Annotated in this window: 56 protein-coding genes (1 of these 56 running past the window's edge); 32 read left to right on the top strand and 24 right to left on the bottom strand. The window is 33.2% G+C overall.

Features of this window, described 5'->3' with window-relative positions; translation table 11 throughout:
- Positions 1-1,909 carry the 3' portion of a transglycosylase domain-containing protein gene (locus BXU01_RS06420; protein ID WP_083692349.1) on the top strand. Its footprint begins 59 nt before the window's first position, so 1,909 of the gene's 1,968 nt are visible here — the last part of the coding sequence; its start codon lies beyond the left edge, outside the window; it ends in the stop codon at positions 1,907-1,909.
- A gap of 108 nt (positions 1,910-2,017) precedes the next feature.
- Here the strand turns inward: BXU01_RS06420 and BXU01_RS06415 are convergent, their stop codons facing one another.
- The 3 genes from BXU01_RS06415 to BXU01_RS06405 all read right to left on the bottom strand — a co-directional run bounded on the left by BXU01_RS06415 (position 2,018) and on the right by BXU01_RS06405 (position 5,889).
- Complete coding sequence (locus BXU01_RS06415) at positions 2,018-3,055, bottom strand: aldo/keto reductase (RefSeq protein WP_083692347.1); 1,038 nt, start codon at positions 3,053-3,055, stop codon at positions 2,018-2,020.
- A gap of 917 nt (positions 3,056-3,972) precedes the next feature.
- A complete protein-coding gene (locus tag BXU01_RS06410) occupies positions 3,973-4,917 on the bottom strand; it encodes an OmpA family protein (protein ID WP_083692345.1) in 945 nt (314 codons plus the stop codon).
- A 210-nt stretch (positions 4,918-5,127) separates the two neighbouring features.
- Complete coding sequence (locus tag BXU01_RS06405; protein WP_055094206.1) at positions 5,128-5,889, bottom strand: exodeoxyribonuclease III; 762 nt, start codon at positions 5,887-5,889, stop codon at positions 5,128-5,130.
- Positions 5,890-6,006: 117 nt separating this feature from the next.
- On the opposite strand from BXU01_RS06405, the gene BXU01_RS06400 reads away from it, so the two are divergent.
- On the top strand, positions 6,007-7,809 hold the full coding sequence (locus BXU01_RS06400; RefSeq protein ID WP_055094208.1) for a lysophospholipid acyltransferase family protein: 1,803 nt from the start codon (positions 6,007-6,009) through the stop codon (positions 7,807-7,809).
- A gap of 58 nt (positions 7,810-7,867) precedes the next feature.
- Here the strand turns inward: BXU01_RS06400 and BXU01_RS06395 are convergent, their stop codons facing one another.
- The 5 genes from BXU01_RS06395 to BXU01_RS06375 form a co-directional block, all read right to left on the bottom strand.
- Positions 7,868-8,332, bottom strand: coding sequence for a DUF2752 domain-containing protein (locus tag BXU01_RS06395; RefSeq protein WP_056248144.1), 465 nt, complete (start codon positions 8,330-8,332; stop codon positions 7,868-7,870).
- Complete coding sequence (locus BXU01_RS06390) at positions 8,307-8,690, bottom strand: DUF4234 domain-containing protein (protein WP_055094212.1); 384 nt, start codon at positions 8,688-8,690, stop codon at positions 8,307-8,309. Before BXU01_RS06390 ends, BXU01_RS06395 begins: the two co-directional genes overlap by 26 nt.
- Positions 8,691-8,878: 188 nt before the next feature.
- Positions 8,879-9,154 carry a TM2 domain-containing protein gene (locus BXU01_RS06385; RefSeq protein WP_083692343.1) on the bottom strand — a complete coding sequence of 92 codons (276 nt, stop codon included), beginning with the start codon at positions 9,152-9,154 and terminating at the stop codon, positions 8,879-8,881.
- Positions 9,155-9,230: 76 nt separating this feature from the next.
- On the bottom strand, positions 9,231-9,878 hold the full coding sequence (locus tag BXU01_RS06380; RefSeq protein ID WP_083692341.1) for an RDD family protein: 648 nt from the start codon (positions 9,876-9,878) through the stop codon (positions 9,231-9,233).
- Between the two features lie 197 nt (positions 9,879-10,075).
- Complete coding sequence (locus tag BXU01_RS06375) at positions 10,076-11,023, bottom strand: 2-hydroxyacid dehydrogenase (protein WP_083692704.1); 948 nt, start codon at positions 11,021-11,023, stop codon at positions 10,076-10,078.
- A gap of 108 nt (positions 11,024-11,131) precedes the next feature.
- Between BXU01_RS06375 and BXU01_RS06370 the strand changes: the two genes are divergently transcribed.
- Genes BXU01_RS06370 through BXU01_RS06360 form a run of 3 tightly spaced genes read left to right on the top strand, consistent with a single transcriptional unit; the run spans position 11,132 to position 13,533 of the window.
- On the top strand, positions 11,132-11,824 hold the full coding sequence (locus BXU01_RS06370; protein ID WP_083692339.1) for an aspartate/glutamate racemase family protein: 693 nt from the start codon (positions 11,132-11,134) through the stop codon (positions 11,822-11,824).
- Between the two features lie 15 nt (positions 11,825-11,839).
- On the top strand, positions 11,840-12,976 hold the full coding sequence (gene nhaA / locus BXU01_RS06365) for a Na+/H+ antiporter NhaA (RefSeq protein ID WP_083692336.1): 1,137 nt from the start codon (positions 11,840-11,842) through the stop codon (positions 12,974-12,976).
- 14 nt (positions 12,977-12,990) lie between these two features.
- Positions 12,991-13,533 carry a hypothetical protein gene (locus BXU01_RS06360; protein WP_083692334.1) on the top strand — a complete coding sequence of 181 codons (543 nt, stop codon included), beginning with the start codon at positions 12,991-12,993 and terminating at the stop codon, positions 13,531-13,533.
- Between the two features lie 185 nt (positions 13,534-13,718).
- Here the strand turns inward: BXU01_RS06360 and proC are convergent, their stop codons facing one another.
- The 7 genes from proC to serS form a co-directional block, all read right to left on the bottom strand.
- Complete coding sequence (gene proC / locus BXU01_RS06355) at positions 13,719-14,495, bottom strand: pyrroline-5-carboxylate reductase (protein WP_083692332.1); 777 nt, start codon at positions 14,493-14,495, stop codon at positions 13,719-13,721.
- Between the two features lie 101 nt (positions 14,496-14,596).
- Complete coding sequence (mgtE, locus tag BXU01_RS06350) at positions 14,597-15,946, bottom strand: magnesium transporter (RefSeq protein ID WP_055094223.1); 1,350 nt, start codon at positions 15,944-15,946, stop codon at positions 14,597-14,599.
- The gene (gene rsmA / locus BXU01_RS06345) at positions 15,930-16,715 is read right to left on the bottom strand and encodes a 16S rRNA (adenine(1518)-N(6)/adenine(1519)-N(6))-dimethyltransferase RsmA (protein ID WP_083692330.1); all 786 of its coding nucleotides are present in this window, start codon (positions 16,713-16,715) and stop codon (positions 15,930-15,932) included. Before rsmA ends, mgtE begins: the two co-directional genes overlap by 17 nt.
- Before the next feature lie 188 nt (positions 16,716-16,903).
- Positions 16,904-17,215 (bottom strand): DUF4286 family protein, encoded by a 312-nt coding sequence (locus BXU01_RS06340; protein WP_055094228.1) that lies wholly within the window; start codon positions 17,213-17,215, stop codon positions 16,904-16,906.
- Between the two features lie 143 nt (positions 17,216-17,358).
- Positions 17,359-19,140: a tetratricopeptide repeat protein gene (locus BXU01_RS06335; RefSeq protein WP_083692328.1), complete on the bottom strand. Its 1,782-nt coding sequence runs from the start codon at positions 19,138-19,140 to the stop codon at positions 17,359-17,361.
- A gap of 149 nt (positions 19,141-19,289) precedes the next feature.
- Entirely contained in the window at positions 19,290-20,114 is an 825-nt protein-coding gene (gene lgt, locus BXU01_RS06330) for a prolipoprotein diacylglyceryl transferase (protein WP_083692326.1), read from the bottom strand.
- A 142-nt stretch (positions 20,115-20,256) separates the two neighbouring features.
- Positions 20,257-21,528, bottom strand: a complete 1,272-nt coding sequence (serS, locus tag BXU01_RS06325) for a serine--tRNA ligase (RefSeq protein WP_083692323.1) — start codon at positions 21,526-21,528, stop codon at positions 20,257-20,259.
- Positions 21,529-21,881: 353 nt separating this feature from the next.
- On the opposite strand from serS, the gene BXU01_RS06320 reads away from it, so the two are divergent.
- A complete protein-coding gene (locus tag BXU01_RS06320) occupies positions 21,882-22,490 on the top strand; it encodes a DapH/DapD/GlmU-related protein (RefSeq protein ID WP_255373714.1) in 609 nt (202 codons plus the stop codon).
- A gap of 215 nt (positions 22,491-22,705) precedes the next feature.
- On the opposite strand, the gene BXU01_RS06315 is transcribed toward BXU01_RS06320, so the two are convergent.
- The 3 genes from BXU01_RS06315 to BXU01_RS06305 all read right to left on the bottom strand — a co-directional run bounded on the left by BXU01_RS06315 (position 22,706) and on the right by BXU01_RS06305 (position 26,594).
- Positions 22,706-24,124, bottom strand: coding sequence for a T9SS type A sorting domain-containing protein (locus BXU01_RS06315; protein WP_083692703.1), 1,419 nt, complete (start codon positions 24,122-24,124; stop codon positions 22,706-22,708).
- Positions 24,125-24,164: 40 nt separating this feature from the next.
- Positions 24,165-25,703 carry a patatin-like phospholipase family protein gene (locus tag BXU01_RS06310; RefSeq protein ID WP_083692318.1) on the bottom strand — a complete coding sequence of 513 codons (1,539 nt, stop codon included), beginning with the start codon at positions 25,701-25,703 and terminating at the stop codon, positions 24,165-24,167.
- A gap of 348 nt (positions 25,704-26,051) precedes the next feature.
- Entirely contained in the window at positions 26,052-26,594 is a 543-nt protein-coding gene (locus BXU01_RS06305; RefSeq protein WP_055094239.1) for a DUF4375 domain-containing protein, read from the bottom strand.
- A gap of 252 nt (positions 26,595-26,846) precedes the next feature.
- On the opposite strand from BXU01_RS06305, the gene BXU01_RS06300 reads away from it, so the two are divergent.
- Complete coding sequence (locus BXU01_RS06300) at positions 26,847-29,111, top strand: restriction endonuclease (RefSeq protein WP_083692316.1); 2,265 nt, start codon at positions 26,847-26,849, stop codon at positions 29,109-29,111.
- A gap of 79 nt (positions 29,112-29,190) precedes the next feature.
- On the opposite strand, the gene BXU01_RS06295 is transcribed toward BXU01_RS06300, so the two are convergent.
- Positions 29,191-29,532 (bottom strand): hypothetical protein, encoded by a 342-nt coding sequence (locus tag BXU01_RS06295; RefSeq protein WP_083692313.1) that lies wholly within the window; start codon positions 29,530-29,532, stop codon positions 29,191-29,193.
- A 174-nt stretch (positions 29,533-29,706) separates the two neighbouring features.
- Between BXU01_RS06295 and BXU01_RS06290 the strand changes: the two genes are divergently transcribed.
- Positions 29,707-30,108: a helix-turn-helix domain-containing protein gene (locus BXU01_RS06290; RefSeq protein WP_055094245.1), complete on the top strand. Its 402-nt coding sequence runs from the start codon at positions 29,707-29,709 to the stop codon at positions 30,106-30,108.
- A gap of 111 nt (positions 30,109-30,219) precedes the next feature.
- Positions 30,220-30,690, top strand: a complete 471-nt coding sequence (locus tag BXU01_RS06285; RefSeq protein ID WP_255373713.1) for a hypothetical protein — start codon at positions 30,220-30,222, stop codon at positions 30,688-30,690.
- A 9-nt stretch (positions 30,691-30,699) separates the two neighbouring features.
- On the opposite strand, the gene BXU01_RS23620 is transcribed toward BXU01_RS06285, so the two are convergent.
- The gene (locus BXU01_RS23620) at positions 30,700-30,870 is read right to left on the bottom strand and encodes a hypothetical protein (RefSeq protein ID WP_165689764.1); all 171 of its coding nucleotides are present in this window, start codon (positions 30,868-30,870) and stop codon (positions 30,700-30,702) included.
- Between the two features lie 97 nt (positions 30,871-30,967).
- Here BXU01_RS23620 and BXU01_RS06280 point away from each other — a divergent pair, with 97 nt between their 5' ends.
- From BXU01_RS06280 to BXU01_RS06270, 3 genes are all read left to right on the top strand, one after another.
- Entirely contained in the window at positions 30,968-31,525 is a 558-nt protein-coding gene (locus BXU01_RS06280; RefSeq protein WP_083692311.1) for a hypothetical protein, read from the top strand.
- A complete protein-coding gene (locus tag BXU01_RS06275; RefSeq protein WP_083692309.1) occupies positions 31,526-32,083 on the top strand; it encodes a YdeI family protein in 558 nt (185 codons plus the stop codon).
- A 263-nt stretch (positions 32,084-32,346) separates the two neighbouring features.
- Positions 32,347-33,249, top strand: coding sequence for a PhzF family phenazine biosynthesis protein (locus tag BXU01_RS06270; RefSeq protein ID WP_083692307.1), 903 nt, complete (start codon positions 32,347-32,349; stop codon positions 33,247-33,249).
- Between the two features lie 106 nt (positions 33,250-33,355).
- On the opposite strand, the gene BXU01_RS06265 is transcribed toward BXU01_RS06270, so the two are convergent.
- Positions 33,356-34,486 (bottom strand): DinB family protein, encoded by a 1,131-nt coding sequence (locus BXU01_RS06265; RefSeq protein ID WP_083692304.1) that lies wholly within the window; start codon positions 34,484-34,486, stop codon positions 33,356-33,358.
- 147 nt (positions 34,487-34,633) lie between these two features.
- On the bottom strand, positions 34,634-34,861 hold the full coding sequence (locus tag BXU01_RS06260) for a CDGSH iron-sulfur domain-containing protein (protein ID WP_056248078.1): 228 nt from the start codon (positions 34,859-34,861) through the stop codon (positions 34,634-34,636).
- Between the two features lie 555 nt (positions 34,862-35,416).
- On the opposite strand from BXU01_RS06260, the gene metG reads away from it, so the two are divergent.
- The 12 genes from metG (at position 35,417) to BXU01_RS06200 (ending at position 48,675) form a co-directional block, all read left to right on the top strand.
- Positions 35,417-37,474, top strand: coding sequence for a methionine--tRNA ligase (metG, locus tag BXU01_RS06255; protein WP_083692302.1), 2,058 nt, complete (start codon positions 35,417-35,419; stop codon positions 37,472-37,474).
- Between the two features lie 150 nt (positions 37,475-37,624).
- A complete protein-coding gene (locus BXU01_RS06250) occupies positions 37,625-39,052 on the top strand; it encodes a hypothetical protein (protein ID WP_083692299.1) in 1,428 nt (475 codons plus the stop codon).
- A 253-nt stretch (positions 39,053-39,305) separates the two neighbouring features.
- A complete protein-coding gene (locus tag BXU01_RS06245; RefSeq protein ID WP_083692296.1) occupies positions 39,306-39,581 on the top strand; it encodes a hypothetical protein in 276 nt (91 codons plus the stop codon).
- Between the two features lie 383 nt (positions 39,582-39,964).
- Entirely contained in the window at positions 39,965-41,467 is a 1,503-nt protein-coding gene (locus tag BXU01_RS06240; protein WP_083692293.1) for a hypothetical protein, read from the top strand.
- Between the two features lie 73 nt (positions 41,468-41,540).
- A complete protein-coding gene (locus BXU01_RS06235; protein ID WP_083692291.1) occupies positions 41,541-42,428 on the top strand; it encodes a DMT family transporter in 888 nt (295 codons plus the stop codon).
- A gap of 318 nt (positions 42,429-42,746) precedes the next feature.
- Complete coding sequence (locus tag BXU01_RS06230) at positions 42,747-43,454, top strand: HAD family hydrolase (protein WP_083692289.1); 708 nt, start codon at positions 42,747-42,749, stop codon at positions 43,452-43,454.
- Entirely contained in the window at positions 43,454-44,083 is a 630-nt protein-coding gene (locus BXU01_RS06225) for a chloramphenicol acetyltransferase (RefSeq protein ID WP_083692287.1), read from the top strand. Before BXU01_RS06230 ends, BXU01_RS06225 begins: the two co-directional genes overlap by 1 nt.
- 100 nt (positions 44,084-44,183) lie before the next feature.
- A complete protein-coding gene (locus BXU01_RS06220) occupies positions 44,184-45,320 on the top strand; it encodes an OmpA family protein (protein WP_083692285.1) in 1,137 nt (378 codons plus the stop codon).
- A 222-nt stretch (positions 45,321-45,542) separates the two neighbouring features.
- Positions 45,543-47,018, top strand: coding sequence for a hypothetical protein (locus BXU01_RS06215; protein ID WP_083692284.1), 1,476 nt, complete (start codon positions 45,543-45,545; stop codon positions 47,016-47,018).
- 95 nt (positions 47,019-47,113) lie between these two features.
- A complete protein-coding gene (locus BXU01_RS06210) occupies positions 47,114-47,632 on the top strand; it encodes a ferritin (RefSeq protein ID WP_083692282.1) in 519 nt (172 codons plus the stop codon).
- Between the two features lie 81 nt (positions 47,633-47,713).
- On the top strand, positions 47,714-47,899 hold the full coding sequence (locus BXU01_RS23740) for a hypothetical protein (RefSeq protein ID WP_083692280.1): 186 nt from the start codon (positions 47,714-47,716) through the stop codon (positions 47,897-47,899).
- An 83-nt stretch (positions 47,900-47,982) separates the two neighbouring features.
- On the top strand, positions 47,983-48,675 hold the full coding sequence (locus BXU01_RS06200; RefSeq protein ID WP_083692278.1) for a DUF2461 domain-containing protein: 693 nt from the start codon (positions 47,983-47,985) through the stop codon (positions 48,673-48,675).
- Positions 48,676-48,791: 116 nt separating this feature from the next.
- Here the strand turns inward: BXU01_RS06200 and BXU01_RS06195 are convergent, their stop codons facing one another.
- Entirely contained in the window at positions 48,792-49,124 is a 333-nt protein-coding gene (locus BXU01_RS06195) for a single-stranded DNA-binding protein (RefSeq protein WP_083692276.1), read from the bottom strand.
- A gap of 176 nt (positions 49,125-49,300) precedes the next feature.
- Between BXU01_RS06195 and BXU01_RS06190 the strand changes: the two genes are divergently transcribed.
- From BXU01_RS06190 to BXU01_RS06175, 4 genes are read left to right on the top strand one after another with little or no spacing between them, the layout of a single operon-like run.
- Positions 49,301-50,830, top strand: coding sequence for a carbon-nitrogen hydrolase family protein (locus tag BXU01_RS06190; protein WP_083692274.1), 1,530 nt, complete (start codon positions 49,301-49,303; stop codon positions 50,828-50,830).
- The gene (locus tag BXU01_RS06185; RefSeq protein ID WP_083692272.1) at positions 50,827-51,174 is read left to right on the top strand and encodes a hypothetical protein; all 348 of its coding nucleotides are present in this window, start codon (positions 50,827-50,829) and stop codon (positions 51,172-51,174) included. The genes BXU01_RS06190 and BXU01_RS06185 overlap by 4 nt, the downstream gene beginning before the upstream one ends.
- 6 nt (positions 51,175-51,180) lie before the next feature.
- Complete coding sequence (locus BXU01_RS06180; RefSeq protein WP_083692270.1) at positions 51,181-53,574, top strand: M28 family peptidase; 2,394 nt, start codon at positions 51,181-51,183, stop codon at positions 53,572-53,574.
- Between the two features lie 10 nt (positions 53,575-53,584).
- Positions 53,585-54,004 (top strand): SRPBCC family protein, encoded by a 420-nt coding sequence (locus tag BXU01_RS06175; RefSeq protein ID WP_083692268.1) that lies wholly within the window; start codon positions 53,585-53,587, stop codon positions 54,002-54,004.
- A gap of 148 nt (positions 54,005-54,152) precedes the next feature.
- Here the strand turns inward: BXU01_RS06175 and BXU01_RS06170 are convergent, their stop codons facing one another.
- Positions 54,153-54,548, bottom strand: coding sequence for a rhodanese-like domain-containing protein (locus tag BXU01_RS06170; RefSeq protein ID WP_083692267.1), 396 nt, complete (start codon positions 54,546-54,548; stop codon positions 54,153-54,155).
- Positions 54,549-54,692: 144 nt separating this feature from the next.
- On the opposite strand from BXU01_RS06170, the gene BXU01_RS06165 reads away from it, so the two are divergent.
- The 4 genes from BXU01_RS06165 to BXU01_RS06150 all read left to right on the top strand — a co-directional run bounded on the left by BXU01_RS06165 (position 54,693) and on the right by BXU01_RS06150 (position 57,648).
- A complete protein-coding gene (locus tag BXU01_RS06165) occupies positions 54,693-55,595 on the top strand; it encodes a LysR family transcriptional regulator (RefSeq protein WP_083692265.1) in 903 nt (300 codons plus the stop codon).
- Positions 55,580-56,035 (top strand): GNAT family N-acetyltransferase, encoded by a 456-nt coding sequence (locus BXU01_RS06160; RefSeq protein WP_083692263.1) that lies wholly within the window; start codon positions 55,580-55,582, stop codon positions 56,033-56,035. Before BXU01_RS06165 ends, BXU01_RS06160 begins: the two co-directional genes overlap by 16 nt.
- A 178-nt stretch (positions 56,036-56,213) precedes the next feature.
- The gene (locus BXU01_RS06155; RefSeq protein WP_083692261.1) at positions 56,214-57,038 is read left to right on the top strand and encodes an SDR family oxidoreductase; all 825 of its coding nucleotides are present in this window, start codon (positions 56,214-56,216) and stop codon (positions 57,036-57,038) included.
- A 133-nt stretch (positions 57,039-57,171) separates the two neighbouring features.
- The gene (locus BXU01_RS06150; RefSeq protein WP_083692259.1) at positions 57,172-57,648 is read left to right on the top strand and encodes a methylated-DNA--[protein]-cysteine S-methyltransferase; all 477 of its coding nucleotides are present in this window, start codon (positions 57,172-57,174) and stop codon (positions 57,646-57,648) included.
- Positions 57,649-57,671 lie beyond the last annotated feature (23 nt).

The raw sequence follows: 57,671 nt of genomic DNA, 5'->3' as shown, positions 1-57,671 counted from the left end.
GGTGCTTTTTTTAGGTTTTTACTTTTTTCGTGATTCGCTTTTAAAACAAGCAATTGCTAAAGTGACCCATAAAATGAATACAGAATATAACAGTACATTTTCTGTAAAATCGGCTACGTTTGATGGATTGAACGGAATTAAATTAACCAATGTAATTTTAGTTCCCAAAAATGCTGATACCCTTTGCAATATCGAAAAAATCGAAACCAGCGTAAACTTATCCAGTTTATTAATTGGCGATGTCCAGATTGGAACTTTAAAAGTAAACAACGGATACATTCAGTTAGTAAAAAAAGGAAATGTCCGCAATTTTGATGCTTTCTTAAAAAAGGATAAAGCCGATACTGATAAAAATGAAAAACGGAAATACGCGACTTTTGCCTATCGAATTATCTCAAAATTACTGAATCTGGTTCCAACAGATATGAGGTTGGAAAACCTGAATTTCAAAATTGACGATAATGGCAAAAAAACGTCTGTCGCTGTAAACAAACTTGTTTTAGACAACAAACAGCTCGAAACTAACCTTCATGTTCAAAGCAAGGATTTTGACCAGCGCTGGAACATAAAAGGATTTGCTGACCCAAGAAATAAAAAAGCAGATATTCGTTTCTTTAACCTAGATACCGGAGCCATCCGCGTTCCGTATTTAGACGAACGTTATAATTTAAAAGCAAGTTTTGATTCTATAAGATTAAATGTTCAGAATATAGAAAAAGACGGAAGCGAATTGCATATTGATGGTTATACATCGATCACCAATTTAAAAATCAATCATCCTAAAATTGCCAGTAAAGATGTAATCATTAAGAATGCGCGTTTTGATTATCGCTTTTTATTGGGAGATGATTTTATTTCAATTGACAGCACGTCGACCATGCAATTAAACAAGATAAAAGTAAAGCCTTATATCTCGTATAGCACAGAAAAAGATACGATTTATACTTTGAAAGTAAACATTCCAAAAATGCAGGCACAAGACTTTATTGTTTCTTTGCCAGACGGATTGTTTACTCATTTTCAGGGAATGGAAGCAACGGGAAATTTTGATTATAAACTGGATTTTAAATTCAATAAAAACAAACCAAACACATTAGTTTTTGACAGTAAACTAAACAAAGAAGATTTAAAAATCACCAAATACGGCGAAGCAGATCTTAATAAACTTAATGGAGAATTTGTTTATCGCGCCATTATTCAAAATGTATTGCAACGTCCGGTTTTGGTTGGAAACGGTAATCCGAATTATACACCTTTAGATCAGATCTCACCTTATTTAAGAAAATGCGTCCTTACTACTGAAGATCCTTCTTTTTTCTCGCATCGCGGATTTATAAATGAAGCTTTCAAACAATCTATTTTAAAGAATATCAGAACCAAAAAATTCTCTCGTGGTGCCAGCACGATTAGTATGCAGTTAATAAAGAATGTCTTTCTGACTCGTGAAAAAACACTTTCGCGTAAGCTGGAAGAAATTCTACTGGTTTATATTCTCGAAAACAATCGTGTAGTAAGCAAAGAAAGAATGCTCGAAGTATATTTTAATATTATAGAATGGGGACCAAATGTATACGGAATTGGCGAAGCGAGTCATTTTTACTTTCAAAAAAGCCCATCTAATCTCAGTTTAAATGAATGTTTATTCCTGGCGACGATTATTCCAAAGCCCAGAAAATTCATGTATCAGTTTAACGATCAGGGAAATCTGAAAGACTTTGCAGTACAAAACCAAAAGTTTTTAAGCAACTTAATGTTACGTCGTGGCGTTTTGGTTTCTGAAGATACTATTGGCGTACTTTCTCCTGTTTACATCTCCGGAAATGCGCGTTCATTGATACGAATTAAAGCCCCGGATTCAACAGCAATTCCGGCAGATTCCTTGGCTATTGGAGAAGAATTTGATTTGTAAACACGAATAGACTGATTATCCTCAATTATTTACATAAAAAATTCCACAAATTTTCACATTATGAATTAGTGAAAATTTGTGGAATATATCTTTATTATAAAACTGTAATTAAGGCGCCGGATCAGGAATTATTGCCTGAACGGCTGCAATCTCCGTTAAAATTTCCTTTGATAAAAACACATCTATTGTATCGATGTTTTCTTTTAATTGTTCCATTGTGGTTGCACCAATAATAGCACTTGTCAAAAACGGTTGTTGTAATACAAATCCCATTGCAAGCTCTGTTAATGTCAAACCATGTTTTTTAGCAATTTCCTGATACAATCTTGTCGCTTGCGTACATTGATCGCTATTGTAACGTGTATATTGCGGAAAAAGATTAATTCTCGCATTTGGATGTGCTTCTCCGGTTAAAAATTTACCCGTTAAAACCCCAAATGCTAAAGGAGAATAAGCTAATAAACCCACATTTTCATACTTTGAAACTTCGGCAGAACCTACTTCAAAAAGACGATTTAATAAATTATAAGGATTTTGAATGGTCTTGATTCTTGGCAGATTGTTGTATTTACTTTCTTCCAGAAAACGCATCATTCCCCACGCATTTTCATTAGAAACACCAATATGTTTTATTTTCCCTTCTTTGATTAGTCCGTCAAAAGTTTCAAGAACTTCTCTGAAATTATCTTCCCATTGAGATTCATAATCTTTAAAACCGCGTTGCCCGAAATAATTAGTTTCTCTTTCCGGCCAATGCATTTGATACAAATCGATGTAATCTGTCTGAAGACGTTTTAAGCTGTTTTCTAAAGCATATTTAATACTTTCAGGAGAGAAATCTACTTTCTCACGCATGTAAATAAAATTTGGGTTTGGACCTGCGATTTTAGAAGCTAAAACTACTTTGTCGCGATTTCCTGATTTCTTAAACCAACTTCCTATAATTTTCTCCGTGCTTCCGTAAGTTGCTTCTTTTGCAGGAACAGAATACATCTCGGCAGTATCAAAAAAATTGATACCTCTTTCAAGCGCATAATCCATTTGTTGATGTCCTTCGGCTTCTGTGTTTTGCTGCCCGAAAGTCATTGTTCCGAGGTTTATTTTACTAACTTTTATATCGGTGTTGGGTAGTGTAGTGTATTTCATTTCTTTTTGAGTTGCTAAGTTGCTGAGTAACTAAGATTCTAAGATAACAGCTTTTTAATTATAAAACTCAAAGATACGACGGGATTTTTCAAATGAAAATTGTACAAAAGTTAAAAAAAGGATAAGAATGTATATTACAGTTCAAGCGGAGCAGTATGTTTCTCTAATACACATGTCACCCCGCTGGGACTTAAAGTGAATTCAATTTAGATTTTAAAATCGTAACTAATTTCTAATATAGCTCCAGAGGAGCGATATATTTATAGCAATCATTAAAAGTCCGGAACCAAAGCTCCAGCGGAGCGGCATATTTATCTAATATATATGTCACCCCGCTGGGGCTTTGCTGAAAAAAATAATGTTTTCTATAAATATGTCGTCCCGCTGGGACTTAAAGTGAATTCAATTTAGATTTTAAAATCGCAACTAATTTCCAATATAGCTCCAGAGAAGCGATATATTTATAGCAATTATTAAAAGTCCGGAACCAAAGCTCCAGCGGAGCGGCATATTTATCTAATATACATGTCACCCGCTGGGGCTTCTCTAAAAAAAATGGTGTTTTCTATAAATATATCGTCCCGCCGAGACTTAAGGTGAATTCAATTTAGATTTTANNTTTAAAATCGCAACTAATTTCTAATATAGCTCCAGAGGAGCGATATATTTATAGCAATCATTAAAAGTCCGGAACCAAAGCTCCAGCGGAGCGGCATATTTATCTAACATACATGTCACCCCGCTGGGGCTTCTCTAAAAAAATGGTATTTTCTATAAATATGTCGTCCCGATGGGACTTAAAGTGAATTCAATTTGGTTTTATAAAAAAAAGGTCCAAAGTAAAACTTTGAACCTTTTTGATCTTTAAAAAAACTTAGTCCCGAAACTTCGGGATAGCAACTCAGTGCCTTAGCAACTTAGTTTATACTATTAAGCATTTCAGCGATTTCATCTAATCTTGGTGTTAAGATGATTTCGATTCTTCGGTTTTTTGCTTTTCCTTCCGGAGTTGCATTACTGGCAAGCGGAGAAAATTCGCTGCGACCAGCTGCTGTTAGTTTTTGTTTATTGATTTTAGCATTTTCGCTTAAAATATTTACAATTGCTGTAGCTCTTTTAGTAGATAAATCCCAATTGTTTGCAATTGGTCCTGAACCTGCATACGGATCATCGTCTGTATGACCTTCGATAAGAACTGAAAGATCCGGATTGTCTCCCAATACTTTCCCTAATTCTACAACGGCTTTTCTACCTTCTACCCCAACGGCCCAGCTTCCTGAGTTAAAAAGCAATTTGTTTTCCATAGAAACATATACTTTCCCGTTTTTTTGCTCTACTGTTAAACCTTTGCCTTCAAAACCGTTTAAGGCTTTAGACAATGTTTCTTTTAGTTTGCGCATTGCTTCTTCTTTAGCAGCAATCATGGCTTCAAGTTCGTTTAGGCGACTTGCCGTTTTATCAAGGCGTGCTTGTTCATCTGCCAGTTTTTTAGATTTTGCTTCTAGTTGAGCCAGCAATTCGCGATTTTTTGCCATATTGCTTTCTAATGCATCGTTGCTGTTTTTCTCTAATGCATTATAAGAATCCTGCAAAACTTTATATTTTTTTTGCTGAGCGACAAGATCTGCTTTTTGTTTTTCAAGGTCAGATTTTGTTGCATTTAAATCTTTTGTTAATGCATCGCGATCTAATTCAAGCTGATTTTTTAATTTTTGCAAATCGGCATTTTGATCTGCGATAGAACGGTTTTCTTTTTTAAGATCTGAATATTTCGTTTCCAGATCGTTGTAAATTTTCTTGGATACGCATGAAGTCATAGACAAGGCTAAAACTAGTAATCCGATGGAGGCCTTTTTAATCATTTTACTTTTTTTATTTATTTGGGGCGCATTAATAACTCTAGAACTTTTTTATTGAACAGAATTTCTAGCCCAGATAGCAGCGACATCCTTTTCTTGCCTTCTTTAGGCAAGGAAAGATATAGCGGATAGCTGGAAATAGCTCCTAAAAATCCAACTAAAGGAAGTTCTTTATTTAAACAGCTATTCTCTCAACAAGAACAATACCAAACTTTACTCGATTTCGACTAAAACCGGACAATGATCTGAGTGCACAGCATCCGGAAGGATAACGGCACGTTTGAGTTTATGCTGCAAAGAGTCACTTACCAGATTATAATCGATACGCCATCCTTTGTTGTTTCCTCTGGCTCCGGCGCGGTAGCTCCACCAGGAATAATGATGCGGATCTTTGTTGAAATGACGAAAACTGTCAATAAAACCTGATTTCATAAAGCCATCAAGCCATGCACGTTCAGCGGGTAAAAATCCTGAAACAGTTTTGTTACGAACCGGATCATGAATATCGATCGCTTCGTGACAAATGTTGTAATCGCCACAAATAATAAGGTTTGGAATGGTTAGTTTTAACTCGTTTACATAGGTTTGAAAGTCATCCATAAACATAAATTTATGATCTAATCTTTCGATATTGGTTCCTGACGGAAGATATAAACTCATTACAGAACAATCGTCGAAATCAGCACGAAGGTTACGACCTTCAAAATCCATGTGCTGAATTCCGGTTCCGTAAAACACATTATTAGGTTTTATTTTTGATAAGATAGCCACGCCACTATATCCTTTTTTGGTGGCTGGATAATAATATTGATAAGGATAACCTGCGGCCGTAATATCATTTACCGGAATTTGTTCTTCTGTAGCTTTTATTTCCTGAAGACAAATAACATCAGGATTAGCTTGTTGCAGCCATTCGATAAAGCCTTTAGCGATTGCGGCACGTATTCCGTTTACATTATAAGAAATAATTTTCATCAGTGTTTTTTTAGGATTCCAAATGTAATAAAAATGTGGAAAGTTTGTGTTTGAATCAACGAAAAGTAGACTTTTTTGTTATCTTTGTTCGCTGCTCTAATAAATTAAAAATAGTACATGGGTTTAGTTACCGCGAAAGAAGTTGCAAAGGCAATAAATGTTGACAAGTACGGAGTTTTAGGTACTTTTTCAGGCTGGATTCTTATGAAGGTTCTTAAGATCTCTACCCTTAATAAAATTTACGATCATAATAAACATTTAGAAGACGTTGCGTTTTTAAACGGAGTATTAGATGAATTACAGATTAAGTTCGAAATTCCTGAGGAAGATTTAAAACGTTTGCCTAAAGATGGCGCTTACATTACCATTTCGAATCATCCGCTTGGAGGAATTGATGGTATTTTGCTATTGAAATTAATGCTCGAAAGAGAACCTAATTTCAAGATTATTGCTAACTTCTTATTACACCGAATTGTTCCGCTAAAAAAATACATCATGCCGGTTAATCCTTTTGAGAATCATAAGGATGCTAAATCAAGCGTGGTTGGAATCAAAGAAACTTTACGCCATTTAAGTGACGGAAAACCGTTAGGTATTTTTCCGGCAGGAGAAGTATCGACTTATAAAGATGGCAAATTAGTTGTAGACAAACCTTGGGAAGAAGGTGCATTAAAACTAATCAGAAAAGCCAAAGTTCCGGTTGTTCCTATTTATTTTCATGCTAAAAACAGCAGATTATTCTATTGGCTTTCTAAAATCGATGATACTTTAAGAACTGCAAAATTACCATCAGAATTGTTAACGCAAAAAGATCGTGTAATTAAGGTTCGTATTGGAAAACCAATTTCTGTAAATGAGCAAAATGAGTTTGAATCGTTTGAAGATTACTCAGAATTTTTAAGAAAGAAAACCTATATGCTGGCTAATCCTTTTGAAAAGGACAGCAAATTACTGGATACGGCAAGCTTAAAAATACCTAAAGCACCTAAAAAAATCGTTACGCCTGCAAATGAATCAAAAATGCTTGACGAAGTTAATGCGTTAAGAAATAGTGATTGCCGATTGTTGCAAAGTAAAAACTACGAAGTGTTTTTTGCAAGAGCAAAATCTATCCCTAATATCCTGCACGAAATTGGCCGTTTACGAGAAATCACTTTCCGCGAAGTTGGAGAAGGAACCAATGAATCTATTGACCTGGATAAATTTGATCAATATTATCACCATATGTTTTTATGGGATGATGACACAAAAAAAATCGCCGGTGCATATCGTATGGGATTGGGTTCTGAAATTTACCCAAAATACGGAATAGAAGGTTTTTATTTGAACGACTTATTTAGATTCGAACCTGAATTGCATGATATGATGCATAAATCAATCGAAATGGGCCGTGCGTTTATCATTAAAGAATATCAGCAAAAACCAATGCCTTTGTTCTTATTATGGAAAGGTATTATTCATACCACATTACGTTATCCTGAACATAAATATTTATTGGGCGGAGTAAGTATCAGCAATCAGTTCTCTGATTTCTCGAAATCATTGATGATTGAGTTCATGAAGTCTAATTATTATGATCCGTATATTGCTCAATACATTCACCCTAAGAAAGCGTATAAAGTAAAACTAAAAGATGCTGATAAAGATTTTATCTTTGATGAAGCAGAATCTGACTTAAACAAATTCGACAAAATCATTGACGAATTAGAACCAGGAAATTTACGTTTGCCGGTTTTAATTAAAAAGTATATCAAGCAAAACGCACGTGTTGTCGCTTTCAACGTAGATCCTTTGTTCAATAATGCTGTAGACGGCTTAATGTACATTAGAATCGCAGATATTCCTGAAAGTACTATGAAACCTGTTATCGAAGAATTTCAAATAGAATTAGAGCGTAAATTATCTGAGAAAGAAGATTAATTAACAACATATAAATAAAAAAAACTCATAAGCCGCAACTTATGAGTTTTTTTATGTTTTAAAACCAAATAGACTGATGCAATATATCATCAAAAGAATTATTCCTGATAAACAGAACCAATCGTATAAAATGATAAAAGGCTAAAAGATAAGCCATGTTATAAGCCAGTTTTCTATTGTATAAAAGTCCTGTAAAGTATTCCTTTTTGGTAATAATTTCTGTCGTTAATATAATGATGGTTAACCAGCAAAATATAATAACAAAAGGCCCCAAAATATGATAACTCAAACTTTTATAGATATCTCCCTGATAAAAATAAACTAAGGACTTTGTTATGCCACAACCCGGGCAAGGAAATCCTGTAATCATTTTAAAGGGACAAAATGACTGATCAGTTTCTAAATGATCATTATGATTGTTAAGCATTAGTAAAAACGGAATTATAAGTGTAATTACTGCACCTATAATTCCGTAAACTTTACGCTTTACTCTGCTATTATTTGTATAATCTGTTGATATCACCTTGTACAATCATTGCTGCTGCTACTGGAAAGAAAAGTCCCAAAACAATTAATAAAGTAGATTGATCTTTTTGAAGTTCACCAGTTTTCTCATAAACTTTTGGCAATGCCTCTTTACCAGCCAGGTAATAAAAATAAATATTTACCGGCATACAACATCCTGCAAAAATTGCAATTGGCTGTGAGATAACTTCTTTTCCGGCAACTGCATTAAAAACTTCAGATACTTTAATATTCCAATAAATTAAATACAAACCACAAGATAAAATTCCAAAAACCAATACCATTATTGGATCTACTTTGAATACCGGAATCTGCTCATTAAAATTATTAGACGTTTCTTGAAAATTGTTTTCCATTTTTTATTATTTAATTAAGGGTTATGTTATTTCTAATTCTAAGCATTAGACGGGCTTTTTATTTTTAAAGGAATGCGAAAATAAATTACTAAAAACCAACTTTCGTTCCTTATATGTTATTATTGTATTAAAAAAGTTCACCTATTGGCGTTCCCAATATTTTGTAAAACTTTATTATTCGGTTTACATTAAAACCAGCCTTTATAACCTATCTGATAGGTTTGATAAAATTCTTCATCGGTTTTTAGTAAATATAAAATACCTTCTACAATTCCAATTAATCCGCCAATTCCAAACATGAATCCAAGAATAAGCTGAATAATTCCCTCTTTGGTATAACCAAGATAAAATTTATGAATTCCCAAAGCGCCTAACACTATGGCCAGAATTCCCGCAAGCACTCTTTTGTTTTCGACTCCGTATCCTTGTGGATTATTCCACTCTTCTCTTTTTGTATTTTCCATTTTTTATTCCCTTTTATAGTTAATAATAATATGTTACAAATTTGCTGAAAACCAAATCCTGACAAACAGCCCAAAACTATTTATCGACAACCATTGTTCTTGCCGCTAAATCATGAATGGCCCTTTTATCCTGATTCAGTGATGAAGCCATAAATAAAGGGGGGAAATAAACACAAACTCCTTTAATAAGGTTTCGTAAAATTATATTGTAAGCAAGAATCTCCTTGTTTTCTTCAAAATCAACTGTTTTTATAGACAATGCCAGTTTCCCTAAAGAAGATCCTTTCAGGGCAAAATCACAAGCTATAAAATAAATGAATCCAATAAACATAAAAAACATGGAGATCGATGGCACCAGGAAAACTATCGTTAAACTTATGGCATACATAATGGCTAGATCAATTGCATAAGCCCCAACTCTTTTTCCAAAATCGCAAGGCTCCAGACCTAATCTATTATTTTCTTCATAAGAAAGATTTCCTAATTTATTTCTTGTATCATATTGTTCCTGAGACAAAATAGATCCGGGAATATAAACCGTATTACAAAAGAAACAGTTTAATTCATCACCAAGGTCCTGAATTTTAAACAACGGAATAAAAAAGATATGAAAGTACTTTTTATAGTTTTTCAACTTGTAGCTTTCTTCTCTTCTGCAATTTGGACAATCAAATTTTCCTGATTTAACAGTACTTCCAACAGTTTTACTTCCGAAGATAATCATAGACTACAGCAAATTAGTTAGTTAAACCTTGTTTTTAAGATTTTAAGCATAATATTTTTAAGATATTTAGCCAAATCGGAAACAATATTATTAAAAATTAACATTAAAAACTAATTATGGATGCAGAAATATACAGAAATAACTCGTTATAAAAATCTAAAAATTTAAGATTATAAAAATTGCTAATTCCTTAAAATTTATTTTGAATAAACTGCTTTTATCTTATCTACAATTACTTGCGCTAATCGTTCATGACTTTCAAAAGTCCAACCGGCAATATGAGGTGTTAACAAAACATTTTTAGCTTCTAAAAGATATTGAAAAGCCTCCGGAGTATTTTTATCCTGAAAAAGTGTTTCAAAAGACAACTTCTCATACTCTAAAACATCTAAACCAGCTCCCAAGATCTTTTTAGACTTCATTGCTGCGACTAAATCAGCCGTAACTATATTTTTACCGCGTGACGTATTTATGATCCAAAACGGCTTTGCAAATGCATTTATAAAGTTAGCATTTACCATTTTATCCGTTTCAGGAGTCCAAGGTAGATGTAAACTCAGAACATTTGCTTTTTGCTGTAATTCCTGCAATGAAACTTGTCTGGCATTTTCGTCTGCAATATTTTCTAGAATATCATAAAAAATCACTTCTACATCAAAACCACGAAGCTTTTTAGCAAAAGCTTTTCCCATATTTCCATAACCAATAATTCCAACCGTTTTTCCATCCAGTTCATGGCCTCGATTACTTTCGCGATTCCATTGTCCGGATTTAATTTCAGCGTTTGCCTGATTCAGATTATTAAACAAGGATAAAATTACACCAAGTGAGTGTTCTGCAACAGCGTTGCGATTACCTTCCGGCGCTGCAATCAAGTGAATGCCTTTAGACTCAGCATAATCACAATCAATACTTTCTAAACCCGCGCCAACTCTGGCAATAAACTGTAAATTGGTGGCTTTGTCCAGAAAGGTTTTATCGATTTTAAAACGGCTACGAATTACGATTCCGTTATAATCCTGAATTTTAGCTTCAATTTCTTCTTTAGAAGATTTAAAATCAGCGTGGTTTTCGAAACCGGCATCTTCTAATTGTTGCCATAAAATTGGATGATTGCTATCGATATGTAAAACTTTAATTGACATGAAATTATAACTTAAATTAGAAAAACAAAGTAACAAAAAAAATACGGCTTTCTCTTTTAACCCAAAAAAATCGCTAATAAATGTGTAAATTCGCATAAAACGGTTTTTATGAAAACAATTGGTTTGATTGGAGGTATGTCATGGGAAAGTTCTACATTATATTATCAAATAATCAATAGAACCGTTCAGGAAAAACTAGGTGGCGTTCATTCGTGTGAGTCGATAATGTACTCTGTTGATTTTGATAAAATTGCAGAATTGCAAAAAAAAGGAGAATGGGACAAACTAGCAATTTTAATGATCCAGGCAGCTCAAAAACTTGAAAAAAGCGGAGCAGATTTCATTGTATTATGTACCAACACCATGCATAAATTATCAGATGAAATAGAAAAAAACATATCGATTCCTCTAATCCATATTGTTGATGCAGCTGCCGAAAAAATTCACGAAAAAAAGATTAAAAAAATAGGACTGCTAGGAACCTCTTTTACAATGGAACAAGATTTTTTCAAACGCAGATTACTAGATAAATACAATATAGAAACCATAATCCCAAACCAGGAACAAAGACATCAGATTCATAGAATTATATATGACGAGCTTGTAAAAGGAATAATAAAAAGCAATTCAAGAAATATTTTTTTAGACATAATTACTGATTTAATTCATCAGGGAGCTGAAGGTATTATATTAGGATGTACAGAAATAGAATTATTAATTACTAATGAATATACGAATGCTGAACTATTTAAAACAGCAGAAATTCATGCAAAAAAAGCTGTTGAATTTGCATTAGAATAAATATCAAATTTAAAAATGAAATTAACCAAGACTTTTAAATCCTTTTTTAACAACGAAAAATCAGGAGGATTACTCTTGCTCTTTGTCACGATTATATCGTTATATCTTGCCAACTCCTCTTTTCAAACAGAATATATTGTTTTTTGGGAGAAAGATTTAGGCGGACATTCTATCACACATTGGATCAATGACGGTTTAATGGCAATATTCTTTTTATTGATTGGCTTAGAGTTAGAACGTGAAATTTATCACGGCGAACTATCGAGTATAAAAAATGCTTCTTTACCAATTATGGCCGCTTTTGGCGGAATGCTGGTTCCGGCTGCCATTTTCCTGGCTTTAAATTTTGGGACAGCAACACAAAACGGTGCAGGAATACCAATGGCAACGGACATTGCTTTTGCAATTGGAATTTTATCTCTCTTAGGCAAAAAAGTCCCTTCGTCATTAAAAGTATTTCTAACTGCTTTGGCTGTTATTGATGATTTGGGTGCTATTATTGTAATTGCCATTTTTTATACTACAACAATTGCTTTTGTAAATCTTGCCATTGCTTTAGGAATATGGATTTTATTGTTTGTTTTGAATCGAATGAAAGTTCAAAATCTGATTCCTTATTTAATTGGAGGAGTTGTCATGTGGTATTTCATGCTAAATTCTGGCGTTCATGCTACAATTACCGGCGTTATTCTGGCTTTTGTTATTCCGTTTGGAGATGGCGGAGAAAACTCTGCTTCCTATAAATTACAGCATTTTTTACATAAACCGGTTGCTTTTGTAATTCTACCACTATTTGCTGTCGCGAATACTTGTATTGCAATAGAATCTGACTGGCACCAGGGATTAAATCATCCAAATACATTTGGTATTATCTTAGGTTTAGTAATTGGAAAACCATTGGGAATTTTACTTTTTTCATCTATTGGAGTTAGTGCCGGCTTGTGTTCATTGCCTAAAAGCCTTAAATGGGCTCATATTTTAGGCGCAGGAATGTTAGGAGGAATCGGTTTTACAATGTCAATTTTTATCACCATTTTAGCTTTTAAAGACCCTCAAACTATCATTTTTTCTAAAATTGCAATTTTGATCGCTTCCGTTCTTTCCGGAATTTTAGGCTTTATATATTTGAAATATATTCTGGCAAAAAAATAAAAACTCTTAATTTTATGAAATCCATATCTAAAATTACAACTGCATTTTTACTAATATCATTTCTTTCTGCATGCGAAAACAAGCCAAAACCTGTAGTTGAAAAAGACACATCAAACGGTAACATTTCGCTTGAAACAAAAGCAAATAAAGAATCTATTGAAGGTTTATACGAAACTCAAACTGAGCCGAACAATACAGAGGACTGCAAAATTTCTATTGAAATCACCAAAACAAAAAATGGATATACTTATTTTCTAAACACGAAACTTCGCAAGTTAAAAGGCAAAGCCACTTTTATTACAAATGAATCCGGAGAAAAAACTATAGTTTTAGAAGGTATAGAATGGGATGAATATGAAGGAGATATCAGCCACGAAGAAGACAACGATTCTATCGCTGAGTCTGAAACAGATTCTAAACAATTAGAAATTCCCGTAGGAATTGGCGCCAGTTATGCAACAGATACACTTACAATTCAGAATTATGGCAATGCTATGAATTCTTATACTAAGATTTCGGAATGTGGGAGAAAGTATATACAATTGATTAAGAAGTAAAATTTTCAAATTCCAAATTCCAATTATTTGATAACTTGATTTCTGTCAATCTCTGACGAGTTACTCGTGTGACTTCTCCTTCGTGGAAGTGACAAAAAAGCCAATAACACTTTTAAACAAAAAAAATCCCAAACCCCAACAAAGTTGGAATTTGGGATTTTTTATATTAGAATTTCATTTTAAAACTAGCCTTTAATTTGTTTCAAAGAAGTTTTGATACCTTTTATTAATGATGAACTGAAACCATTATGTTCCATTTCGTTCAAACCAACAATTGTACAGCCTTGCGGTGTTGTTACACGATCAATTAATTGTTCCGGATGTACTTTTTCCTCTAATAACATTTTAGCAGCTCCTTTTACGGTTTGTGCTGCGATTGCCAAAGCCGTTTGAGAATCAAAACCTATTTCGATTCCGGCTTGCATCGAAGCACGAATATATCTTAAAGCATAAGCTGTTCCGCATGCTCCAAGAACTGTTGCTGCATCCATTAGCTTTTCGTCGATTACCGGAGCTGTTCCCAAATCCTGAAACAAGTCAACAATTGGCAATGCTTTTTCTCTGTCCTTTTCGGGGAAAGAAATACAAGTTGCCGATTCACCAAACTGTGCTGCGATATTTGGCATGATACGAATTACCGGAAAAGCATTGTTTGTTTTTTCCTGAAGTACATCTAAAGACAAACCACTCACTGCCGAAGCAATAGTTTTTCCCTGAATTACAGGCAAAATCTCAGCAAAAACAGTATCAACCTGATACGGTTTTATGGTTAAAATCACCACATCGGCTTCCTGAATATTATGTTTATTATCTGATGAAACCGTGATTCCGTATTCAGTTAAATATTGAATACTCGCGATGTTTCTTCTGGTAACAGTAACCTGATTATTTTTTGAGAATTTAGCAATTCCCAAGGCTATAGAAACCCCAAGATTCCCTCCTCCTATGATATGTACTTTCATTGCTTATTTATTGGCTGGTTAATAGCGAATTTTTCTGCCACAAATTACACAGATTTTACAGATCTTAAATCACTGTATTCTATTAATTTGTTGCAAAAAACTTAGAAACCAAGAATCAATTTGGCTACTCCAAAGTAGAGCATAATTCCAAAGACATCATTGGTTGTGGTAATAAACGGACCGGTTGCAATTGCGGGGTCAATTTTATTTTTATGCAAAAATAACGGTACCAAAGTTCCCAATGTCGCAGCAAATAAGATTACTACTATCATCGAAATAGAAATCGCGATTCCCACTAAATATTGTTGGTACATTACAGAATGATACGCCAATAAAAGCAGGGAAATAATAGTTCCTGAAATCATCGAAACGCTTATCTCTTTACTAAAATAACCGCGGCTAAATTCTTTTAATGTTCCGTTTGCCAAACCCTGCACCACAATTGCAGATGCCTGAACTCCAATATTTCCTGCAGTCGCAGAAAGTAGCGGAACGAAAATAATTAAGGTTGAATATTTTTGAAAGGTTGCCTCGTTTCCTTTTAGAACAAATGATGCTACAATTTCGATCACCATTCCTATTAAAAGCCAGGGCAAACGTGCTTTTGTAAGTTCAAGAACACTATCGTTTGATTCTACGTCTTGCGTAATACCCGCTGCTAATTGGTAATCCTTATCTGCTTCGTCCTTGATTACATCTACTATATCATCAATGGTAATTCTTCCTACTAATCGTCCTAATTCATCTACCACCGGAATGGCCTCTAAATCGTATTTTTGCATGATACGTGCTACCTCAACATCTTCAGTATCTACATTTACAAAGTTTAATTTTCGAATATAAATATCAGAAATCTGCGTTTTGGTCGAAGTGGTTAGTAAATCTTTTAATGACAATCTTCCTTTAAGGCGGTTTTCATCATCAACTACATAAATAGAATGTACTCTGGAAACGTTTTCTGCCTGAATACGCATTTCTTTTACACAAGTTAATACATTCCAGTTTTCGTTGACTTTCACCAACTCTTTTCCCATCAAACCACCGGCAGAATTTTCGTCGTAACGCAACAAATCGACAATGTCTTTTGCGTGTTCAACGTCATTAAGTTCTGAGATTACCTCCGCTTTTATTTCCTGCGAAAGTTCACCAATAATATCCGCCGCGTCATTGGTTTCGAGCTCATCAAGCTCTTCTGCAATTTCTTTTGGCGAAAGTCGGCTTAAGATATTTTCACGTAAATCATCTTCTAGTTCCAGAAGAATTTCTGCCGTTTTATCACTATCTAAAACCTTGAAAATATAAGTTGCCTCGTCGAAATCCAGCTCATCCAGGATTTCGGCGATATCAGCGTGGTGTAGATCATTAAGTAAAACTTCAAGTTCTTTGTCGTTTTTACTAACGATATGTTCCTCTAACTGGTGGATTAATTCTTTGCTAACTTTGAACTCCATCGGCTTCTATTTTTTGAGTCAGAACAATAAATTCGTCTACGCTAAGCTGCTCAGGACGTTTATCAAAGATAGTGTCTAATCGCAATTCATCAGATAAATTTAATGTTTTCAAACTGTTACGTAATGTTTTTCGTCTTTGCTGAAAAGCCGTTTTTACTACTGTAAAAAACAACCTTTCTCCGCACGGAAGGCTATAATCTTCCTTTCGGGTCATTTTCATCACACCCGACTTGACCTTGGGCGGAGGAATAAAGACGTTTTCATCTACTGTAAACAGATACTCTGTATCATAGAAAGCCTGAGCCAGTACGGATAAGATTCCGTAAGCTTTTGAGCCTTTTTTCTCGCATATTCTTTCAGCAACTTCTTTTTGAAACATCCCCGAAAATTCCGGAATCTGATGTTTGAATTCTAAAGTCCTGAAAACAATTTGCGTTGAAATGTTATAAGGAAAATTTCCAATAATAGCGAATTGTTTATTTTCGTAAACCTCGTTTATATTGTATTTCAGGAAATCCTGAGAGATAATTTTATCTTTTAGTTTTGGATAATTTTCACCCAAATACACCACAGATTCACCATCGATCTCGATTACGTGTGTATTAATTGGTTTGTCAAGCAAATACTTAGTCAACACACCCATCCCTGGTCCTATTTCTAAAACCTCATCATATCCTTTTAAGCTTAAAGTATCTGCAATTGCTTTTGCGATGCTTTCGTCTTTCAGGAAGTGTTGTCCTAAATGTTTTTTGGCTTTTACTTTTTCCATTTTCTTTATTGTTTTGCCTTTTTACAAAGACACTAAACTTTTCTTTCTTATCAATTTAGCCACAAAGGCACTAAGACGCAAAGTTTTATTTATTTTTATGTTTTGCCACGAATTACAAAAATTATCACAAATTTTAAAATCTAATAATCTGCGAAAATCCGTTTAATCCGTAAAATCAGCGGGCAATCTTAATGTTCCGAAATCACTTCCAACTCTGTTCTGAAAGAAAGCATTTTATCTGCAAATAATCCCAAAGCTTCCTGATGAAATTTTGGTTCATCTTCAATATAATATTGGTCTAAAGTTTCTTTGCTATCCGTAACATACTGAACCGAATAAGTGATTCCACCCATTTCTTCTTCAATCAAAACCCTTACGATTCTTGCCGAAGAAAATTTATTGGTAGCCAGAATTTCCGGTATGTGTTTTTCCTGCATCCATTTTAACCATTGGTCATGAACGCTTTCGTGTATATTTGTGGTGACGTTGTAAATAATCATTTCTTTAAAGGTTCTGAGATTCTAAGCTTCTAAGAGACTAAGTTTATTTTTAGTTCTTGAAATCTTATGCAATCATCATATTACTAATTCTTTTTTAATCGTTTTTCGGTTAATCGGTTAAACGAATAACCAATTAAACCAACTTATAAATTCTTGTCTCCTCTCAGCTCTCGGTATTTTTTTCTGGCATCAACAAAGTAAATACTATCCTGATGGTTAAAAATTACCTTCTCATATAAAGGTTTTGCCTTTTCTATATCTTTGAATTCGTCGTTGTAAATTTCTGCCGAAAAAAACAGCGCTTCATCTACATAAATTCCGTCACTATGATTGTCTATGATTTGTTGATATTGGCTTAAAGCCGAATTAAAATCTTTTTGACTTTCATATATTTTACCCAAACGCAACAATGTTACAGCTTCTATTTCCTGCCCTTTAAAGGTTTTAAGAATACTCTGAAACTGAGCAATTGCTTCTGGTTTCTTATTTTGATAGATTAAAAAATCACCTTTTGCAAACTGTTTTAATGCCGTTTGTGTCGAATCTGCAACCGTATTATCATTTATCAATAAAAAATATTCAAGAGCATCATTTGCAATCAATTGCGTGTTTGCCGCTTTTAACTCTTTAAACTGTTTTAAAGCCCATTCGAAATCACCTTTATAATAACTAGTTTTCGCCGCCTTTAAACTTGCTTCATGCGCCATGACATCATTCTTTAAATCCAATTGAATCTGAGAATAATAAATCAACGCCTGATTGAATTTTTCTTCTAAAAGCAAGATGTCTGCCAACTCCATCTTCGCATCTGCTTTTTGATAATCATTCAAGTTTAAATCCAATGCTTTTTTAACGATTGCTTTCCCTTCTTCAGTCTTTTTGAGATTAAAAGCCAGGAAATGCGCCTGAATTATTTGCAAAGATAAGGTAAAAGGAGTTATATCATAGGTTGTAAGCAATTGTTGTAACTCAGTATTAATGGCGGGATAATCTTTTTCCTGCGCTTTATCGATTTTAATCTGCATTAAATACGAATTGGTCTGTACCAATAAATCTAAATCTTTAGTGTTTTGAAGTATAAAATTCAGAATTTCTGCAGCAGTATCTGTATCGTCTTCGTTTAAAGCAAACTGACTTAAATTGACAATACTCGAAAGCGATTCAGGATCACGTTTGTAAATGGCTTTTTCCTGAATAAAGGCTTTCCCGAATTCTTTTTGCTGTACATAAAACCAACTTAAATAATGGTTCCAGAAAACGTCCTGATCTTTTTGGGTTCTCAGGATTAAAGCTTTACGCATTGCATCTTTAAAAGCGGTATTATCTGTTTCACCATTCATGAAACGCGATAATTGTGTCTGTATTAAATTAGCATTCTGTTGATTGTTGTATGATTCTGTCAATAAAAGATCGATCATCTGATCTGTTTTACCCAATTGTCCGTACAACATCCCGATCTGGAAATTGAAATTATAATTGGGCTGAACCTGCATTGCCATTTGATAAGATTTTAAAGCATATTCAAGCAATACTTTTTTCTCAAAAGAATTTCCAATTCCGTAAACATCATTCGGACTTGCTTTAATTTTTTCTATTGCCTGTTCGTAGTAATTTTTGGCTTTAGCCTCGTTTTTTTGTAATTGAAAGTTATATCCTAATTCTACTAAAAAAACACCTTGTTTGTATCTGTTGTAGCGCTCCTGAATGATTTTTTGAGCCAGATCAAATTGCTGCAATTGCTGATAACAATCTACAGTTCTTAAAAAATACTGAGTATTGGATGGCGAAGCTTTTAAAAGCTCTTCGTAACTGATTTTTGCTTTCTCGAAATCACCTTTATCAAAGTAATATTGAGCCAGTTGCTCATTTTGTGCTAACGCAAAAGTAGACCATAATAAAACGATGTAAATAAAGATGTTTTTCATATTTTCAGTCTTTTTCAGTATTCAGTCTTTTTCAGTCGCAGTTTTCAGTATTCAGTCTCAGTTTTCAGTCTCGGTATTCAGTCTCGGTATTCAGCGCAATTCACTGTAAACTGCGACTGTGACTGAAAACTGAAAACTGCGCCTGTAAACTAAACCTCAACGCTCTTCTTAGATTTCCAGATTATCAAAGCTATGCCAATTAATATAAACGGAATACTAAGTATTTGTCCCATATTAATGATCATATTATTCTCGAAGCTTTCCTGATTTTCTTTAAAAAATTCTATTATAAATCGCGCTACAAACATTAAAGTTAGGAAATATCCAAAAATTAATCCGTCAGATTTTCTAATATTCTTTGATCTATAAAGATAAAGAACAATTCCGAAAATCAATAAATAAGCAAATGCTTCGTACAATTGCGTTGGATGCCTTGGGATCATATCGTCTCTTTCGAAAACAACGCCCCAATTTCCGTTTGTTGGTTTTCCGTAGATTTCAGAATTCATAAAATTTCCAAACCTGATAAAAGCTCCTGTAACCGGAACTCCAATCGCCATTTTATCTAAAATCCATAAAAATTTAACCTTGTATTTTCGGCAATATAAAATCATTGCGATCAAAACCCCAATTGATCCTCCGTGACTGGCTAAACCCTGATAACCAACAAATTTATAAACTCCCGCTACTTTTTGAATTGGTAATAAAATTTCTATTGGATGTTGCAAAAAATAAGCTGGTTCATAAAAAAAACAATGTCCCAATCGTGCACCTAAAATTGTCCCTACGATTACATATACCAGTAAACTGTCCAGATTATCCAGCGAAAGATGTTCTTTTTTATAAATACTTCTTACAATATAATACCCTAGTAAAAGTCCGGTGGCAAAAAGAGCTCCATAATATTTTAAAGGAAAACTATCTGTTATCATAAATATAACAGGATCTACATTCCAGTTTAAAATTCCGTTCATATATGGTACTTTTTAAAAGTATTCAGTCGCAATCTTTAGTCTCGGTTTCAGTTGCAGTTTTCAGTCGCACTAAAATGTGTAACCTGAAACTGAAAACTGCGACCGCTAACTGAATATTGCGACTGTAAACTTTATTTTATTCTTAATTTATAATATCAAATCCGCAGTACGGACGTAAAACTTCTGGAATTACGATTCCTTCCGGAGTTTGGTAATTTTCTAATATTCCTGCCAAAACTCTTGGCAATGCCAATGAACTTCCATTAAGCGTGTGTGCCAATTGGTTTTTTCCGTCTTTGTCTTTAAAACGCAATTTCAAACGATTTGCCTGAAAAGTTTCGAAGTTAGAAACTGAACTAATCTCTAACCAACGATCCTGCGCTGTAGAAAATACTTCAAAATCATACGTTAAAGCCGATGTGAAACCCATATCGCCACCACATAAACGTAAAACGCGGTAAGGTAATTTCAATTCTTTCAAAATATCTTTTACATGTTCTACCATTCCGTCAAGTGCTTCATAAGACTTATCAGGGTGTTCAACACGCACGATTTCTACTTTATCAAATTGGTGTAAACGGTTTAATCCGCGTACGTGTGCTCCGTAAGAACCTGCTTCACGACGGAAACATGGCGTATAAGCCGTATATAAAACCGGTAATTCAGCTTCAGTTAAAAGAACATCGCGGAATAAATTCGTAACAGGAACCTCAGCCGTTGGAATCAAATATAAATCATCAATTGTTGAGTGATACATTTGTCCTTCTTTGTCCGGTAATTGTCCTGTTCCGTAACCTGAAGCTTCGTTTACCAAATGTGGCACCTGAACTTCATTATATCCTGCAGCAGTATTTTTATCTAAAAAGTAATTGATCAAAGCACGTTGCAAACGAGCCCCTTTTCCTTTATAAACTGGAAATCCTGCACCGGCAATTTTCACACCCAATTCAAAATCGATGATATCGTACTTTTTTACCAATTCCCAGTGAGGTTGTGCACCTTCATGAAGAACCGGAATATCACCTTCTTCAAAAACATTCAAATTGTCATCCGGAGTTTTTCCTTCAGGAACAATATCAGCCGGAAGATTTGGTAATGTATATAATTTATCAGTCAATTCGGTTGCCAAAGCTTCTGCTTTTTCACCTAGTTCTTTACTTTTTTCTTTTAATGAAACCGTTTTTTCTTTTAAGATTGCCGCTTTAGACTTCTCTCCCGCTTTCATTAATTCTCCAATATCTTTGGACAATTTATTAGATTCAGATAAAGTGTTGTCTAATTCTACTTGTGTAGCACGACGGTTTTCGTCTAATTGCACGACTTCTTCAACAACGCTTTTAGCATCGATATTTCGTTTTGCTAAAGCCTTGATTACTTTCTCTTGATTTTCTCTAATAAATGCGATTTGTAACATAGCTTGATTTTTATAACTATTGTATTTTTTTATAATGGAAGCAAATTTAAGGAAATGTTTTATAAGATCACGACAAAGTTGATTCTAAAGTTATTTCGCGCGTTATTACGCAGAGATGCACGAAGAATACACGGAGATGTGTAAAGATTTTTTAATAAAATTAAACCCGGCGGGGTGAAATTCTTAGCGCATTAATATGTCGCTCCTCTGGAGCTTAAACACAAACTCAATACATTTTTTCTATAAATATGACGCTCCTCTGGAGCTTTGTTATTAATATTCCTTGGTGAAGCTTTGGGAAACTTCACATCTTCAAAATAAAAAATCATTAAATTGCAATTAAAAATACCATCATGCTTATCGACCATTTTATCGAAGATTTCTCTAAGACTTTCAGCGATCTTTCTACTTCAGAACCATGGAATATTACGAATGACCTTAAAAATATAATCGAAAAAATGATCCTCAATCTGGGTGACGATTACATCATTCAGGACAATATCGCCATTCATAAATCGGCCACGATCGAAAATAATGTTACGATAAAAAAACCGGCCATTATTAGCGAGAACTGCTACATTGGGGCAAATGCTTATTTTAGAGAAGGTGTTTATCTAGACAAATCGGTAAAAATTGGTCCGGGTTGCGAAGTAAAAAACAGCATTATTTGTTCAGGCACTGCGATTGCCCATTTTAATTATATCGGAAATAGTATCATTGGCAGAAACATCAATTTTGAAGCGGGTTCGATTGCCGCAAATCATTACAACGAAAGAGCGAATAAAAAAATATCCGTGCTTTATGATAATAAGGTTATCGAAACAAACTCGGATAAATTTGGTTCTTTGGTTGGAGATAATTCCAGAGTTGGAGCAAATGCCGTTTTATCGCCGGGAACTATATTGGCTAAAAATTCTATTGTAAAAAGATTAGAATTAATAGAACAAGTGATTCCGGAGTAGTTATCGTCATTTCACGATGAAAGGCGATTAAACCAATATTTTTTTATTTTCGGTCCAACAAAACCCCAGCGGGGTAACATATTTGTAGCAAATAAAAAATCCAAACGAATCCAGAGCCCCAGCGGGGTGAAATCCTTGGCGCATTAATATGTCGCTCCGATGGAGCTTGAACACAAAACCAAATACAATTCTATAAATATGACGCTCCTCTGGAGCTATTCTTTTATTACTTTAAAAATTTCTGTTGAATTTCCTGCAACAACTTTTAGTAGATAAAAACCAGGTGATAATGTCGAAACATCGATTTTTCCATCGGTGCTTTTTCCTTTTAGAACAGAAACCGATTCGAAACTAAAAAACTCATAATCAAAATTAAGATCAAAATTCTCAATCGAAACAATTGTAGAAACAGGATTAGAAGAAACTGAAGGCTTTTTAAGATCTTCAACTTTGGGCTGAACATTATTACAGGCATTTTCTAATAATGATGATAAATCTGTTTCATCATAAACCAAAGAATACTTAAGTTCGTTGGCACTTTGAAACAATTTGCACGCTTTTTTATATTTGTGCTGATCTAGATAAATAATTCCCAGATTTTTCATCGCATACGAATTGTTTTTATCCAGTTTCAATGCGTCTTTCAAATCAGCAATTCCTTTATCTGATTCTCCTAACTTATGATAAAGTAAACCTCGGGTAGTTTTTAGATTTCTGCCTCCTGAAAATGCATTACGTTCTGTGATGGCTTTTTCATATTTAAAAGCCATCATAATATTATCCATCGCTTTTTGATATTCGCCAGTATCACTATACAATTGGGCAAGCGCCCATCTCGCATCGGCCATTTCAGGTTTTTGGGTTATGATTTTTTCTAAATAATAACTTGCCAAATCATACGCTTTTCGATCTTGCAAAAGAGCCGCAAAATTGTATAAAATATGCAGATCTTCAGGAGCATTTTTTATGGCTTTGAAATAATAATTAAAAGCAAAACTATCCATATCCAGCGATGCATAAATACTCGCTAATCTGTCGTAAAGCTTGCTTCTAAATACATCTTTCTTTTCTGCCAAAGAATCTGAAAGTGCTTTATTTTTAGGATCTTTATCTATCGAATATTCAACTTTTTTTAAATCTTCGAGTGCCAATGTTGTATTTCCCAAACTAATACTTAAAACACCGCGATTGTAGAGATCGTTTACTTTAACCGGATTGTAATTGGTTTTTGTATTAATATCCGTCAATAATTGAAGTGCTTTTTTAACCGATTCTTCCCTGTCTTTACCAAACGGTAATTTATGATCGGTTCTGCTGACTAATTTCCCGTGCGAATAATTCCAGGTAACCAGTTTTTCGCCTTGTTTATTGTACTGAAAAGCATTTGAATCCTTAAAACCTTTATCATCATAATAAAAAATCTCGTTTAGCTTTCCGTTTGGATAATAGGTTTTGGTACTGTCGGGTTTTTTATCAGGTCCATACCAGATTTCTACAGAAACGGCATGATTATTATAAAAATAGCGGGAAACATCCTCCTTTTTTTCAGCGCTTTTTTCCTGAGAAAATAATAAAACAGGGAAAAACAATACAGCGAAAAATATCTTTTTACAAGCGAAAAGTGGTTGAGTCAAAACAGTAAGGATTAAATACGAATTCAAATTTCGGACAAAATTACTTATGTTCAACCAACAATTCTCTTAATTCATTGGTTTTTAAATACACTGCAAAACGACCTGAAAGTAATAAAATTTCTCTTTCTTGAGGAGTGATTCTTAGTTTGGTTTCTACATGCGAGGCATATTCATATAACATCAAAACCTGTCTGGCAGATAAATCTTTAAATTTTTCCTTATCTAAAGTCGCAATAATTACTTCGCCATCTTTATCTTTTTTAAACGAATCTTCGCCAAATTTCATGATAAGTTCTTGCTTAAAATTGCCAAATAATTTTGCCCAACTACTCGATTCATCATTGGTGTTTTTTAACTCAAACACCAAATCTTCATAAGGATAATTTTTTTCCATCTTTATCAAATAATCCCTAATTGTGGTAAAACCAATGATCTGATAATTTGAGACTGGTATTTTGTAACGCTCAAAAGTATTCTCGACATCTTTATCAAAAGTCATGTATCGAGTTTGAACGGTGTATAATGAAGCCGTTTCAAACAACGAAATCAACCTGATTTTTGCATCGTTTATATAAGGAGTTTTTTTTCCTTGCCCCAGACAATCGATAAAAAGTGCTTTTTTATTTTTATCACTCACTTTTGTATCGTTATAAAGCAATTCGACCAAAGTTCTGTAACCCATATTATCTGATGCGCCGCCATCGACAATACACAATATTTTGTCCTGATTTTTTACGCCAAATTTCACTTTAGGCAAAACTCCCGGAAAAGCAGAACTTGCCGTTATAGCATACGTAAGCGGAAAGTTGTAACCATCATTAACCTCATTTTCGTTTAATGCAATTGGCGCTTTATTGGGTGCCAAAGACGAATTGAGATTTAATCCACGAATAATATGAGGCATAAACGGAATGCGTTCGCCATTATTAAAAGCTGTTCCGTTTGCTACAAACATGGGTAAAGACGGAACTGACTTGCTGTTTTTGGGAATAAAAAAATCCGACATCATCATTTGAGTCCCAAACTTATTGGTATTATCGGGATTCAGGGCGTCGTATTGCAAAATATCTGAATCTATACGTTGCGTCATCGATATTTTATCACCTTTTTCGTTTCGGCTATTATTTAAAAGAGACAAAATATTGGCCGATTTATCGACGTAATCCTTATAAGCATCGGCTTTAGAAAAGTAAAATTCGTTGAAGGAACAATTATCCTGAAACAATTTATTTTTAAGAATCGTTAAATAATAACCCGCCGAAAAACAACCTCCGGAAACAGTTGAGAAATAATCGATCTCGTTCAGGAAATTACGCTGCGAATTGTCTTCCTGAATTTCTTCTAATCCCAAAAGCACGCCCATACTAAAAAATTGCGCTCTCGAACCTCCGCCCGAAATACCAATTCCTAAAGCGATATTAGGATTCTGAAACTTTTTATCGCGTTCCTGAACCGACTTATAATCGCTTAACGAAACCGAAGGAATCGAACTATAATTGATCTCTGAAAAAAGGTTGATTTTGTTTTGAGAAAACCCTATTTGAAGAAAAAGCAATATCAGGAAGTATCTGCATCTCATTTTTTGACTTTTTATAATCGCTAAAGCATTAAAGGCTAAATTAATAAAGTTATTTTAGAAACTAATATGAACACTTCACAAAGATTCCCTAAGTTTTTTAGATGTCAGGCTGAGCGTCCCGAGGCGTCGGGAGAAGCCCTAAAAGTTTTTTAAGCCACAGATTATGATGATTAAAATGTTTTTTTAAAATCGGCTTAAATCTGGGTGAACAAAATAATTCACTAGAGTTTATTAATCGCGCAAAGGCGCAAAGAAAATAAAACTTTGCACCTTTGCGTCTTTGCGCGAAATTCTCTAGACATTAATCAAAAAACTTTGTGCAACTCTGTGGTAGATTCCAGCAAAAATTTAAGCCCTCTTTATCTCATGCCCCACATATTCTTCTAAAGTTGCAAACATATCATCTACAGAAAGCACTTCGAAATCAGGATGGTTTTTCAGGAAATTAGCATTCAATGTAACCAGGTTTTCTTCAAGTTCAAAGAAAGTGTCGTTGTTTAGCAAATCACGAGTTGGGTTTACACCTTCTAGTTTTCCACTTACGAATTTATTCAGCTTCACGCTGCTCATTAATTTTACCTTTTTACTTTGTTGCTGAAACAATTCAAGATGTTTTTCGGCACCAATCAAAGCCAAACCTTCTTCGATAAGTTCGTTCAGTTCTTTATTCCAACCAGATTTATAAACAAACTGAGCAAAATTTCCTTCGGCATATTGCGAATAGTAATAATCAAGATAGTAACTCATCAACGCATCTTCGTGAATAAATTCGTCATCGACACCTTCCTCACGCATTAAATTGATTACCGAAATATTAGAGTGAATCACATCCTGAAGATTTTCACTATTCATTGCTGTTTCAGAAACTATTATTCTACCAAATTCCTCCATTTTGTTTTGTTTTGAGATTGATTTGCAAATTTCGGCGAAATAATAATAGGAATGCGAATATTTTTTTGGGCGTTCCCTCCGGTCGGGCTATTCGCTGCAAGTCCTCGCACTTCCTTCGTCAGGCTGTGGGCTTTTCGCTGCTATCCCTAACGCAATCTCGTTTTTATAAGACGATTTTATTTTGTGAGATTATTTTGAAGTAAAAAAGATTATTTTAGCATGAGATATTTTTAACACAAAAGAGATATCTACATGATAAAAAAAGTAGTAATGGCAAATTATGATTTTCAGAGTATATTATCTCCATTTGATTTTGAACATCTTGTTCGCGATCTTTTATCCCGAAAACTTCAATCGGAATTAAGCACATTTGCAGAAGGGAAAGACAAAGGAATTGATCTTAGACATGCAAAAGGTACTGACGAAAGTATAGTTGTTCAATGTAAAAGAGTTAAAAAAGTAACAAAAGCATTGATTGACGATGAAGCTATAAAACTCGAAAAATTAAATCCTGAAAAATATTATCTTGTTTTATCAAATGATATAAGTGTTGGTTTGACTGATTATATTCTAGAGAAATATAAGAATTGGATGGACGATGAAAACAATATTTATACTCGTTCAAAACTAAATTCACTACTAGATGATTATCCTGACTTACATCAACGAAATTTCAAATTATGGCTTAATAGTTCTACAATTTTTAATACTTTAATTAATAAACCTTTATACGAAAGAGCTAAATTTCTAATTGGAAATATTCAAAATGATTATAAATATTATGTTAGAGGAGAAAGTTTTAACAAAGCAATTGATATCTTAAACAAATATCAATTTATAATTATTAGCGGAATACCAGGAATAGGAAAAACAACTTTAGCGAGACTTCTTTTATGGGAATATCTTCAAAATGATTTTGAAATCATTGAGATAAGAAAGATTATTGAAGGAGAACAAATATTAGAAGAAAATTCCGAAACAAAACAAGCATTTTATTTCGATGATTTTTTAGGTGAAAATTTTTTAAAATACGACGTATTAGATGGTCGATCAAATGATTTAATTGAGTTAATTAATCGTATAAAAAAAAGCAAAAATAAAGTCATGATAATGACTACTAGAGAATATATCTTAAATCAAGCCAAAGATGTTTATGAAAAATTAAATTCCTCAGAAATTGATTTAGGTAAGCAAACATTAGATTTAAGTTCATATTCTAAGAGAATAAAGACATTAATTTTTTATAATCATTTATATTACTCAGATGTTTCTATTGAGCATATTAGAGCGCTAATCATATCTGGTGCTTATAAAAAAATAATAAATCATAAAAATTATAGCCCACGAATTATAGAACAACTAACAGTTAAGTTAGATAATGTTTCCATTGAGCTTTATCCTAAAGAATTTTTAAAAAAACTAAAGAATCCATTAGATATTTGGGAGAAAGCATTTAACTCTCAAATTTCAGATGGTTCAAAGATTATTTTATATGTTTTACTGTCAAATTCAAATTCAATAATTTTAAAAGACTTAAAAATTGCAATAAATAGTTTATCTAAAGAAGCAATTGAGAACCTTGGATTAGATTATAAGCATGGAAACTTTAAAAAGTACTTAAAGGAGTTGGAAAATAGTTTTATAAAAATTGGCGTAACTGATAAATCAAATCATTATGTAGATTTTCAAAACCCTTCAATTAAAGATTTCTTATTATTAATTGTTCAAGATGATGAAGATATAGCAAGGACGTTAATTCAAAATTCAATTTACCTTGATCAACTTGTATATTCTATTCGATACCTCTCAAAAAAATTCATACAGGATATTAATTTTCAAAAGATAATTGATAAAGCACTTTTAAGCAAACTAGACAAGATCCAAAACCCTATTAGAGTGGATTGGTTAATTGTTGAACGTAATACTCAATTAAAAACTATTGAAATATTAGATAGTTTAAAATTTTATATACAAATAACTTCCGATCAAGAACTAAAAAATTATATTTTTAATAAATTTGAAGAAATTGATATTTCACAATTATCTTATTATGAAGAAAGAAATTACATCCAATTTTATTTAGATTTCAGTAATGAAATATCTATAGATTATTTATTGATCTTAAAAAAAGTTGTAGAAAATATTAGCTGGGGAGAGAGTATTAAAAACTTAGAAATGCTTAGAGAAGTAAATGAAGAAAAATATGACAAATACATAGAAAACAATAAAATAGAAGTAGTAGAAAAAATCAAAACTGCCATAAAACAGGAAATACAATACACTTCTAGTGAAAGTGATTTAAATTATTTTGAAAAAAATTTATTGGATTATGATCTTAAAAGATATTCTATCTCTGAAAAAGAATTTGAAGACTCATTTGCAAGTAAAAGGAATGAAATAATTCTATCAAGACCTGAAATTTCAGAATCTACGGAAATTGAAATAGATGAAATTTTTGAAGAAAGTGAAGTTTTTGAAGAAGATGAAATTTTCAGAATGGAAATGTTTGATAAATAGCAATTTATCATGACATAAAATATATGAGATTACACATTATAGATCTACAATCAGTACCAATAAAATCACAAATTCTCGATCATTCCTCAACACCCTGAAAATCCCCAACAAGTATTTCATTGATTTCACTTAGCATTTCAAATTCATCCATAGGAAACATCTCAAGTACGGTTTCTAAAATGAGACTAACATTAATAGGCGCTTTTTTGTCTGTTTCTGAAATTTTATGTGACTCGTTTTCCAGCGCCAAAATGCATAATTTTAGCATATTGGTAATAATACAGCCAAGTTCATAATAATTTAAAAGTTCAATTTTTGCGGTGTAAAATTCTTTTTTATCTGGAGACGGATTTAGAGTAGTACAATATCGGGCAGTTAATTTTCTAAGACTATTTAGACTTTTAATTTCATTTGGCTCCATGGTAACTTGGCTTTTTTAATTTTTACTATACGAAAAATATTACTTTTACTTAATACAACGCAAGGAAGTAATAGTAGGTATTGTCCCAAACCATTATGCATGGTGTTTTACAAATGCCATCTTGTATTTTACAAAAACAAGAATAATTAAAAGAATTTTAAATATCTTTGAACTATGAGCACAGCAATAAAACCGAAACATATTGGCAGAAATATTAGCCGAATCAGAGAGCTTCGTGGAATGAAACAAGAAGCCCTTGCTTTTGCAATTGGAATAAGTCAGCAAACTATTTCGAATATTGAAGGAAGCGAAAATGTTGATGAAGAAAAATTGAAAGCAATTGCTGAAGTTTTAGGAGTTTCGGTTGAAGCAATTAAAAATTATAGTGACGAAACAGTATTTAATATCATTAGTAATACTTTTACAAATACTAGTCACGATAGTTCAACAATCAACTCAATTAGTATTCAGCCAACTTTTAATCCTCTTGATAAAGTTGTTGAGTTGTTTGAACGTTTGGTTCAATCTGAAAAGGAAAAAGTAGAATATTTAGAAAAATTACTAAAAGGCAAATAGCCTTTATAAAAAATATATTGATTGCAAAAAGAGACTTACGAGTCTCTTTTTAGTTTTTAAACCATAATACTTTTGGATAATTTATATTCTGAAATTATAAAAAGACTAAAATTGAAACCAACAACAAACTCAGATTTTGAAAAGATTTTTTCTAACCTTGCAAAAATGGGAAACACAATTCAAAGTGCAAAAAATACTTTCGAATTATTAAGAGAATTAAATCCAGAAACTACAGATTTGCAATGTGATATTTTGGTTTCTGAAATCCATAAAATACAATATCAGTCGAATACCAATAGTTATTTTTACTTCTATTTCCCGATAATTAGTCATATTCTATATTGTAAACCACAATACGAAAAAGAGCTTTTAAAATATTTAATAAGTCCAAATTTCGCAAACGGAACTTCTCAAGTCAACGAAATGATCTTGATTATAAAAGAAGCAATCAAATTTAAACTTAATGAAAATGAGTTTTATTTAACCCGCGAAAGTCAGTTTTGGGTTGAAGATGAACTTTATAAATTAGAAAAAGAGATTCAGCGAGAAATAGACATTTGCCAGAAAGAACTGGATGAATAGAATACAATGTTATTTCACATCAGATTCGTCACTATTCTTTTTCTCGTTCATTTTTGCCACTAAAGCTTTTAAACGTAATGCACGTTCTCTCTTTTCTTCCTGAAGTTTAGCCTTTTTTTTATTGAGCAATTTGGTATGCAAAGCCTTGTTTTTGGTATTTTTTTCAGGTCCTTTTGCCATAATATAATTTTCTTTAATTACGTTTACAAAGATAAAGAACTAATTGTAAAGACAAATGATTAGAAATCCAGATTGATAAAACCAACAAAACTTGGCTATGAAAATAAAAATCTTACTTATTTCATTTGTTTTATTATTTTTCTTGAGTTGCAAAAAAGAAGAAGCAGAAGTAAAATTTAAATATTTTGATTTTTCTTATAGTGATACTTTCGAAACATTTTTTTCAGTAAAATTCACTCCAAACGACAGCGTTTATATTAGAGAATACTGGAATGGCAGGGATGTTTGGGACAGCACTAATATTCCTAAAGGAAAAACAAATTATATTGCTTTAATAAGTCAAAAAGATAAAAATAAGCTGATTGATTTAATATCTAAAACACAACTAAAAAAATATAATTCCGAATATGTTGAGAATTATTCTGATGGAAGTTATTACACTATTTACATAGACAAAGATTCAATCAAAAAATCAATTGCAATACATAGTTACAAAGATGATGTTCCAAAAGATTTGGATTCTTTAGCTAATTGGATTTATAACTGGAAAAAGAAAGTGAAATTAATTAAAAGCAATAAAAAGCTAACTTTTTTTAGTTCAAAATATATTTTACTACCGCCACCACCTCCACCTCCATTAAAAACTGAAAACTAAATGAATCCAACTTTCTTCCCAACCCAAGAAAAATTCAGAGAATGGTTAGAAAAGCATCACAAAACAGAAACTGAACTTTTGGTAGGTTTCTATAAAGTGAGCAGCAAAAAACCATCAATGTCCTGGTCAGAATCTGTAGATCAGGCACTTTGTTTTGGCTGGATCGATGGCGTTCGAAGATCTATAGACGACGAAAGTTATTCGATCAGGTTTACACCCAGAAAGAAATCCAGTATTTGGAGCGCGATCAACATTAAAAAAATCGAAGCACTCACAAAAGCCGGATTGATGAAAGAAGCCGGAATAAAGGCTTTCGAATTCAGGTCTGAAGAAAGATCTAAAATTTACTCGCATGAAAATGAAGCGTATATTCTAGATCCTGAACTCGAAAAGCAATTTAAAGCTAATAAAACAGCTTGGGAATATTTCAACAATCAGGCACCATCGTATAAAAAGGTAATAATTCACGTAATTATGAGCGCCAAACAAGAAAAAACGAGAATTGCAAGATTGGAAAAAGCAATAAAGTTTAGTGCCGAAGGAAAACGAATGCTGTAAAAGAAAATGCAATGATTATAACTTAGATCAAAGAACAAACAGTAACTTTATTGTACTAGAAAAAAAATGGAAGCAAAAACGAAAGTTATATCTTTATGTGTTATTATTTTTCACGCAGATTGACCAGATTTTCTTTTTAATCTTTTTAATTTGATTTAAAATGCATAGAAAAAAGTAAGTTTCCATGCTAAAATAATTAGGTACAAAACACTAGCTTTTAATATGAACTTACATCACTTATATGGTGAAAAAAAACTATAATAATGGAAGATAGAATCGCATTAGAATACTACGTTTTAGATGTATTCTCTAATAAAAGTTATAAAGGAAATCCGTTGTCTGTCGTTTTTACTAATGGCAATCTGGATCTGGCAGTCTATCATAATATCGCCAAGGAATTTGGTTATTCTGAGACTTCATTTGTTTATTATTCGGCAGCACAAAAAGCGCTGAATGTTCGTTCTTTTACCCCCACAGGTTTTGAAGTCGATGGCGCCGGACACAATTTATTAGGTGCCGTTTGTGCAGCATTATTCAAAAAAACGCCCATTTTTGAGGAACAAAACGAAACCGATCATTTTGTAATCATGAAAGATAATCCAATACCATTATCAACAAGTTTTGATCCGGTTACCGAATTTCCCGTGGTACAAATGCATCAAAAACCAGCCGTGGCTTTAAAACAAGTTCCGGCTTCGTTAATAGCGAAAGCACTTGGTTTGGCGATTGATGATTTGACAGTTGGTGAACTTTTGCCTACGATTGTTCAAACAGAAGTTGCGCATCTTATGGTTCCTATAAAAAACAGACGCTTTTTGCACGATTGCATTCCTGACAATAAACGCCTAATCGAAATCTCTAAAGAATATGGATTTGAAGGATATTATTGTTTTACAATTTTTGATGCTAAACATGAAAATATAGTCGAAGCCAGATTCTTTAATCCGTTAATTGGTATTAATGAAGATGCCGCAACCGGAACAGCCGCCGGACCTTTAATTGGCTTTTTGACACAGAGTAAGTACACAAAACCCAATACTGAATATAAAATCCTGCAAGGCGTGAAACTAAATCAGCCTTCGTTAATCGAAGTAATGTCCAGAGATAATGATATTTTGGTTGGCGGTTCTGCCGTTATAACCATGAAAGGTGAACTTTATATATAATACGAATCAATAATGAAATGTTCCTTTAGGCACAAACTACAGATCTTCAATTTTTGATTCGTATATCTAACTAAAAAAAGCTGCATGATGCAGCTTTTTTTATTCTTTATTTCTTTATTTCCTGTGGTAATATCTTCATTTGTTCCGGTGGAATGCGTTTCTTTAAAAACAAAATTTGTCCTAAATGACTCGATTGATGTTCCATAACATGAAACCAGCAATATTGATTTGTCCAGTCATATCTTGTTTGAACTTCTACAAACCATGCATCGTCTCTTTTCTTTAATTCTGAAATGGTTTTTGCTCTTACTTCATTATAGATATCCAGATAATATTGAATATCATGACCTTTAAACTCGTCGCGTCCGCCTTGATCCAGGTCTAAAGCTTTTTGCCATATTTTCTTTTCTTCTTCATTAAAACCTCTGTTTTCAAAAGTAAAAACCTGATAATATTTTTCGGCTGCAGCCAAATGCATTACAAGTGCTCCAATGCGGTTGGCTTCATCATCGTGTAAATAATCAATTTCATATTGACTCATATTTTTAACGGTTCTTTCAACACGATCTTTAAGATCTTCGAGCATCGAGATCATATCGCCAATTTTTGGCGAAGCTCCCTCAATATTTCCAATTCTCGCTTCTTGCCTTGGTTTTATACCTGTTCCTTCCAACAACAAACTGGCTTTCCCGTCTACGCTTGATTTATCCGAAGTGATTTTATATTCTTTAACTTTAACCACGGCATCTTTGGATATTCCGAAGCTCCATTTTGGAATATCTCCGTCTTTTATTGGAGTTTCAAAACTTGGATTTAAAACTGCTAAAGGCTCAAAAACACCTTTATCATTTTCGATAAGTAATTCAAATTTATCAAAATAGAATTTTCCGTTATACAAACATAGACCTCCAAAACTTAGTGATTTGCTATTTGCATCAATCGTTCCTTCAACAGTATAAGACTGCCATTCTTTTGATTTTACTGGTCTGTCGCTCATATTGTCAAAAAAACCGTCTTCGTCATTTTTAGTATCTACGCGCGCCCAAACTCCAGCCCAGGATTTTGGCTCTGTAGTTTCTACTTTAACGGAAGCAATTACTCTAAATTTTTTCTTTACAGAAGTTTGAATGGCAATAGTCTGATTGAAAGAAGTCCAATCGCTCGAAACAACTTTTTGTGTTTGTGCTTTTGCCGACAATAAGCTTAAAAATAATAGTAGTAACGTTATTTTTTTCATTCTCTGGTTTTTTAAAATTTTCGTAAATATAATATAGTTTTTTAAGGAAATAACTTATCATAATCTGAAATTATTCTGAAAAATCAAACAAAAAAAGCTGCATCATAAATGCAGCTTTTCATAGTATAATCAGAAATTTAAGATTTCTTAATTTGTTTTCATTGGTGGTAAATCGAATGCGATAGAATCGTGTTCGAAGTTATTACGGTGTCCTCCGTCGCAAAAAGGTTTGTTTGCAGATAATCCGCAACGGCAAAGTCCTAATGCAGCTCTTCCTTGTAATCCGTAAACTGTTCCTTCTGAATCCATGATTTCAAAATCACCTTCGATTTTGATAGATCCGTTTTTATTGATGATTAATTTTGTCTTGCTCATAACTTGTTTTTGTTTTTTTTCAGAGCAAAGATTGCGAAATAAATTTTGAAGATTTTAATCGGGATGCTAGTTTAAACTGGTTCTATTTTAGGATTGAATTTAATCGCGCAAAGACGCAGAGGCGCAAAGTTTTTGTACTTTGATTATTACACAAACTTGTCAGACTGAGCGTCCCGAGGCGTCGGGAGAAGTCCCGCAAAGTGATTTAGCATATGTGGCTTCGACTTCGCTCAGCCTGACAAACTGGGTGTCTTTTAGCCCCGATAGAAGTGAAAATCCTTTTGTGGCGGGGTTCGCCACAAAAGATTGTAACGGATAGCGGGATTAGCTCCTGAAAAAACTACTAAGAAAAATCAAATCTTTGTCGAGTTTCTAGCGTGATTGCTTCGTTCCTCGCAATGACAAACAATGAGAAAAAACTTTGCGTCTCTGCGTCTTTGCGAGATTAATTCACATTCTTTAAAACAAAAACTCGGCGCTTTTTCTTTGCGAAACTCCGCGAAATAACAAAATCTCAATTCTATTGCTTATTTTTGCACTCAATAAAATTGAGTTATGATACAGAATCCAAAGAGATATACTATTACGGCGGCTTTGCCTTACACCAACGGACCTATACATATTGGGCATTTGGCGGGGGTTTACGTGCCTGCAGATATTTATTCGAGATATTTACGTTTGCAAGGAAAAGACGTTGCGTTTATTTGCGGAAGTGATGAACACGGGGTTGCAATTTCGATGAAAGCCAAAAAAGAAGGAATTACACCGCAAGAAGTTATTGATAAATATGACGGGATTATTAGAAAATCATTTGCTGATTTCGGGATTTCGTTTGATAATTATTCTAGAACTTCGGCTAAAATTCATCATGATACTGCTCAGGAATTCTTTAGAACATTGTATGATAATGGCGATTTTATTGAAGAAATAACAGAACAATTGTACGATGCAAAAGCGAATCAGTTTCTAGCAGATCGTTTTGTAGTAGGAACTTGCCCTAAATGTGGTAATGACGGAGCTTATGGCGATCAATGCGAAAATTGCGGATCGACTCTAAATGCTACGGATTTAATAAATCCAAAATCGACAATTACTGGAGAAACTCCTGTTTTGAAAGCAACAAAACACTGGTTTTTACCGCTTGACCGATATACTGAATTCCTGACTGAATGGGTTCTTATTGGACATAAAAACGACTGGAAACCTAATGTTTACGGACAAGTAAAATCTTGGGTTGATGGCGGACTTGAACCTCGTGCGGTAACGCGTGACCTTGATTGGGGAATTGATGTTCCGGTTGAAGGTGCTGAAGGAAAAAAATTATACGTTTGGTTTGATGCGCCTATCGGGTACATTTCATCAACAAAAGAATGGGCTTTACGCGAAGGAAAAGATTGGGAACCATATTGGAAAGATGAAGACACGAAGTTGGTTCACTTTATTGGGAAAGACAATATTGTTTTTCACTGTATTATTTTCCCAGCGATGCTTAAAGCCGAAGGAAGCTATATTTTGCCGGACAATGTTCCTGCAAATGAGTTTTTGAATTTGGAAGGAAACAAACTTTCGACTTCTAAAAACTGGGCGGTTTGGTTGCACGAATATTTAGAAGAATTTCCGGAGAAACAGGATGTTTTGCGTTATGCATTAACTTCTAACGCTCCAGAAACAAAGGATAATGATTTTACATGGAAAGATTTCCAAGCGAGAAACAACAATGAATTGGTTGCAATTTTCGGAAATTTCATTAATCGTGTTGTGGTTTTAACCAATAAATATTACGACGGATTTATCCCAACTCCTAACGAATTATCTGAGGTTGACGAGAATACTTTGGCAGAATTAAAAGCGTATCCAGCCGTGATTTCAAGTTCGGTTGAGCGTTACAGATTCCGTGAAGCTCTTGGTGAATTGATGAATGTTGCACGTTTAGGAAATAAATATCTTGCCGATGAAGAGCCTTGGAAAGTTATGAAAGACAATCCCGAGCGTGTAAAAACTCAAATGTATGTGGCGTTGCAAATTGCTGCTGCGTTGAGCATTTTGGCAGAACCATTCTTGCCTTTTACTGCGGCTAAATTGTCAAGAATCCTGAAAAATGAAGGTAAATTGAATTGGAATGATGTTGCCGAAAATTCAGAATTGATTCCGGAAGGTCACCAAATTGGTGAAGCCGAATTATTATTCGCAAAAATCGAAGACGAAGAAATACAAAAACAAATAGATAAATTGGAAGCTACAAAAACTGCTAATCTTGCCGAAAGTAAACAACCGGAACCTCAAAAAGAATTGATTCAATATGAGGATTTCGCTAAAATGGATTTACGCGTAGGAACTATTATTGAAGCCGAAAAAATGCCAAAAGCAAACAAACTTTTGGTTCTTAAAATTGATACCGGAATTGACGTTCGCACGATTGTTTCTGGAATTGCCGAAAGCTTTTCGCCAGAAGAAATCATTGGCAAACGTGTTACAGTTCTTGCAAACTTAGCGCCAAGAGCTTTACGCGGAGTTGAAAGTCAAGGTATGATCTTAATGACAACAAACGCCGAAGGAAAATTAGTATTCGTAAATCCTGATACTGACGCTCCAAATGGTGAAACGATAAATTAAGTTTTTATATCCTATTTTAAAAAGCATGAATCAATTAATATTTAATTGATTCATGCTTTTTGCTTTTAGAAACATCTTAAATAATTTTTATAGATTCAGTTTTTTAATTAAAAAAATAAGATATTCGCTCAAAATTAAAAACAATTGCTAATGCTTAAAAAACTATTCTTTGCGTATGTATTTTTTAATAATGTAGTTTCTTTTTCGCAGGAAATTGTAAATTCTACATCAATTGAATTAAAAAAGAATGTTCAAATTTTTCAGGTTGTCAATGATTCCATTAAACAAACTACAATGTTTATGGCTGATGAAAACCGAATCAAAGCAATTCGTTTAGATGACAAAATGAAATTTATTGATTCTTTGTCGACTCAAAAACCGGACAAAACTTATTCTAAAATGATTGGAAATTTTGCTTCTGGTAATAAAACTACATTATTCTGGGCATCATCAAACCAAAAGAAAATCCTTTCGCAATCTTTTGATTCTAAAAACAATAAAATTTTAGACAAAGTTTTTGATTTAGAATTTAAAAATGAAATTCATCTACAAGAGTTTTCAACTTCAAATAAATTCGTGATTTTAAACTTATTGAAAAAAAGTAATATTTTCAAATTATACGTTTTTGACAGCAAAGGAAATTTAGAAATTAAAGATATCGACTTAAGTAGCTTTAAATTCTATCATCGTACTAATTTACACGACACATTTGAAGAAGATTTTTTGCCTTTTGAAAGAGCTTTTTCATTAGTAAAAATTGAATCAGAATATCCAAGTTCCTTAATAAAAACAGCTACAAAAAGAAAATGTTATATTGTAGATAATCAAATCATTATAACAATTGATTCTGATCAAAATTATACACAAATAATCCAGATTGATTTAGAAAATTATAAAGTAAGTTCAAAAAACATACTTCAAACTCCTGCTAAAAATTTTGGTAAAAGCAGCAGTTTAACTTATAATTCCTTTTTTATTAATAATGAATTATACCAAATTAAAACGTCATCAGATAAATTTTATGTGACTATAAAAGATCTTAATGGTAATTTGATAAAGGAACATGCTGCAAATAGTGAAAATTCTATTGATTTTAAAAACACAGAAATTAATCAACAAGGTGGTGATTTTGGCGGTAAAAGAACATTAGAAACCTCATCTCAGTTTATCCGGAAATTAAACGGACAAAACACTGGGATTTCCTGCTATCAAAAAGGAGAAAATATTTTACTTACAACTGGAAGTGTTTCCAGCGATAATTCTGGAGGATCACAAGCAGTTTTAAGTCAATTTGGTCTTATTGGTGCTTTGATTTCGGTTGCTTTTTATAGTCCGTCAATGGAAAGTTTCAATTCATATGCAGGTCGCAAAGCTGTAACGATTTCCAGCTTGTTCGATAAAAATGGTAATCACATTACAGAAGAATTAAAACCTCTGGCGTATGATAAAATTAGTACCTTTCTGGAAGAGAATAAAAAAACTACTCCGTTGAATTTATTTAAAATGGAAAATTCTTATTATTTAGGCTTATATGATAAGGATTCTAAACAGTTTGTAATTAGAAAATTTGCTGACTAATAATTGTTAAGAACTTTAAAACCGATATTTTAATATGAGAAATTTCTCATGTTTTTTCTTTTTGTCTGAGTTTATAGTCGTACGTTTGTCATGACAAAACATTCTTCGGCGAAAAATCCGAAAACTTAATTTAAGTTAACATAAACGAGCCCTCGTTCACGTTGAAGGTGCTAGTGATAGCCCTTAATCTCATTCCTTGGAATGTTTTGTCACAACCGAAAACGAGGGTTTCGTGCGTTTAATATTTTCAGAAATGACAGAAGAAAATCAAAAAGCATCAAAGCCAGATGTAATGCGTGCAATGGCAGAATTCCTCTCGGATCTTTGGTTTGTAGAAGATTTTAGGGATCAACCAGAGTATTTGTCCGAAATTTTCGAGACAATTCTCTTAAATGAAATGGGTGATGACCAAGATCTCAGAATCAAAATGGTAAGTTCTATCAGAATCAGTAAATTGCTGGCAAATGCGCTTGGCTCTTTTTCTGATAGTGAAATTAACAATGCCTGCCGGAAAATCATGAATGCATAATACCACTAAAAAACAAGTTTAATCCTAAATTTTATTGAAGAATAAAAATCAAAGATTCAATTTTAAATCTTTGTATTTATTGTGTCTTTAGGCACTAAATATTGGTAGAAAATTAGCTTCCAAATTCGTTAGCGTGCCGTAGGTACGCAACAAAACGATGTCTATTATGTACCTAGGGCACGTGAATCTATTTAAATTCTATTTTTTCTACCAATATTTAGTGTCTAACGACACATTTTATTCTTGGCTTTATGGCTTGTATTTATTAATAAAAAACAACATATTCCTATTTGACTAAAGCGAAGGTTATTTGTGTTTGTATTTTTGTTTTTTGGTAAAGAAAAAAATAAGATATTCGCCAAAAAAAGTAAAACCTTTTACCAATGATAAAAAAAATACTCCTTGCCTCTTTATTTCTAAATAGTTTACTGTCTTTTTCGCAGGATATTGTAAAGGAGTTTGATTTAAAATTAGAAAAGAAAAGAGATTATTTTCAAGTAGTTAACGAAGCAGAAAAAGAAGTAATTCTGTTTTTGAATGACAAGGAAAAGGTTTCAGCAATTAGATTTGATCAGACTTTTACGATCAAAGATTCTTTGTCAGCGTTAAGGCCTGAAAAAAAGTATGAAGAAATTATTGGATACACTCAAAATAAGGATGATTACTTTGTTTTTTGGGGATCAAAAGACAGAAAAGAGATCAACTCGCAATCTTTTAATTTTAAATCTAAAAAAACCGAAACAAAACCAATTAATTTAGAATTAAAAAAGGAAAAAATAGTTAAAGAAATTACGATTAACAATCGGTTTTACCTGATTACTATTGTAAAAAACACAAGTCTTTTAAAATTTTATATCTCTGATAATGATGGAAATCTGAATGAAAAAACGGTAGACTTATCTCATCTGGATTTCAAAAACATATTCAACCATACAGAAAATTTATATACTGTTTTAACTGATGAATCTTCTGAGCCTAATTTTCAAACTATAGCCAATGACAGTCCGCCATCATTAGCGCTGAGTTCCAAAAGGTATAAAATTTACACCTATAATCCTGATGAAATTATTTTCACTATGGATAATAATACAAACGCAACACAGGTTTTAAGGATTAATATTCAGGATTTTACATCAAATCTTAAATCGATTGAACAGCAAAAAATAGCTAAAGGAGAATATGGTGCAATATCGTTTAGATCGAATTCTTTTTTAATTGACAATAAAATTCTCCAAATAAAAACTAATTCGTTTGTTTTGTTTTTTACCATCAGCGATCTAAATGGCAATAAGATTCATGAATATAAAGTTTTGCATGATGAGGAAATAGGTTTTAAAAATTCTGATTTTTTCCAGCAAAAGAATGGCTTATTTCTACAAAATGATGGTTTTCTTATCAACACAAAACCTATTCAAAATTCAGAACAGTTTCTTAGAAAAATTAATAATTCACCAAGTATATCATGTTATAATTTAAATGGTGTTTATTATACTGTTATAGGAAGTTCTCAAGATATATCCCGCGGCGGTGGCGGAATGACGGGAATGGGAATGTCTGCCGGAGGAATGGGCGCCGGAATGAGTTTTGTTCCTTATCAAAGATGTTATACTGTAGAAAATCTAATTTCTTATAAAGATAAATTTGTAGTTTACACGAATTGTCTGTTCGATTCTAATTTTAATCATCTCAATGGCGAAATGAGAACTTCGGCTTTTGATAAAGCCAGAACTTTCGTAGAAGAGAATGAAGAAATCAAAGAAAGTGTTTCAATATTTACTACAAGTCTCTATAAAGATTTAATACTTTTTAAGTTGAATAGCAATTTGCACTTAGGAAATTATAGCAAGAAAAATAAAAAATATCAGATTTTTAGTTTCTCCGAATAGTTATAAATATGTATTCGGTTCAATTAAAATCTGAGCTTTCAAATCAACAATTTGAATAGCAAACCAAAATAATATGAAAATCACCAAACCAAGACTAGCCTTAATCTGCGGAATACTTTGTATTTCGATCTTTCCTATATTGGTAAAACTTAAATTAGCTCCCGGATTAATCTCGGCTTTTTATCGCATGGCTTTTGCCTTTACTTTGCTTTTGCCTTATGTTTTTTTGACCAAAAACTTTAAGCTTCCAAAGACAAAGTTTATTCTATTGGCAATGCTTTGCGGCGTTTTATTCTCATCTGATGTTGCTGTGTGGAATATCGCCATTCAGGATTCAAGTGCGACTCAGGCTTCGTTGCTTACAAATTTGTCTCCGCTTTGGGTTGGACTTGGTTCTTTTTTCTTTTTGAAAGTAAGACCGGCAACCAATTTCTGGATTGGAACCGTAGTTTCATTATTGGGGATGATTACTTTGGTTGGTTTTAGCTTTTTTCTGGAGTTGAATTTTGATCAGGCTTTTCTATTTGCGGTTTTATCAGGAATTCTATATTCGATTTATCTTTTGGTGAGTAAAAATGTCCTTACAGATGTTGATGTTCTTTCTTTTATGACCATCAGTTTATTGGCTTCGACTATATATTTAGGAATTCTTTGTTATTGTTTAAATCAGCCTTTTACAGGATTTTCAGATACCGGTTGGTTTGTATTGGTTCTTCAGGCTGTAATTTGTCAATTGTGTGCGTGGCTTTCTATAAGTTATGCCACACAACACATGCGGGCAACAAGAGTTTCGCTAAGTTTATTGAGTCAGGCTGTAATTACTTCCATATTAGCTTGGTTGTTTTTAGAAGAACAAATAACTTTACAAATGGTTTTTGGCGGAATCATTTTGCTATTCGGAATCAGGATTACGTTTTATGATAAGACTATTTCTTTGAAGAAACTGTTTGCTAAGAATTAGGATTGCGAAATGGCACACGGATTTTTACAGATTAAACGGATTTACGCAGATTGGTTTTTAATTTGTTGCTAAAAAAATCTATTGCAGATTTGACAGATTAAGCAGATTCTTTTTTAAATAATTCGTGAATTCGTGGCGGAAAAATTCATGCTAATTAGTTTAATTCGTAGCAAAAAAATTCTCTCGCAGATTTGGCAGATTGAGCAGATTCTTTTTAAAATAATTCGTGAATTCGTGGCGGAAACATCAGCGATAATTGTGTAATTCGTGGCAAAAAAACCTGAAACCTGAAACAAAACAAACTTGAAACAACTTTCTATGTTACATAAAAACAAAATACCAAATTTAAAAGTAATTGCATTTGATGCTGATGACACTTTGTTTGTTAACGAACCTTACTTTGAAGAAACTGAACATAAATTTTGTGCCTTGATGGAAGATTATCTTTCGCATCAGGGAATTTCGCAGGAATTGTTTAAAATCGAAATTGCGAATTTACCTTTATATGGTTACGGAATTAAAGGTTATATTCTTTCGATGATCGAAGCTGCGATGAATATTTCGAACAATACAATCCCGATTGAAGCGATCGCAAAAATTATTCAGTACGGAAAAGAATTACTCGAGAAACCAATCGAGCTTCTGGACGGAGTCGAAGAAACTTTGCAAGCTTTACACGGCAAATACAAATTGGTTGTTGCTACAAAAGGCGACTTGAAAGATCAACACAGTAAATTGCATCGTTCAGGTTTAGGACATTATTTTCATCATATCGAAGTAATGTCAGACAAACAAGAGATTGATTACGAAAAACTATTAGGCCGTTTAGAGATTCAGGCAAACGAATTTCTAATGATTGGAAATTCATTAAAATCTGATGTTTTGCCAGTTTTAGGACTTGGAGGTTACGCGGTGCACATTCCGTTTCATACCACTTGGGAACACGAAAAAATTAGTCATAAAGTAGAACACGAACACTTTAGTTCATTCGAAAAAATTACTCAAGTACTTGAGAACTTATCATAATGAAAACACTTTTAGATTTAGAAAACTGGAACAGGAAAGAACATTTCCAGCATTTCAGACAAATGGAGGAACCTTTTTTTGGTGCAACCGTACAAATTGATTGTACAAAAGCATATCAGGCTGCAAAAAACCTTAAAGCTTCTTTCTTTATTTATTATTTGCATAAAACGTTAGTTGCAGTGAATTCTATTGAAAATTTCAAATATAGAATTGCTGATGACAATATCTATATCAATGACCGTATTGATGTATCAGCAACAATTGGACGCGAAGACGGAACTTTTGGATTTTCATTAATAGAATATAGTCCAGATTTTAAAATCTTCGAACAAAATGCTTTGGCAGAAATTGAACGTATTCAAAACACAACCGGACTTTTTACAAGATCCTTTGATGATGATAATGTGATTCATTTCTCTGCAATTCCGTGGCTTAATTTTACTTCGCTTTCTCACGCCCGCAGCTACACGTTTCCAGACAGTTGTCCTAAAATTTCTTTTGGCAAAATGATCACTAGTGAAACCGGGACCAGAACAATCGCAATGTCAGTACATGTTCATCATGGCTTGATGGATGGTTTGCATATGGGGCAATTTGTAGATTATTTTCAGGAATTAATGAATACTTAAATATTATTTAACCTTATTCTGTTGTTCTTATGGCTTATGCTGGAGAATAATTCCTACAATAAATTGTTTGTTTGATGAAAATTTAAAATCTCAAATAACAATGAAAAAAATTGTAATTGTTCTAGCGTTTTCGCTAGGTTTAACGAACCTTCACGCGCAATCAGAAACAGAAAAAAATACGGGAAGCGACTATAATAAATGGTCGATCGAAGTAGCTGGCGGAGTTAATAAACCTCAACGTCCAATGACATCAGGCTATTATACTTCAACTCCAAGTTTTTATGTTGGAGACCTGGGAGTTAGGTACATGCTTAACAACAAGTTTGGTTTAAAAGCTGATTTTGGATACAACAGTTTTACAGGAAAAAATAATTCTGTAGACTTTGATTCAAAATATTACAGAGCAGATTTGCAAGCTGTTGCAAACTTAGGCAGAATCATGAACTTTGAAACATGGACTAAAACAATTGGTTTATTAGGTCATGCAGGTTTTGGTTTGGCTCAGTTCGAGAACAAAGACTTACATGTAAAAGACAGAATGGGTAATTTTATTGCTGGTGTTACAGGTCAAATCAGATTAACTGACAGACTTGCCCTAACTGGTGATTTTACTACTATTTTGAATGCTTCTCAAAATTCTACGTTTGATGGTGCAACTATTGGAGACACAAGAGGTTTCACAGGTATCCTTTTTAACGGTACTGTTGGTCTTAATGTGTATTTAGGAAAAAACACTAAACATGCTGACTGGGTTGTTGTTTCACATGATTTCGATTCATCGGCTTTAGAAAACAAAATGGCAGATCTTGAAGCTCTGGTTAGAAAAGTACCAGAAAAACAAGTAATTATCGAAAAGCAAATTAGTGCTCCGGCAGTAAGTGACAAAGATGTTATCAAAGAAATGATTAACGACAAATATTACAGCGTTTATTTTGACTTTAACAAATCGACACCAATCGAAAATTCTACTGCTGCAATTGATGTAGTTTTAACTTATTTAAGAAAAACTCCTTCAGCGTCTATTGACATTATTGGTTATGCAGATCAGGTTGGAAGCTCAGAGTATAACGAGAAATTATCAAACACAAGAGCTAACAATGTTAAAACAATTTTTGAAAAAGCAGGTATTGCATCTTCAAGATTAAATGTTGTAGCTGGTGGAGCTGATACATCTATTCAAAAAGAATCAGAAGAAGCCAGAAGATTGGCAAGAAGAGTTACTTTTAGAGTAAAATAATCTAAGCATCATTAAAAAATCAAGTCCTGAAGAAATTATTCTTCAGGACTTTTTTTATACCTTTAAGGTAAATCATAAGCAAATATAGCATACTCTTTTTTTAGCATAACAAAATAACAATTTGATTATCAATCCTTAATCTAATTTATTTTATAAACTGACTGCTAATAATATAAAAATAAAAGAGCCTGAATTTGGAATAATTATTGTTGGTAAAAAAACATGAAAAAATCATTACTCTTCTTTCTTCTAATCTATAAATCAGTACTGTTGGGTCAAACAGTATTGAACTCATATCCCTTAAACCTGCATAATTCTTTAGAAAATGGACAGGCTTTAAATGTTGAGGATGTAAAAACCCATGATATTTATGTCTTTGCAGCAGACGATAAAAACATCAATATTTTAAAATATAACAAATCCCTTTTTCTTACCAATCAGTTTACTGATACTATAAAATATGTAGAAAAAAGAACCTTGATTGGCCACAGCTTTAGCGAAGATGGAAACCCTACCCTTTACTGGGGTTCAAGAAACTTACGAAACTTTCATATTATAAAATATTATCTGGGAACAAAAATTTCTAAACCCTTAAATTTTGATTTTCCGGACAATATTGAATATCTCATAACGACGTTTCAAAAAGATAATTTATTCTACGTTCTGGCAAAAGAAAAAAACCAACAACATCTTCTTCTCTATGAATTTGATAATGGAAAATGCGAAATAAAGATGTTTGATTTTTCAGCTTTTTCTTTTCAAAATGCCATAGGTCAAAACCTTAGCTTCAGTGCACTTATTCGATATTTTCCAATCCAGAAAATAGAGACAAATGATTTTAATACTTTAGACAAAAGCGCTAAACTCATTAAGATGTATGTACTTGACAAACATATGCTTTTGACTTTTGACTATAATCAAAAAAAAACACAGGTATTTGATCTTAACCTTGAAACGACAGCGGTAACAGAGAAAAACTTTGATCAGCCTGCTTTAAAGAATGACTCTAAAACCTCAAATTCTTTTTATAGCAAAAACAAACTATATCAAATCAATGCTAATAAAGAAGAATTGTTATTTGATATAAAAGATTTCGATTCCGAAAAAACAATCAAAAGTGCTTCAATCTCCAAAAATGACACTATACCTTTTACAAACTCTTTAATGTTTCTTCAGATGAACAACGAGAAACCTCAGAAATTAAAAACGGTTTCTAAATTTCTACAACGTTTATCACCTTTGAGCGCTGGAGTTTCTGTCTTAGAAAATAACAATGCTATTTATATAACATTTGGAGGTTTTGTAGAACATATTTATACGGATACATTTTATCCGCCTCGTGATTATATGACTTTTCAGGATTTTGATAATCCTGCTTTCCAGAATTACACACAAAGCAAAATGGTTTTCTTTGATTCGACGCTAAATTCTAAATATGAATTTATAAACAACAATCAACAAGAACCACTTGCAATTGATAACATCTCGTATTTTTTGAGCATCACTAAAAATGTGTCGCTGCAAAACATTCTAAAGTTAAAAGATTACTACATACTGAGCTATTATGACACAGTATCTCAACAATATATAATGCGCAAATTTACAGATGGTTTAATACTGGAAGATAACGGAAACCCGATTATGAACAAATCCCAATTTTCAAAACAAGCCTCTTTTGGTACAATTAAGCCTCGTTAATTTTTTATTGAGAATTAATCCAAATGTCTCGTGTTTATGGATTTCCAAAAAAGGGAATGGATTATTTTTTCTAACTTTACAAAAAAGTCATTATTATGTTATCGAAAAATATAGAAGCAGCATTAAATAAGCAAATACGCATAGAGGCAGAATCTTCGCAAACCTACCTTTCTATGGCTTGTTGGGCTGAAGTACACGGATTAGAAGGAATTGCGCAATTTATGTACACACAATCAGACGAAGAGCGCGCACATATGCTTAAACTGGTTAAGTACATCAACGAACGCGGAGGTCACGCTCAGATTACCGATCTTAAAGCGCCAAAAACATCATACTCTACATTCAAAGAAATGTTTGAAGCCCTTTATAATCATGAAATCTTTGTTTCGGAATCTATTAATGAACTGGTTCACATAACTTTTGAAGAAAAAGATTATGCAACTCACAATTTCTTGCAATGGTACGTAGCTGAACAAATCGAAGAAGAAGCAACAGCTAAATCTATCTTAGACAAAATCAATTTAATTGGCGATGATAAAGGTGGACTTTATTTGTTCGACCGTGATATTCAGCAATTAACGGTTACAAGCTCTATTGCTATTAACCCAAAATAAAAAAAGTTAAAGTTTATTTAGAATATATAAAAATAACATTTTTCTTTTATATTTGCTTCTGTTTTTAAATACGGAGGAAAATTGGGCAAGAAAGAAAAAGATAAGGACAAGAAAAAGGATAAAAAGAAAAAGAAGAATAAAGCTATCCTTGAGAACATTAAGAAGTTGGAAAACTGTAAATCTTCTTGTTGTGAGAAATACAAAAAAAGCGAGAAGAAACGCTGCTCACGTTGTCCCATGTTTGATTTATTCAAAAAAACTGCTTAACAAAATATACACAAAACCCACCAAGAAATTTGGTGGGTTTTTAGTTTAATCCTAATCGCCTTCAGACTAATAAGAATAATTCTATGAAAAACGAAATTATAATACCCAAATCCAGTCTTGATTTTTTAACTCAACTTAAAGAGAACAATAACAAACCCTGGTTTGAGGCAAATAAGCCAAATTACTTAAAAGAATTAAACCATATTGAAACCTTTGCAGATGCTTTGCTTCAGGAACTTTCAAAAACCGATGTTTTAGAAACGGCTTCGGGTAAAAAAAGTGTCTATAGAATTTATCGCGATATTCGTTTTTCTAAAGATAAAACTCCTTTTAAAAACTATTGGGGCGGCAGTTTTACAAGAGCAACAAAGGCAAGGCGCGGCGGGTATTATTTTCATCTGGAAAAAGGAAACAGTTTTTTCGCTGCTGCTTTCTGGGGACCTAATGCAGCAGACTTAAAACGCCTTAGAAGCGAATTTGCCCACGATCCTGAACCAATGCAAAAAATACTGAAATCAAAATCTTTTGTCAACACTTTTGGAACTCTGCAAGGCGAACAGCTAAAAACAGCTCCAAAGGGTTATGATGTAAATCATAAAGCTATCGATTTACTGCGCTACAAACAGTTTTTGATTATGAAACGTTTTACAGATGAAGAAGTATTGAGTCCGCTTTTTTTGGAGCAAGCTTTAGAAACTTGCAAAAACATGCGGCCTTTTTTAGATTATATGAGTGAGGTTCTTTCAACTGATATCAACGGTGCTTCTGTTTTATAATTACAATATAAAATTTTAAACCCGACAGGTTATAAAAACCTGTCGGGTTTGGTTTGCTAAGTACCCAATTATTGGTATAAAACCTAATTTAGTTTAGTATCAAATTTGGTTAAATGTTATTTACTAAGCAACAAAATTTCATTGACAACAACTTCGGTCACATATTTTTTTTCTCCGTTTTTGTCATCGTAACTTCTGTGGGTTAATTTTCCTTCGATCGCAACTTCTTTACCTTTTACCACATATTTTTCGATAATTTCGGCAGTTTTGCCCCATGCGGTAACACGATGCCACTGGGTTTGCTCTACTTTTTCACCTTTATCATTGGTATATTTCTCATTGGTGGCAATGGTTAAATGTGCCAGTTTTGTTCCGTTTTCTAATGTTTTAATTTCCGGATCGTTTCCTGCGTTACCAATTAATTGTACTCTGTTTTTCATTGCATTCATGGCGTATACTATTTAAATGTTCCTATAAAGAATTCGTTTATCAAATTCAACAGGGCAAAGATGCGACAGGTTCAAAAAATTAATCGGTTGTAAACTAATTACATTCGGTTGTAACTATTTGTAAGCGTTTGTAAATGGAAACATTTTTTTGTATATTTAACAGAAATCATACTACAATGCAAACAAAAATCAATAAAGTTGAATTAAGAAATTTAGAATTCGACGACTATCAGCAGCTAAAAAATTCCATGGTTGAATCGTATCCTGAAATGGCCAATTCATACTGGAGATCTAATGACATAAAAAAATTATTATCAATATTCCCTGAAGGTCAACTTGTTATACTAGTTGACGGTGTAGTTGTAGGATCTGCATTATCTCTAATTGTCGATGAAAAATTAGTAGATAAAAGACACAACTACAAACAAATTATAGGCGATTATACTTTCTCAACTCACAACCCTGACGGGGAAATACTGTACGGTATAGACGTTTTTATCCACCCTAATTATCGTGGCTTACGTTTAGGCCGCCGTTTATATGATACTCGTAAAGAACTTTGCGAGCAATTGAACCTAAAAGCAATTGTTTTTGCAGGAAGAATTCCAAATTATTCTCAACATGCAAAAAAGATGACTCCAAAAGTTTATATTGATAAAGTAAAACATAAAGAACTACACGATCCTGTACTTTCATTTCAGTTAAGCAATGATTTTCACGTATTAAGGATCATCAAAAACTATCTGGAAGGCGACGAAGAATCTAAGGAATTTGCTGTGCTTTTAGAATGGAATAATGTTTATTACGACGAAAGTCCAAAACTAATCAACCTTGAAAAAAGTGTTATTCGTTTAGGATTGGTGCAATGGCAAATGCGTCAGTTGAATAATCTGGAAGAGTTTTTTGAACAATCAGAATTTTTTATCGATGTTGTTTCAGGTTATGGTTCTGATTTTGCACTATTTCCTGAATTATTTATTGCGCCTTTAATGGCAGATTACAATCATTTATCTGAAGCTGAAGCCATTCGTGAACTTGCCCGATATTCTGACCCAATCAGGAAACGTTTCCAGGAATTTGCAATCTCTTACAACATTAATATTATTACCGGAAGTATGCCGCTTTTAGAAAATGGCAACTTATACAATGTGGGTTTTTTATGCAAAAGAGACGGAACATCAGAAATGTATACCAAGATTCACGTTACACCAAACGAAGTTCAGCATTGGGGAATGAAAGGCGGATCACACTTCAAGACCTTTGATACGGATTGCGGAAAAATTGGAATTCTGATTTGTTACGATGTTGAGTTTCCGGAACTTTCGCGAATCCTGGCTAATGAAGGAATGAATATTTTATTTGTTCCGTTTTTAACAGATACTCAAAACGCTTATACAAGAGTAAAACACTGTTCTCAGGCACGTGCGATAGAAAACGAATGTTATGTTGCTATTGCTGGTTGTGTTGGTAACTTGCCAAAAGTAAACAATATGGATATTCAATATGCACAGGCATCTGTATTTACCCCATCAGATTTTGCTTTTCCGAGTAACGGTATTAAGGCCGAAGCAACTCCAAATACAGAGATGACTTTGATTGTTGATGTCGATTTGAACTTGCTTAAACAGCTTCACGAACACGGAAGTGTGAGAATCTTAAAAGATCGTCGTACTGATTTGTATGAGATCAAAAAGATCGAGCCATGAAAGCCTGTCTTGAATGTTTCGAAAAAATAGTTGGTCGTGAAGACAAAAAATTCTGTTCAGATAGTTGCAGAAATGCGTACAACAATAAAATAAATAAAGACAGTAACAATTTCATGAGGAATGTAAACAACAAATTACGAAAAAATTACCGTATTTTGTCTGAATTAAATACTGATGGAAAATCTAGGGCAACAAGAGATAAAATGATCAATAAAGGTTTTGATTTCGATTTCTTTACCAATATCTTGCAAACCAAAACAGGAAATACCTACTATTTCTTGTATGATCAAGGATATCGCTCTTTGGACAATGATTATTTTATGCTTGTTAAAAAAGAAATATAGTACGTAATGAAGAAAAACCCCACCTCAATTCTGGCCATAGTCTGCGTTTTAGCAATTCTAGGCATCATTTACGCCTCGATGATGCCACAATGGATTTCGAAAGATGAAGAAGCTCTTGCTGAATTTTCTACCGAAAGAGCGCTGAATCAAGTCGAAATTATTGCTCAAAAGCCACACTATGTTGGTTCAACCAATCACGAACTGGTTGCAAATTATCTAAAACTTGAACTTAACAGAATTGGATTGGAAACTTCTGTTCAGGAAGGTTTTACTCTTAACGACAAAGGTCTTTTAGTAAAGTCCAAAAACATACTGGCCCGAATAAAAGGTACAAACAATTCAAAAGCGTTATTGTTACTATCACATTATGACAGTGCCCCACATTCATTTTCTAAAGGTGCAAGCGACGATGCCTCAGGAGTAGCGACAATATTAGAGGGAATTCGTGCTTTTTTATATGCCAAACAACCACATAAGAATGACATCATTATTCTTTTTTCTGATGCCGAAGAATTGGGTTTAAATGGAGCTGCACTTTTCGTAAACAAACATCCTTGGGCAAAAGAAGTTGGTCTGGTCATTAATTTTGAAGCAAGGGGTTCTTCAGGACCAAGTTATATGCTGATGGAAACCAACAAAGGCAATGAAGCTCTGGTAAAAGAATTTTCGAATGCAAAAACTAAATATCCGGTTTCAAACTCGTTGATGTACAGCATCTACAAAATGCTGCCAAATGATACTGATCTAACTGTTTTTAGAAAACAAGGAAACATACAAGGGTTTAATTTCGCCTTTATAGACGGGCATTATAATTACCATACACAACAAGACGACGTTCAGCATTTAAGCAAAACAACTCTTGCTCATCAGGGAACTTACCTGATGCCATTATTAAAATATTTTTCGAATGTAGACTTAAACACTACAAATTCAACTCAGGACGATGTTTATTTTAGTGCTCCATTCTCCTTTATAAGTTACCCGTTTAGCTGGGTTTTTCCAATGACTATTATAGCTTTAGGTCTATTGATTCTTTTTATTTTTATAGGCAAAGCAAAACGTGTTATTACTTTCAGGGAAATTTTCAGAGGATTTGTTCCGCTTTTGGGATCAATTGCAATTTCCGGATTAGTTACTTTTTTAGGCTGGAAAATTATATTAGAAATATATCCCCAATATTCCGATCTTCTTAATGGGTTTACCTATAACGGACACGCTTATATTGGCGCTTTTGTAACGCTGAGTATTGCCATTTCTTTTGCTTTTTATCACCATTTTTCAGAAGCAAAAATCACAATGAATCACTTTGTAGCACCTTTGTTACTCTGGATTATTATAAATGCATTTTTAGCAAATAGCTTAACTGGCGCAGGTTTCCTGATTATTCCGGTTTATTTTGGAGTTCTGTTATTCGGAATTTTTGTTCTTACCCAACATTATAGTTTAGGTCTCAATTTATTATTTAGCATACCTGCACTGGCCATTGTAGCGCCTTTTATCGTAATGTTCCCGGTAGGTTTGGGTCTCAAAATTCTTTATGGTAGTGCTATTCTCACCGTTCTTCTTTTTGGATTATTACTGCCAATTTTTGGAGCTTTCTTTAAAAAAGGAGTCTGGACCATGCTTTTCTTTGCTGTATCTATAGGATTCTTTATTTATGCAGGTTATCATTCCGGTTACGAGCATGGAAAAGCAAAATCAAACAGCTTATTATATATTTATAATGCGAACACAAACTCTGCTGTTTGGGCAACTTACGACGTGAATTTAGACGAATGGACCAAAACTTATTTAGGAGAAAAAAATCAAAAAGCGGTAGGTTTAAACGCTCTTCCGCTGGCAAGTAAATATAATTCTGGTTTCACATATAGTGCCATTGCACCTGTAGTAGATGTTCCAAAACCAACAATTGCTTTCTTAAAAGACAGCGTTGTGGGCAATAACAGATATCTAAAAATCAAAATCACGCCTAATAGAAAAGTAAACCGTTATGATATTTATGCCAATCCAAAAATGACTTTATATAATTTTAAAGCCAATGGAGTTGCAACTTCAGACCAAAAAGGAAATCGCTTAGAACGCGACGGCAGTAAAATTATCTGTTATTATGTAGTTGGTAACGAACCTCTTGTAATGGATTTTTATATTAATAAATCGTCTATTTTTGACATGGATCTAATTGAAAGTTCTTTTGATTTAATGACAAATCCGTTGTTCCAGATAAAACCAAGAAACGACTGGATGATGCCAACACCGTTTGTTTTGAATGATGCCGTATTAATTCAGCAGAAAATAAAAAAATATACAGCACCAGTAGCCACTATACCAGCCGCAACAGTAGTAAAAGATAGTACTGTTGTTTCAAAAGACAGCTTAAAATCTATTGTAAAACCACAATAAGATACTTGTTATGGCAACAAATATTTCAACAATCTATCTTGATGCTCCAATAGAAAAAGTTTGGAACACATTGACAAAGCCAGAATTGGTCAAACAATGGCAATACGGAAGTGATTTAATTACAGATTGGAAAATTGGTAACGAAATCAGATTTAAAAACGAATGGGAAGGTCAGGTTTTTGAGCAATGGGGAACTGTTTTAGATGTTGTTCCAAATAAGAAAATCAAATACTCTCTGTTTTTCCCAAGGCCGGAATTAGAAGACAAACCGGAGAATTACTTTATAATGAGCTATATTCTATCTGAAGAAAATCAGAAAATAAAACTTGAAATCATTCAGGAAGACAATCGTCCCGGCGCCGTTCAGGAAGAACCGCAAGGAGAAGAAAATCCAATTCTTCAAGGTCTGAAAGCTTTAATAGAATCTTAAAATAAGGTACAGAGGCTCAAAGGTACAAAGGCACAAAGCATAAGCACAAAGGTTTAAAAAAAGCACTATGAAAATAGTGCTTTTTGTTTTTTAGAATACCTTAAAAACCTTTGAACCTTTGCAACTTTGAACCTTTGCCCCTAGAAAATCAACAAGCACATTCGATTTTTAAACCTGCTTTTACACCGTTTGTACCTTCGGTGGCATAACCGTCAAACTTCCACCACTCTATTCCTCCTATTAGCTCTTTTACTTTGAAGCCTAGTTTTGCCATATTCAAAGCTCCTTTTGTTGAAGCATTGCAGCCAATTCCGTCGCAATACGTCACATACAAAACATCTTTATCCAAGTTATTTGTGCTTTCAACCGTCATTTCGCGATGCGGGATATTAATTGCAGTAGGAATATGCTCTGCTTCATAACCAAAAGCTTTTCTGGCATCAATAACAATTACCTTTTCTCCGTTGTTTAAAGCATCAAATAAATCTGAAGGATCCATTTCGAATGCTAGTTTGTTTTCATAGTGTTTAATTTGATTTTCCATCTTTAGCGTTTTTATGATTTGTTTTTTCAAAAGTAATTGAAGCTTACTTTCCATAAAAACGAAAAGAATTCATCAAGTTGATTACTTTATTTCATAGAAAAACCATTCTAAAATTTTGTTCCTTTGTATACTAACTCTTAAAAGATGGAAATACGTCATTTACGATTAATAAAAGCAATTGTCGAAGAAGGAAGCATTACCAAAGCGATAGACAAATTGCATTTGACACAATCAGCCTTGAGCCACCAACTCAAAGAAGCTGAATATCAATTGGGAACTGCCATTTTTTTGAGAACAAACAAAAAGTTAGTTTTAACCAAAGCGGGAGAAAAAATCTATGAACTCGCCAATGAAATTCTGGAAAAACTCTCTCAAACCGAATCTCAAATCAAACAAATGGTTTATGGTGAACACGGCGAAATCAGAATTAGCACAGAATGTTATTCCAGTTATCACTGGCTTCCTCCGGTTTTAAAACAATTTCACAATTTATATCCAAATGTAGAATTGAAAATTATAACCGAAGCGACTCATATTCCGTTACAAAAGTTACTTGAAAACACAATTGATATCGCCATTATCAGCGATCAGATTAAAGACAATAACATTAAATATATTGAGCTTTTTCAGGATGAAGTTGTTATGGCGGTTTCTGAAAATCACGCCTGGGCAAATAAAAAATATGTCGTTGCAGAGGATTTTATAAACGAACATTTACTAATTCATTCACTTCCAATGGAAACGGTAACGATTCACCAATTTGTTTTGGCTCCGGCTAAAGTAACACCAAAAAAAATCACGCCACTTCCTTTGACAGAAGCTTCACTGGAAATGGTTAAAGCTGATATGGGCGTAATGTCTATGGCAAAATGGGCATTGTTGCCACATTTAAAAAACAATCCAATTAAAGCCATTAAAATTGGTAAAAACGGTTTAAGAAGAAAACATTTTATAGCAATTCGTGAAAATCAGCAATATCCGGACTACTTTCATCATTTTATTACCTTTTTACAAAACGAAATCAATCTGCAATGGAATATTCAATAAGGAATTGCGAATTATCAGATGTACCAAAACTGGTTGTTTTATGTCAAAAACATGCTGAATTTGAGAAAGCTGATTTTTCTCCGAAAGGAAAAGAACAAAAATTAAAAGAAGCATTGTTTCATGAAAATCCAAAATTATTCTGTTTAGTTGTAGCAGCAAAAGAAACTATTGTTGGTTATGTTTCATACACTTTTGATTATTCCACTTGGGATGCTGCAACTTTTATGTATATGGATTGTTTGTTTTTAGAACCGGAAGCCAGAAGTTTTGGCATTGGTGAGATCTTAATCGACAAACTAAAACAAATCGCAATCGAGAAAAATTGCATCGATATACAATGGCAAACACCGGAATTTAACGAAAGAGCGATTAAATTCTATAACCGAATTGGCGGAAAAGGAAAAGATAAAGTTCGATTTACTTTGGATTTAAAAAAATAATCTGGAAAAGTCGCGCAAAGTTTTTCTTTTAAACTTGTCATCCTGAGCGAAGTCGAAGGACATACAAGTAACTCTATAAAGATTGACAACTTACTAAGCGGAGCTTCTTTCGTGTCCTTCGACTTCGCTCAGGATGACAAAAACCTTTGTAACTTTGCTCCTCTGAACCTCAAAAAAAATGACACAAATAAGCATATTAGGCTGCGGATGGCTTGGATTGCCATTAGCAAAAAAATTAATTCACAAAGGATATTCAGTAAACGGATCTACGACTTCTGAAAATAAACTTTCTGTTTTGGAAGAAGCTGGAATAAATCCGTTTTTGGTAGCACTTGAAAGCGAAAGCGTTTCAGAAAGTATCAACGATTTTTTATCTAAAAGTGAAATCTTAATTATAGATATTCCGCCCAAATTGCGAGGAAGTAATACAGATATTTCCAATCCTTCCAGAAAAATATTTGTAGAAAAAATAGAAAACCTAATTCCATTTATAGAAAAATCAACTGTAAAAAATGTTCTTTTTGTTAGTTCAACTTCTATTTATGGAGATGAAAACGGAGTTATAACCGAAGAAACAATTGCCAATCCGGAAACTGAAAGTGGCAAACAATTGCTTTTGGCAGAAGCAATTCTTCAAAAAAATCAAAATTTCGAAACCACAATTTTACGTTTTGGAGGATTAATTGGCGAAGACCGTCATCCGGTAAAATTTCTGGCCGGGAAAGAAAATCTCGAAAACCCTGATGCTCCGGTGAACTTAATTCATCAAAAAGATTGTATTGCCATTATCGAAGAAATTATCAGGCATTCAAAATGGAAGGAAGTTTTTAATGGTGTTGCTCCTTTTCATCCTACAAGAGAGGAATATTATACGCAAAAAGCAAAAGTACAAAACTTAACTTTACCAAAATTCAGCCCTGAAAAATCGAATATTAAAAAGGTTATTTCAAGTGAAAAAGTTGAAAGCATTTTAGGTTATCAATTTAGTTTAGAAAATTATTAAAATGCTTAAACCATATAAGTTACATAAGTTCATTTAAATGAAAGGGTTACTAAACTTTGCGATATCAAAACTTAAATTTACTTCTATAAATTATATGGTTTAAAAAACTTTACGAACTTTATATTAAAAAAACATGGAAACAGTTTACATCAATTCGCCTTTAGGAATCACCAAAATTGTTGGGGATGAAGATGGTATTGCTGTAATATCCGTTTCTGATGTTGGTACAAATGAAATTTCTTCTGAAATTCCGGAAGTTTTAAAAACTGCTGTTTTGCAACTTCAGGAATACTTTGACAAAAAAAGAATTGATTTTGATTTTAAACTAAATCCAAAAGGTACCGAATTTCAGCAGAAAGTCTGGAAATCGTTGTTGGAAATTCCATATGGAAAAACAATAACCTACATGGATCAAACCAAAAAACTAGGCGACATAAAAGCGATTCGTGCTGTTGCATCTGCCAATGGCAAAAATCCGTTATGGATTGTAGTTCCATGTCATCGGGTTATTGGCACAAATGGTTCTTTAACTGGTTATGCAGGAGGATTATCCCGTAAGAAATGGTTAATAGATCACGAAAACCCAACAACTCAGCAAAGTTTATTCTAACCTTTTTTGCCACGAATTTCACA

The sequence above is a fragment of the [Flexibacter] sp. ATCC 35103 genome (assembly GCF_001975985.1).
Taxonomy (GTDB): domain Bacteria; phylum Bacteroidota; class Bacteroidia; order Flavobacteriales; family Flavobacteriaceae; genus Flavobacterium.
Note: the sequence above shows the minus strand (reverse complement) of the source record. Positions and strands in the feature narration are given on the sequence as shown.

What these genes read in the sequence shown, in the direction of transcription:
- BXU01_RS06305 (WP_055094239.1), bottom strand. Translation starts at nt 26,594, where the DNA reads ATGGAGGAATTTGGTAGAATAATAGTTTCTGAAACAGCAATGAATAGT.
- BXU01_RS06275 (WP_083692309.1), top strand. Translation starts at nt 31,526, where the DNA reads ATGAATCCAACTTTCTTCCCAACCCAAGAAAAATTCAGAGAATGGTTA.
- BXU01_RS06180 (WP_083692270.1), top strand. Translation starts at nt 51,181, where the DNA reads ATGAAGAAAAACCCCACCTCAATTCTGGCCATAGTCTGCGTTTTAGCA.
- BXU01_RS06215 (WP_083692284.1), top strand. Translation starts at nt 45,543, where the DNA reads ATGAAAAAATCATTACTCTTCTTTCTTCTAATCTATAAATCAGTACTG.
- BXU01_RS06170 (WP_083692267.1), bottom strand. Translation starts at nt 54,548, where the DNA reads ATGGAAAATCAAATTAAACACTATGAAAACAAACTAGCATTCGAAATG.
- proC (WP_083692332.1), bottom strand. Translation starts at nt 14,495, where the DNA reads ATGAAAGTACATATCATAGGAGGAGGGAATCTTGGGGTTTCTATAGCC.
- serS (WP_083692323.1), bottom strand. Translation starts at nt 21,528, where the DNA reads ATGTTACAAATCGCATTTATTAGAGAAAATCAAGAGAAAGTAATCAAG.
- BXU01_RS06250 (WP_083692299.1), top strand. Translation starts at nt 37,625, where the DNA reads ATGCTTAAAAAACTATTCTTTGCGTATGTATTTTTTAATAATGTAGTT.
- BXU01_RS06265 (WP_083692304.1), bottom strand. Translation starts at nt 34,486, where the DNA reads ATGAAAAAAATAACGTTACTACTATTATTTTTAAGCTTATTGTCGGCA.
- BXU01_RS06360 (WP_083692334.1), top strand. Translation starts at nt 12,991, where the DNA reads ATGAAATCCATATCTAAAATTACAACTGCATTTTTACTAATATCATTT.
- BXU01_RS06260 (WP_056248078.1), bottom strand. Translation starts at nt 34,861, where the DNA reads ATGAGCAAGACAAAATTAATCATCAATAAAAACGGATCTATCAAAATC.
- BXU01_RS06320 (WP_255373714.1), top strand. Translation starts at nt 21,882, where the DNA reads ATGCTTATCGACCATTTTATCGAAGATTTCTCTAAGACTTTCAGCGAT.
- BXU01_RS23620 (WP_165689764.1), bottom strand. Translation starts at nt 30,870, where the DNA reads ATGGCAAAAGGACCTGAAAAAAATACCAAAAACAAGGCTTTGCATACC.
- metG (WP_083692302.1), top strand. Translation starts at nt 35,417, where the DNA reads ATGATACAGAATCCAAAGAGATATACTATTACGGCGGCTTTGCCTTAC.
- BXU01_RS06160 (WP_083692263.1), top strand. Translation starts at nt 55,580, where the DNA reads ATGGAATATTCAATAAGGAATTGCGAATTATCAGATGTACCAAAACTG.
- BXU01_RS06280 (WP_083692311.1), top strand. Translation starts at nt 30,968, where the DNA reads ATGAAAATAAAAATCTTACTTATTTCATTTGTTTTATTATTTTTCTTG.
- BXU01_RS06375 (WP_083692704.1), bottom strand. Translation starts at nt 11,023, where the DNA reads ATGTCAATTAAAGTTTTACATATCGATAGCAATCATCCAATTTTATGG.
- BXU01_RS06200 (WP_083692278.1), top strand. Translation starts at nt 47,983, where the DNA reads ATGAAAAACGAAATTATAATACCCAAATCCAGTCTTGATTTTTTAACT.
- BXU01_RS06230 (WP_083692289.1), top strand. Translation starts at nt 42,747, where the DNA reads ATGTTACATAAAAACAAAATACCAAATTTAAAAGTAATTGCATTTGAT.
- BXU01_RS06150 (WP_083692259.1), top strand. Translation starts at nt 57,172, where the DNA reads ATGGAAACAGTTTACATCAATTCGCCTTTAGGAATCACCAAAATTGTT.
- BXU01_RS06370 (WP_083692339.1), top strand. Translation starts at nt 11,132, where the DNA reads ATGAAAACAATTGGTTTGATTGGAGGTATGTCATGGGAAAGTTCTACA.
- BXU01_RS06390 (WP_055094212.1), bottom strand. Translation starts at nt 8,690, where the DNA reads ATGGAAAACAATTTTCAAGAAACGTCTAATAATTTTAATGAGCAGATT.
- rsmA (WP_083692330.1), bottom strand. Translation starts at nt 16,715, where the DNA reads ATGGAAAAAGTAAAAGCCAAAAAACATTTAGGACAACACTTCCTGAAA.
- BXU01_RS06195 (WP_083692276.1), bottom strand. Translation starts at nt 49,124, where the DNA reads ATGAATGCAATGAAAAACAGAGTACAATTAATTGGTAACGCAGGAAAC.
- BXU01_RS06340 (WP_055094228.1), bottom strand. Translation starts at nt 17,215, where the DNA reads ATGATTATTTACAACGTCACCACAAATATACACGAAAGCGTTCATGAC.
- BXU01_RS06225 (WP_083692287.1), top strand. Translation starts at nt 43,454, where the DNA reads ATGAAAACACTTTTAGATTTAGAAAACTGGAACAGGAAAGAACATTTC.
- BXU01_RS06380 (WP_083692341.1), bottom strand. Translation starts at nt 9,878, where the DNA reads ATGATTATCTTCGGAAGTAAAACTGTTGGAAGTACTGTTAAATCAGGA.
- BXU01_RS06190 (WP_083692274.1), top strand. Translation starts at nt 49,301, where the DNA reads ATGCAAACAAAAATCAATAAAGTTGAATTAAGAAATTTAGAATTCGAC.
- BXU01_RS06235 (WP_083692291.1), top strand. Translation starts at nt 41,541, where the DNA reads ATGAAAATCACCAAACCAAGACTAGCCTTAATCTGCGGAATACTTTGT.
- BXU01_RS06155 (WP_083692261.1), top strand. Translation starts at nt 56,214, where the DNA reads ATGACACAAATAAGCATATTAGGCTGCGGATGGCTTGGATTGCCATTA.
- BXU01_RS06165 (WP_083692265.1), top strand. Translation starts at nt 54,693, where the DNA reads ATGGAAATACGTCATTTACGATTAATAAAAGCAATTGTCGAAGAAGGA.
- BXU01_RS06240 (WP_083692293.1), top strand. Translation starts at nt 39,965, where the DNA reads ATGATAAAAAAAATACTCCTTGCCTCTTTATTTCTAAATAGTTTACTG.
- mgtE (WP_055094223.1), bottom strand. Translation starts at nt 15,946, where the DNA reads ATGGAGTTCAAAGTTAGCAAAGAATTAATCCACCAGTTAGAGGAACAT.
- BXU01_RS06210 (WP_083692282.1), top strand. Translation starts at nt 47,114, where the DNA reads ATGTTATCGAAAAATATAGAAGCAGCATTAAATAAGCAAATACGCATA.
- BXU01_RS06415 (WP_083692347.1), bottom strand. Translation starts at nt 3,055, where the DNA reads ATGAAATACACTACACTACCCAACACCGATATAAAAGTTAGTAAAATA.
- BXU01_RS06310 (WP_083692318.1), bottom strand. Translation starts at nt 25,703, where the DNA reads ATGAGATGCAGATACTTCCTGATATTGCTTTTTCTTCAAATAGGGTTT.
- BXU01_RS06405 (WP_055094206.1), bottom strand. Translation starts at nt 5,889, where the DNA reads ATGAAAATTATTTCTTATAATGTAAACGGAATACGTGCCGCAATCGCT.
- BXU01_RS06175 (WP_083692268.1), top strand. Translation starts at nt 53,585, where the DNA reads ATGGCAACAAATATTTCAACAATCTATCTTGATGCTCCAATAGAAAAA.
- nhaA (WP_083692336.1), top strand. Translation starts at nt 11,840, where the DNA reads ATGAAATTAACCAAGACTTTTAAATCCTTTTTTAACAACGAAAAATCA.
- BXU01_RS06385 (WP_083692343.1), bottom strand. Translation starts at nt 9,154, where the DNA reads ATGGAAAATACAAAAAGAGAAGAGTGGAATAATCCACAAGGATACGGA.
- BXU01_RS06410 (WP_083692345.1), bottom strand. Translation starts at nt 4,917, where the DNA reads ATGATTAAAAAGGCCTCCATCGGATTACTAGTTTTAGCCTTGTCTATG.
- BXU01_RS06290 (WP_055094245.1), top strand. Translation starts at nt 29,707, where the DNA reads ATGAGCACAGCAATAAAACCGAAACATATTGGCAGAAATATTAGCCGA.
- BXU01_RS06335 (WP_083692328.1), bottom strand. Translation starts at nt 19,140, where the DNA reads ATGAAAAACATCTTTATTTACATCGTTTTATTATGGTCTACTTTTGCG.
- lgt (WP_083692326.1), bottom strand. Translation starts at nt 20,114, where the DNA reads ATGAACGGAATTTTAAACTGGAATGTAGATCCTGTTATATTTATGATA.
- BXU01_RS06400 (WP_055094208.1), top strand. Translation starts at nt 6,007, where the DNA reads ATGGGTTTAGTTACCGCGAAAGAAGTTGCAAAGGCAATAAATGTTGAC.
- BXU01_RS06245 (WP_083692296.1), top strand. Translation starts at nt 39,306, where the DNA reads ATGACAGAAGAAAATCAAAAAGCATCAAAGCCAGATGTAATGCGTGCA.
- BXU01_RS06300 (WP_083692316.1), top strand. Translation starts at nt 26,847, where the DNA reads ATGATAAAAAAAGTAGTAATGGCAAATTATGATTTTCAGAGTATATTA.
- BXU01_RS06220 (WP_083692285.1), top strand. Translation starts at nt 44,184, where the DNA reads ATGAAAAAAATTGTAATTGTTCTAGCGTTTTCGCTAGGTTTAACGAAC.
- BXU01_RS06295 (WP_083692313.1), bottom strand. Translation starts at nt 29,532, where the DNA reads ATGGAGCCAAATGAAATTAAAAGTCTAAATAGTCTTAGAAAATTAACT.
- BXU01_RS06270 (WP_083692307.1), top strand. Translation starts at nt 32,347, where the DNA reads ATGGAAGATAGAATCGCATTAGAATACTACGTTTTAGATGTATTCTCT.
- BXU01_RS06185 (WP_083692272.1), top strand. Translation starts at nt 50,827, where the DNA reads ATGAAAGCCTGTCTTGAATGTTTCGAAAAAATAGTTGGTCGTGAAGAC.